General features: G+C 43.0%; 59 protein-coding genes and 2 tRNA genes. 60 read left to right on the top strand and 1 reads right to left on the bottom strand.

The features are described 5' to 3' along the window. Nucleotides 1-233 precede the first annotated feature (233 nt). From csfB to rsmI, 13 genes are all read left to right on the top strand, one after another. Entirely contained in the window at nt 234-428 is a 195-nt protein-coding gene (csfB, locus tag V756_RS01000000121680; protein WP_032681583.1) for an anti-sigma-G factor, read from the top strand. A 132-nt stretch (nt 429-560) separates the two neighbouring features. Beyond that, entirely contained in the window at nt 561-1,175 is a 615-nt protein-coding gene (locus V756_RS0101230; protein ID WP_024713045.1) for a 5-bromo-4-chloroindolyl phosphate hydrolysis family protein, read from the top strand. An 18-nt stretch (nt 1,176-1,193) separates the two neighbouring features. Next, nucleotides 1,194-2,351 carry a toxic anion resistance protein gene (locus V756_RS0101235; RefSeq protein ID WP_024713046.1) on the top strand — a complete coding sequence of 386 codons (1,158 nt, stop codon included), beginning with the start codon at nt 1,194-1,196 and terminating at the stop codon, nt 2,349-2,351. Nucleotides 2,352-2,432: 81 nt separating this feature from the next. Then, the gene (locus tag V756_RS0101240; RefSeq protein WP_024713047.1) at nt 2,433-3,875 is read left to right on the top strand and encodes an aminotransferase class I/II-fold pyridoxal phosphate-dependent enzyme; all 1,443 of its coding nucleotides are present in this window, start codon (nt 2,433-2,435) and stop codon (nt 3,873-3,875) included. Next, entirely contained in the window at nt 3,872-4,510 is a 639-nt protein-coding gene (gene tmk, locus V756_RS0101245; protein ID WP_024713048.1) for a dTMP kinase, read from the top strand. The genes V756_RS0101240 and tmk overlap by 4 nt, the downstream gene beginning before the upstream one ends. 74 nt (nt 4,511-4,584) lie before the next feature. Next, nucleotides 4,585-4,914: a cyclic di-AMP receptor DarA gene (darA, locus tag V756_RS0101250; protein ID WP_024713049.1), complete on the top strand. Its 330-nt coding sequence runs from the start codon at nt 4,585-4,587 to the stop codon at nt 4,912-4,914. 12 nt (nt 4,915-4,926) lie between these two features. Then, nucleotides 4,927-5,367, top strand: a complete 441-nt coding sequence (locus V756_RS0101255; RefSeq protein ID WP_024713050.1) for a YaaR family protein — start codon at nt 4,927-4,929, stop codon at nt 5,365-5,367. 11 nt (nt 5,368-5,378) lie between these two features. Next, the gene (gene holB, locus V756_RS0101260) at nt 5,379-6,368 is read left to right on the top strand and encodes a DNA polymerase III subunit delta' (protein ID WP_024713051.1); all 990 of its coding nucleotides are present in this window, start codon (nt 5,379-5,381) and stop codon (nt 6,366-6,368) included. A gap of 2 nt (nt 6,369-6,370) precedes the next feature. After that, nucleotides 6,371-7,198 (top strand): competence/sporulation regulator complex protein RicT, encoded by an 828-nt coding sequence (gene ricT / locus V756_RS0101265; protein WP_024713052.1) that lies wholly within the window; start codon nt 6,371-6,373, stop codon nt 7,196-7,198. A gap of 14 nt (nt 7,199-7,212) precedes the next feature. Beyond that, a complete protein-coding gene (gene yabA, locus V756_RS0101270; protein ID WP_003218308.1) occupies nt 7,213-7,572 on the top strand; it encodes a DNA replication initiation control protein YabA in 360 nt (119 codons plus the stop codon). Between the two features lie 58 nt (nt 7,573-7,630). Further along, complete coding sequence (locus V756_RS0101275; RefSeq protein WP_024713053.1) at nt 7,631-8,374, top strand: tRNA1(Val) (adenine(37)-N6)-methyltransferase; 744 nt, start codon at nt 7,631-7,633, stop codon at nt 8,372-8,374. Continuing rightward, nucleotides 8,361-8,660, top strand: a complete 300-nt coding sequence (locus tag V756_RS0101280; RefSeq protein WP_024713054.1) for a GIY-YIG nuclease family protein — start codon at nt 8,361-8,363, stop codon at nt 8,658-8,660. Before V756_RS0101275 ends, V756_RS0101280 begins: the two co-directional genes overlap by 14 nt. Further along, entirely contained in the window at nt 8,635-9,513 is an 879-nt protein-coding gene (gene rsmI, locus V756_RS0101285; RefSeq protein WP_024713055.1) for a 16S rRNA (cytidine(1402)-2'-O)-methyltransferase, read from the top strand. Before V756_RS0101280 ends, rsmI begins: the two co-directional genes overlap by 26 nt. A 49-nt stretch (nt 9,514-9,562) precedes the next feature. On the opposite strand, the gene abrB is transcribed toward rsmI, so the two are convergent. After that, nucleotides 9,563-9,853 carry a transition state genes transcriptional regulator AbrB gene (gene abrB / locus V756_RS0101290; protein WP_003226760.1) on the bottom strand — a complete coding sequence of 97 codons (291 nt, stop codon included), beginning with the start codon at nt 9,851-9,853 and terminating at the stop codon, nt 9,563-9,565. Between the two features lie 495 nt (nt 9,854-10,348). On the opposite strand from abrB, the gene metG reads away from it, so the two are divergent. The 47 genes from metG to lysS all read left to right on the top strand — a co-directional run bounded on the left by metG (nt 10,349) and on the right by lysS (nt 55,138). Further along, on the top strand, nt 10,349-12,343 hold the full coding sequence (gene metG / locus V756_RS0101295; RefSeq protein ID WP_024713056.1) for a methionine--tRNA ligase: 1,995 nt from the start codon (nt 10,349-10,351) through the stop codon (nt 12,341-12,343). Between the two features lie 78 nt (nt 12,344-12,421). After that, nucleotides 12,422-13,189, top strand: coding sequence for a TatD family hydrolase (locus V756_RS0101300; protein ID WP_024713057.1), 768 nt, complete (start codon nt 12,422-12,424; stop codon nt 13,187-13,189). A 155-nt stretch (nt 13,190-13,344) separates the two neighbouring features. Continuing rightward, nucleotides 13,345-14,658, top strand: a complete 1,314-nt coding sequence (locus tag V756_RS0101305; protein ID WP_024713058.1) for a ubiquitin-like domain-containing protein — start codon at nt 13,345-13,347, stop codon at nt 14,656-14,658. Nucleotides 14,659-14,802: 144 nt separating this feature from the next. Continuing rightward, the gene (gene rnmV / locus V756_RS0101310; RefSeq protein WP_024713059.1) at nt 14,803-15,363 is read left to right on the top strand and encodes a ribonuclease M5; all 561 of its coding nucleotides are present in this window, start codon (nt 14,803-14,805) and stop codon (nt 15,361-15,363) included. Next, nucleotides 15,356-16,234, top strand: coding sequence for a 16S rRNA (adenine(1518)-N(6)/adenine(1519)-N(6))-dimethyltransferase RsmA (gene rsmA / locus V756_RS0101315; protein WP_024713060.1), 879 nt, complete (start codon nt 15,356-15,358; stop codon nt 16,232-16,234). The genes rnmV and rsmA overlap by 8 nt, the downstream gene beginning before the upstream one ends. Nucleotides 16,235-16,594: 360 nt before the next feature. Then, nucleotides 16,595-17,467 (top strand): sporulation-specific protease PrtG, encoded by an 873-nt coding sequence (gene prtG, locus V756_RS0101320; RefSeq protein ID WP_024713061.1) that lies wholly within the window; start codon nt 16,595-16,597, stop codon nt 17,465-17,467. 210 nt (nt 17,468-17,677) lie between these two features. Beyond that, nucleotides 17,678-17,938 carry a biofilm formation stimulator Veg gene (gene veg / locus V756_RS0101325; RefSeq protein WP_003218330.1) on the top strand — a complete coding sequence of 87 codons (261 nt, stop codon included), beginning with the start codon at nt 17,678-17,680 and terminating at the stop codon, nt 17,936-17,938. A gap of 160 nt (nt 17,939-18,098) precedes the next feature. Then, the gene (locus V756_RS0101330; RefSeq protein ID WP_024713062.1) at nt 18,099-18,284 is read left to right on the top strand and encodes a small, acid-soluble spore protein, alpha/beta type; all 186 of its coding nucleotides are present in this window, start codon (nt 18,099-18,101) and stop codon (nt 18,282-18,284) included. Nucleotides 18,285-18,431: 147 nt separating this feature from the next. Further along, nucleotides 18,432-19,301: a 4-(cytidine 5'-diphospho)-2-C-methyl-D-erythritol kinase gene (gene ispE, locus V756_RS0101335; RefSeq protein WP_024713063.1), complete on the top strand. Its 870-nt coding sequence runs from the start codon at nt 18,432-18,434 to the stop codon at nt 19,299-19,301. Nucleotides 19,302-19,356: 55 nt separating this feature from the next. Beyond that, complete coding sequence (gene purR / locus V756_RS0101340; RefSeq protein ID WP_024713064.1) at nt 19,357-20,214, top strand: pur operon repressor; 858 nt, start codon at nt 19,357-19,359, stop codon at nt 20,212-20,214. After that, the gene (ridA, locus tag V756_RS0101345) at nt 20,211-20,588 is read left to right on the top strand and encodes a 2-iminobutanoate/2-iminopropanoate deaminase (protein WP_003226738.1); all 378 of its coding nucleotides are present in this window, start codon (nt 20,211-20,213) and stop codon (nt 20,586-20,588) included. The genes purR and ridA overlap by 4 nt, the downstream gene beginning before the upstream one ends. A gap of 195 nt (nt 20,589-20,783) precedes the next feature. Further along, nucleotides 20,784-21,077: a septation regulator SpoVG gene (spoVG, locus tag V756_RS0101350; protein ID WP_003218346.1), complete on the top strand. Its 294-nt coding sequence runs from the start codon at nt 20,784-20,786 to the stop codon at nt 21,075-21,077. 193 nt (nt 21,078-21,270) lie between these two features. Further along, entirely contained in the window at nt 21,271-22,641 is a 1,371-nt protein-coding gene (gene glmU, locus V756_RS0101355) for a bifunctional UDP-N-acetylglucosamine diphosphorylase/glucosamine-1-phosphate N-acetyltransferase GlmU (protein WP_024713065.1), read from the top strand. A 22-nt stretch (nt 22,642-22,663) separates the two neighbouring features. Next, nucleotides 22,664-23,617 carry a ribose-phosphate diphosphokinase gene (locus V756_RS0101360; RefSeq protein ID WP_024713066.1) on the top strand — a complete coding sequence of 318 codons (954 nt, stop codon included), beginning with the start codon at nt 22,664-22,666 and terminating at the stop codon, nt 23,615-23,617. 83 nt (nt 23,618-23,700) lie between these two features. Beyond that, nucleotides 23,701-24,318, top strand: a complete 618-nt coding sequence (locus tag V756_RS0101365) for a 50S ribosomal protein L25/general stress protein Ctc (RefSeq protein ID WP_024713067.1) — start codon at nt 23,701-23,703, stop codon at nt 24,316-24,318. A gap of 106 nt (nt 24,319-24,424) precedes the next feature. Then, a complete protein-coding gene (gene pth, locus V756_RS0101370; protein WP_024713068.1) occupies nt 24,425-24,991 on the top strand; it encodes an aminoacyl-tRNA hydrolase in 567 nt (188 codons plus the stop codon). Nucleotides 24,992-25,050: 59 nt separating this feature from the next. Beyond that, nucleotides 25,051-25,281 (top strand): anti-sigma-F factor Fin, encoded by a 231-nt coding sequence (fin, locus tag V756_RS0101375; protein ID WP_024713069.1) that lies wholly within the window; start codon nt 25,051-25,053, stop codon nt 25,279-25,281. Between the two features lie 69 nt (nt 25,282-25,350). After that, nucleotides 25,351-28,884: a transcription-repair coupling factor gene (mfd, locus tag V756_RS0101380; protein WP_024713070.1), complete on the top strand. Its 3,534-nt coding sequence runs from the start codon at nt 25,351-25,353 to the stop codon at nt 28,882-28,884. A gap of 135 nt (nt 28,885-29,019) precedes the next feature. Beyond that, entirely contained in the window at nt 29,020-29,556 is a 537-nt protein-coding gene (gene spoVT, locus V756_RS0101385) for a stage V sporulation protein T (protein ID WP_024713071.1), read from the top strand. Nucleotides 29,557-29,737: 181 nt separating this feature from the next. Next, nucleotides 29,738-31,336 carry a putative polysaccharide biosynthesis protein gene (locus V756_RS0101390; RefSeq protein ID WP_024713072.1) on the top strand — a complete coding sequence of 533 codons (1,599 nt, stop codon included), beginning with the start codon at nt 29,738-29,740 and terminating at the stop codon, nt 31,334-31,336. Continuing rightward, nucleotides 31,326-32,795 carry a bifunctional methyltransferase/pyrophosphohydrolase YabN gene (yabN, locus tag V756_RS0101395; RefSeq protein ID WP_024713073.1) on the top strand — a complete coding sequence of 490 codons (1,470 nt, stop codon included), beginning with the start codon at nt 31,326-31,328 and terminating at the stop codon, nt 32,793-32,795. The genes V756_RS0101390 and yabN overlap by 11 nt, the downstream gene beginning before the upstream one ends. A 2-nt stretch (nt 32,796-32,797) precedes the next feature. Next, nucleotides 32,798-33,058 (top strand): RNA-binding S4 domain-containing protein, encoded by a 261-nt coding sequence (locus V756_RS0101400; RefSeq protein ID WP_003226716.1) that lies wholly within the window; start codon nt 32,798-32,800, stop codon nt 33,056-33,058. Nucleotides 33,059-33,136: 78 nt separating this feature from the next. Continuing rightward, nucleotides 33,137-33,439 (top strand): sporulation protein YabP, encoded by a 303-nt coding sequence (yabP, locus tag V756_RS0101405; protein WP_003242114.1) that lies wholly within the window; start codon nt 33,137-33,139, stop codon nt 33,437-33,439. Then, on the top strand, nt 33,436-34,071 hold the full coding sequence (yabQ, locus tag V756_RS0101410) for a spore cortex biosynthesis protein YabQ (RefSeq protein ID WP_024713074.1): 636 nt from the start codon (nt 33,436-33,438) through the stop codon (nt 34,069-34,071). The genes yabP and yabQ overlap by 4 nt, the downstream gene beginning before the upstream one ends. A 17-nt stretch (nt 34,072-34,088) precedes the next feature. Then, nucleotides 34,089-34,466, top strand: a complete 378-nt coding sequence (gene divIC / locus V756_RS0101415) for a cell division protein DivIC (RefSeq protein ID WP_024713075.1) — start codon at nt 34,089-34,091, stop codon at nt 34,464-34,466. Nucleotides 34,467-34,546: 80 nt separating this feature from the next. Beyond that, a complete protein-coding gene (locus tag V756_RS0101420) occupies nt 34,547-34,933 on the top strand; it encodes a S1 domain-containing RNA-binding protein (protein ID WP_003218379.1) in 387 nt (128 codons plus the stop codon). A 170-nt stretch (nt 34,934-35,103) separates the two neighbouring features. Further along, a tRNA-Met gene (locus V756_RS0101425) sits at nt 35,104-35,177 on the top strand. A gap of 12 nt (nt 35,178-35,189) precedes the next feature. Continuing rightward, a tRNA-Glu gene (locus V756_RS0101430) sits at nt 35,190-35,261 on the top strand. Between the two features lie 200 nt (nt 35,262-35,461). Next, nucleotides 35,462-37,945, top strand: a complete 2,484-nt coding sequence (spoIIE, locus tag V756_RS0101435) for a stage II sporulation protein E (RefSeq protein ID WP_024713076.1) — start codon at nt 35,462-35,464, stop codon at nt 37,943-37,945. Nucleotides 37,946-38,029: 84 nt separating this feature from the next. Further along, entirely contained in the window at nt 38,030-38,767 is a 738-nt protein-coding gene (locus tag V756_RS0101440; protein WP_024713077.1) for a vWA domain-containing protein, read from the top strand. Then, on the top strand, nt 38,733-39,749 hold the full coding sequence (gene prkT, locus V756_RS0101445) for a serine/threonine protein kinase PrkT (RefSeq protein ID WP_024713078.1): 1,017 nt from the start codon (nt 38,733-38,735) through the stop codon (nt 39,747-39,749). Before V756_RS0101440 ends, prkT begins: the two co-directional genes overlap by 35 nt. 103 nt (nt 39,750-39,852) lie before the next feature. After that, nucleotides 39,853-41,271 carry a tRNA lysidine(34) synthetase TilS gene (tilS, locus tag V756_RS0101450; RefSeq protein ID WP_024713079.1) on the top strand — a complete coding sequence of 473 codons (1,419 nt, stop codon included), beginning with the start codon at nt 39,853-39,855 and terminating at the stop codon, nt 41,269-41,271. Then, nucleotides 41,268-41,810, top strand: a complete 543-nt coding sequence (gene hpt / locus V756_RS0101455; RefSeq protein ID WP_019713025.1) for a hypoxanthine phosphoribosyltransferase — start codon at nt 41,268-41,270, stop codon at nt 41,808-41,810. Before tilS ends, hpt begins: the two co-directional genes overlap by 4 nt. Before the next feature lie 97 nt (nt 41,811-41,907). Further along, complete coding sequence (gene ftsH / locus V756_RS0101460; RefSeq protein ID WP_024713080.1) at nt 41,908-43,821, top strand: ATP-dependent zinc metalloprotease FtsH; 1,914 nt, start codon at nt 41,908-41,910, stop codon at nt 43,819-43,821. Between the two features lie 187 nt (nt 43,822-44,008). Continuing rightward, nucleotides 44,009-44,785, top strand: coding sequence for a type III pantothenate kinase (locus V756_RS0101465; protein ID WP_024713081.1), 777 nt, complete (start codon nt 44,009-44,011; stop codon nt 44,783-44,785). 11 nt (nt 44,786-44,796) lie between these two features. Further along, complete coding sequence (hslO, locus tag V756_RS0101470; protein ID WP_024713082.1) at nt 44,797-45,672, top strand: redox-regulated molecular chaperone HslO; 876 nt, start codon at nt 44,797-44,799, stop codon at nt 45,670-45,672. A gap of 46 nt (nt 45,673-45,718) precedes the next feature. Continuing rightward, nucleotides 45,719-46,612: a peptidyl-prolyl cis-trans isomerase gene (locus V756_RS0101475; RefSeq protein ID WP_024713083.1), complete on the top strand. Its 894-nt coding sequence runs from the start codon at nt 45,719-45,721 to the stop codon at nt 46,610-46,612. 75 nt (nt 46,613-46,687) lie between these two features. Next, entirely contained in the window at nt 46,688-47,614 is a 927-nt protein-coding gene (gene cysK, locus V756_RS0101480; RefSeq protein ID WP_024713084.1) for a cysteine synthase A, read from the top strand. Nucleotides 47,615-47,777: 163 nt separating this feature from the next. Beyond that, nucleotides 47,778-49,190, top strand: coding sequence for an anthranilate synthase component I family protein (locus V756_RS0101485; RefSeq protein WP_024713085.1), 1,413 nt, complete (start codon nt 47,778-47,780; stop codon nt 49,188-49,190). Nucleotides 49,191-49,203: 13 nt separating this feature from the next. Then, on the top strand, nt 49,204-49,788 hold the full coding sequence (gene pabA / locus V756_RS0101490) for an aminodeoxychorismate/anthranilate synthase component II (RefSeq protein ID WP_024713086.1): 585 nt from the start codon (nt 49,204-49,206) through the stop codon (nt 49,786-49,788). Then, complete coding sequence (gene pabC / locus V756_RS0101495; protein ID WP_024713087.1) at nt 49,788-50,669, top strand: aminodeoxychorismate lyase; 882 nt, start codon at nt 49,788-49,790, stop codon at nt 50,667-50,669. Before pabA ends, pabC begins: the two co-directional genes overlap by 1 nt. Next, a complete protein-coding gene (folP, locus tag V756_RS0101500; protein ID WP_024713088.1) occupies nt 50,651-51,508 on the top strand; it encodes a dihydropteroate synthase in 858 nt (285 codons plus the stop codon). The genes pabC and folP overlap by 19 nt, the downstream gene beginning before the upstream one ends. Next, on the top strand, nt 51,501-51,863 hold the full coding sequence (folB, locus tag V756_RS0101505; RefSeq protein WP_024713089.1) for a dihydroneopterin aldolase: 363 nt from the start codon (nt 51,501-51,503) through the stop codon (nt 51,861-51,863). Before folP ends, folB begins: the two co-directional genes overlap by 8 nt. Further along, nucleotides 51,860-52,363: a 2-amino-4-hydroxy-6-hydroxymethyldihydropteridine diphosphokinase gene (gene folK / locus V756_RS0101510; protein ID WP_024713090.1), complete on the top strand. Its 504-nt coding sequence runs from the start codon at nt 51,860-51,862 to the stop codon at nt 52,361-52,363. Before folB ends, folK begins: the two co-directional genes overlap by 4 nt. Beyond that, entirely contained in the window at nt 52,315-52,524 is a 210-nt protein-coding gene (locus tag V756_RS0101515; RefSeq protein ID WP_024713091.1) for a helix-turn-helix domain-containing protein, read from the top strand. Before folK ends, V756_RS0101515 begins: the two co-directional genes overlap by 49 nt. A gap of 21 nt (nt 52,525-52,545) precedes the next feature. Then, nucleotides 52,546-53,547: a tRNA dihydrouridine synthase DusB gene (gene dusB / locus V756_RS0101520; protein ID WP_024713092.1), complete on the top strand. Its 1,002-nt coding sequence runs from the start codon at nt 52,546-52,548 to the stop codon at nt 53,545-53,547. 91 nt (nt 53,548-53,638) lie between these two features. Then, nucleotides 53,639-55,138: a lysine--tRNA ligase gene (gene lysS / locus V756_RS0101525; protein WP_024713093.1), complete on the top strand. Its 1,500-nt coding sequence runs from the start codon at nt 53,639-53,641 to the stop codon at nt 55,136-55,138. Nucleotides 55,139-55,419: the final 281 nt, after the last annotated feature.

The following is a 55,419-nucleotide window of genomic DNA, read 5'->3' on the forward strand; positions in this document are numbered from 1 at the left end:
CAGCGCCGATGGTAGTCGGGGGTTTCCCCCTGTGAGAGTAGGACGCCGCCAAGCAAGGTAAAAACCCAGCTCATTGAGCTGGGTTTTTTGTTTATTCTAGATCAGTAAAATCAAACAAATACAAACACCGACAGCTTATATAGCCCATATACTGATTCCAAGTTTCAAAAGGATCTAAATAGTGTATACAATATCAAGTTTCAGGGAAGGCTAATTGTACGGAGGTGGGGATGATGGACGAAACTGTTAAACCTAATTATACATGTGTGATATGTGATCAAGAGAAGAATAGGGGTATTCATCTTTATACGAAATTCATATGCTTAGATTGTGAGAGAAAAGTAATTTCTACATCAACTGCCGATCCTGACTATGCCTATTACGTGAAAAAACTAAAGAGCATTCATACACCGCCATTATATTCTTAGACCTGAAAAGGTCTTTTTTTGTATTCTTTCATCGTGAAGGGGTTAACAAAAAGAAGATGAAACTTGTTTAGGGACTGAACGTAGTAGATAATAATATTAAAACTGAGTATATACACAGGAGTCGATTATCTCATGCAGAGGTTTCTTCACTTTTTGATATGGAGTTTAACAAGCAGTGCGACTTTTGTCTTTATAGGGATATTGAGCTTTTTCGGTTTGAACCAGTCGCTTTTTTTATCTTTTGTTTATGGGCTTGCTTCTGGGATAGTCGTATATACAGCTGGCATCTGGAATGCGAGACGGTTATTTCTTAAAAGGCATGGACTGACAGGCAGAGAATATGCCTACATTAAGAAAAATCTCGAGGAATCAAGGCGGAAAATCATACGCCTTCGGAAAGCGTTATTTCAGGCAAAAAGCATTCAAATGTTTAAACAAAATGCTGAAATGCTGAGACTTGTCAGAAGGATTTATGTTCTCACAAAAAAAGAGCCGAAACGGTTTTACCAGGCTGAGCGCTTTTTTTATCAAACCCTTGATTCGGTTGTTGAACTGACAGAGAAGTATGCCTTTCTATCATCTCACCCGAAAAAAAGCAAAGAACTGTCGATGTCGTTGAGTGAGGCGCGTATCACACTTGCTGAATTGACCAAGCGCTTAGAGGAGGATTTAACTCAATTAATGGGTGATGAAATTGTTGATCTTCAATTTGAATTAGATGCAGCAAAGCATTCATTAAAGAAATAATGGAAGAGGGTAAGAGCAATGAGCAGAGATCGAAGCGGCCTTCATATAGATGAATTATTGGCGGACCCTTTCGGTGATATAGAGATATCCGAGGCGGAGACTGTAAAAGCAGGACAGCAGCAAGTACGCCTTGTTGATGTCCTTCCTAAAGAAAACAAAGAAAAGGCAATTCAGCTCGCTGGACAGATCGACCATAAAAATATGCAGAGCATTGTTTTATACGGTTCACAGGCTCAATCAAAACTGCTGGATTTTTCTCATACCATGATTGATCATGTTCAAAAGAAGGATGTCGGAGAGATTGGTGAAATACTTGGAGAGCTGATGAAAAAGCTGGAGCAAGTAAATCCTGAGGATCTCCAGTCTAAGAAAAAGGGTTTTTTGGCACGCATGCTTGGAAGAGTATCGAATTCTCTTCAGGAGGTTCTGTCTAAATATCAAAAGACCAGCGTACAGATAGACAGAATCAGCTTGAAGCTGGAGCATTCTAAAAATGCTTTAATCAGTGACAATAAACTGTTAGAGCAGCTATATGAAAAAAACAAAGAGTATTTCGCTGCGCTGAATGTTTATATTGTCGCAGGGGAACTGAAGCTTGAGGAATTAGAAACAAAAACGATTCCTGAGCTGAAGCAACTGGCTGAATCAAGTGAGCACAACCAAATGGCTGTTCAAGAAGTAAACGATTTGATTCAGTTTGCTGACCGGTTAGATAAACGGGTGCATGATTTGCTGCTGAGCAGGCAAATTACAATCCAAAGCGCTCCGCAAATCAGGTTAATTCAGAATACAAACCAAGTGTTAGCTGAAAAAATCCAGTCCTCTATTGTGACTGCAATTCCGCTTTGGAAAAACCAAGTAGCGATTGCGCTCACACTTTTAAGGCAGCGCAATGCAGTGGACGCTCAACAAAAAGTAACTGATACAACAAACGAGCTTTTGTTGAAGAATGCGGAGCTTTTGAAAACCAATACAATTGAAACCGTGCGTGCAAATGAACGAGGTCTTGTTGATATCGATACGTTAAAGAAGGTACAGGAAAGCTTAATCAGTACGCTGGAAGAAACATTGACCATACAAGAAGAGGGTCGAATGAAACGCCGCCAGGCAGAAGAAGAGCTCGTGATGATGGAAGGCGATCTGAAACAAAAGCTGCTTACCATAAAGGAAAGGTAGTTACCAGGAAGTCTAGCTTTAAGTTCTGACGGAGGCACGATATAATAAAGTGTAAGAAGACACATTCAAAGGATTGTTTTCATGAACACACCTTTATATAAAGCATTGATTCAACATGCAAGAAGAAATTCTCATTCATTTCATGTTCCGGGACATCACAATGGAGATGTCTTTTTTGATGACGCTAAGTCAATATTCGATCCGCTTCTCACCATTGATGTAACTGAACTGTCAGGACTGGACGATCTCCATCATCCTTCTGGGGTGATTAAGGAAGCTCAAGAGCTTGTCAGTCAATTATATGGATCGGCGGAAAGTTTTTTTCTGGTGAATGGAACGACTGTCGGAAACTTAGCAATGATTTTATCTGTTTGTGAACCGGGTGGTCCAATTTTGGTTCAAAGAAACTGTCATAAATCTGTATTTCATGCTGTTGATTTGGCTGGCGCAGAGCCGGTTTATCTCGCACCTGACATTGATAAAGCGATGCATGTGCCTACGCACGTCCCGCTTGATACCATTAAAGAAGCCTTGGCGGCATATCCACATGCAAAAGGCTTGGTGCTGACCAATCCGACTTATTACGGGCATAGTGCTGATTTGACCGAAATCATTTCAGAGGCACATCATTACGGGATTCCTGTTTTGGTGGATGAAGCACATGGTGCACATTTTGTTTTGGAAGAGCCTTTTCCAGTCTCAGCTTTAAAAATGGGTGCAGATATTGTTGTGCAGTCGGCCCACAAAACGCTGCCTGCCATGACGATGGGTTCATATTTGCACATTGGCAAAGGCTGCAGAGTTAACCGGGATCGGGTTGCAGATTATCTAAAACGATTACAAAGCAGCAGCCCGTCCTATCCGATTATGGCTTCGTTAGACATTGCTCGTGCTTATGTGCAGCGTATTATAGAAGAACAGAAGCTTCCTGACATTATGCAGCGAATACAATCACTTAAACAAACGTTTGATTCACTTACAAATGCAGAAGCTGTCAAACCGGCCGACCCACGGATGACAACGGATCCGCTGAAGCTCACCATTCGTTCAAAACGCGGCCATTCTGGGTACACGCTGCAAAACATATTAGAGCGCGCCAATATATTCACTGAGCTTGCTGATGAAAATCAAGTACTGCTCGTTCTTCCATTGGGAGGAGCACGCAGAATAAACGCTGAAACCATGAAAAGCATTGATGAAGAGATTGAAAAAACGCCTCCCGATCAGATGTTTGTTTCTGCAGAATGGGGAGCGCAGCCTGTTACTGTATTGCCTTATCAAAAAAAGGTCTTACATACATTCAAAAAAGAGTATGTGGACTTTAATGAAGCAGCGGGCCGGCTGAACGCAGAGGATATCATTCCTTATCCTCCGGGTATCCCGATGGTTATGGCGGGAGAAAGAATAACAAAAGAAAGTGTGCAAAAGCTCAGCCGCTTGATCAGCATGAAAACGCATGTTCAAGGGAATATGAAAATCAAAGAGAAACAACTACTTGTTTATATAGAAGAGGAGAAATCATGAGCGGTTTATTTATTACATTCGAAGGTCCTGAAGGGGCGGGGAAAACAACTGTTCTCCAGGAAATCAAAAACATACTGTCAGCTGAAGGCCTTCAGGTTATGGCAACTCGAGAGCCGGGCGGAATAGATATTGCAGAACAAATTCGAGAGGTTATTCTGAATGAGCACAACACATTAATGGACCCAAAAACAGAAGCGCTCTTATATGCGGCTGCGAGACGCCAGCATTTAGTTGAAAAAGTAAAACCTGCTTTAGAAGAGGGGCATGTCGTTCTTTGCGACAGATTCATAGACAGTTCGCTTGCGTATCAAGGATATGCAAGAGGACTTGGAATTGATGAGGTTCTGTCCATTAATGAATTTGCCATTGGAGATATGATGCCCCATGTAACGGTTTATTTTTCAATTGATCCGGAAGAAGGACTGAAGCGTATTTATGCAAACGGCTCACGGGAGAAAAACCGGCTTGATTTAGAAAAATTAAGCTTCCATTCGAAGGTGCAGGAAGGTTATCAAGAACTGATGAAGCGATTCCCGAAAAGATTTCATCCAATTGATGCCAGCCAATCCAAAGACCTCGTCGTTCAGGACGTTCTAAAGGTTATCAATGAAGCGTTAAAAAAAATTCAATTGTGACCTGTTTCCCAATAGTTGATATAATGATGTAAACGAGATCATTGTTGTTTCCAATCTAAAGGAGGCCTTCACAGATGAAATTAATAGTGGCAGTTGTACAAGATCAGGACAGCAACCGACTTTTGAAAACTTTAACAGATCACAATTTTAGAGTCACAAAGCTTGCGACGACGGGAGGATTTCTTAAATCAGGCAATACAACGTTTATAATTGGTGTCGAGGATATACGCGTCAATAAAGCACTTAGTCTCATCAAAGAAAACGGACAGAAGCGTGATCAGATGATTGCCCCTGTATCTCCAATGGGTGGAAATGCTGATTCATATGTCCCTTATCCAGTAGAAGTTGAAGTTGGCGGAGCGACAGTATTTGTCCTTCCAGTCGATGAATTTCATCAATTTTAAGGATTTGAAACTGTGAAAATTAATAAAGATATACGTACATTTATAGATAATAAGCAGCTTCCTTCTGTGAAAACATCTGAGATCACAGCATCGTTTAAAACATCAATGGAAAACCAAAGCAGCAAATTGAAGTTTGATCAGCTCACCAGACTGCTATCAGATATAGAGGCGTTTGGAAAAAGACTGACGAAGTCCCGGAATTTTAAAGATCTAGCGAGATTTAAAGGACTTGTGAAGCGTTTTGTCAAAGAAGCTGTAGACAGCGGTCTTTCACATGAAACATCGCAAAGCTTTGACCTGTATGGCAACAGCCGAACACTTGGTCTTGTGAAAGAAATAGATGACAAATTGCTGCAGCTTACGGAAGAGATGATGGATCAGGAAAAACCGGCAATTGATTTGCTGGAGCGTATTGGCGAAATAAAAGGTTTATTGATTAACCTTTACACATAGAGAGTGATACAATGGCAATATCCTGGAAGGAAATGACTGAGCTTCAGCCCAGAGTGATGAAGCTTTTATATAATAGTATTGAGAAAGACAGACTATCACACGCTTATTTGTTTGAGGGGAAAAAAGGAACAGGCAAGCTTGATGCCGCATTGCTTCTTGCGAAAAGCTTTTTTTGTCTGGAGGACGGCACGGAGCCTTGTGAGAGCTGCCGCAACTGTAAGCGGATAGAGTCAGGGAACCATCCTGATCTCCATCTTGTCCAGCCTGACGGTTTATCGATCAAAAAGGCGCAAATACAGGCGCTTCAAGAGGAGTTTTCTAAGACAGGGCTTGAATCGCATAAAAAGCTTTATATTATTTCGCACGCAGATCAAATGACAGCAAATGCAGCGAACAGCCTGCTGAAATTTTTAGAAGAACCGAATAAGGACACAATGGCTATCCTCATCACTGAGCAGCCCCAAAGGTTATTGGACACCATCATTTCAAGGTGCCAAACTCTTCCTTTTCAACCTTTGCAGCCGAAAGCAATTGAAGACAGACTGATCGAACAGGATGTTTCGCCTCATATGGCAAGGCTTCTGGCGAACATGACCAACAATGTAGCAGAAGCAGTCGAATTAAGTCGAAATGATGAGTTTGCAGAGTCTAGAGCGAAAGTGATAAAATTGTATGAAGTCCTACACCAGCGGAAAGGACATGCTTTTTTCTTTATTCAAGATCAATGGATGCCCTTTTTCAAAGAAAAAACCCATCAAGAAATGGGTCTTGATATGCTCTTATTGATATATCGCGATGTGTTGTCCATCCAAATAGGAAATGAAGATAAATTGATTTATCAAGACTTATTCCAATCAATAAAACAGCATGCGCTACAATCAACACAACAAAGCGTTACGAATCAGATACTTGCTGTTTTAGAAGCAAAGAAACGGCTTCATTCCAATGTGAATGTACAAGGATTAATGGAGCACTTGGTGTTAATGTTGCAGGAGGGATAAGCTTGTACAATGTAATTGGTGTCCGCTTTAAGAAAGCGGGTAAAATATATTATTTTGATCCGAATGGATTTCATATAGAACATGACAGCTGCGTAATCGTGGAAACTGTCAGAGGCGTGGAGTATGGCCAGGTTGTGATTGCAAATAAACAGGTGGATGAGCATGATGTGGTGCTGCCCCTTAGAAAAGTGATACGCGTGGCTGACGAGCGCGATCTTCTCATCGTAGAAGAAAACAAACAGGAAGCTTTATCAGCATTTTCCATCTGCCAAAAGAAAGTGGCTGAACATGGCTTAGATATGAAGCTGGTCGATGTTGAATTTACGTTTGACCGCAATAAAGTCATTTTTTACTTCACTGCTGACGGCCGAGTAGACTTTAGAGAGCTTGTGAAGGATTTGGCTTCTATCTTTAAAACAAGAATTGAGCTGCGCCAAATCGGAGTGAGGGATGAGGCGAAGATGCTCGGAGGAATCGGCCCGTGCGGAAGAATGCTTTGCTGTTCAACGTTCCTTGGAGATTTTGAACCCGTTTCCATTAAAATGGCCAAGGATCAGAACTTGTCTTTAAATCCTACGAAGATTTCAGGTCTTTGCGGACGTTTGATGTGCTGTCTAAAATATGAGAACGATGAATATGAGACGGCAAAAGAACAGCTCCCGGATATAGGAGAAATGATTACGACAGCAAACGGCCCCGCAAAGGTCGTCGGACTTAATATTCTGGAACGGGTGCTTCAGGTGGAACTGATAAACCGTGAAAAAGTGATAGAATATACTTGGGAAGAGCTCTTGGAAGAGGGCGTCGTATCCGCACAAACCACAGATTAACGAGGTGTGGAACCTTGGATAAAAAAGAGTTATTTGATACAGTCATTAACTTAGAAGAACAAATTGGCTCACTGTACCGGCAGCTGGGGGATTTGAAGCAGCATATCGGTGAGATGATTGAGGAAAATCATCATTTACAGCTTGAAAATAAGCATTTGCGAAAACGGCTGGACGATACGACGCAGCAGATAGAAAAGTTCAAAGCTGATAAAAAAGAATCAAAAACACAGAAGACAGAACAAACTGATATAGGGGAAGGGTATGATAATCTGGCACGTCTGTATCAAGAAGGATTTCATATTTGCAATGTCCACTATGGAAGCGTTCGAAAAGAAGATTGTCTGTTCTGTCTGTCGTTCTTAAATAAAAAATAAGGAAAAGGCTTCCGCATAAGACGGAAGCCTTTTTCAAAGGTACTGAAAGGATAAGAAAATGGTTTCATTACGTGATGATGAAAGATTAGATTATTTGCTGGCAGAGGATATGAAAATCATACAAAGTCCAACAGTTTTTGCTTTTTCATTGGACGCTGTGCTTCTGTCCAAATTTGCCTACGTTCCGATTCAAAAAGGAAACATCGTTGATTTGTGCACAGGCAATGGCATTGTGCCGCTGCTGCTCAGTACAAGATCAAAAGCAGACATTCTTGGAGTTGAAATTCAAGAACGGCTGAAGGATATGGCTGTTCGCAGTGTCGAGTATAATAAGCTGCAGGATCAGATTCAGATCATACACGATGATTTGAAAAACATGCCGGAGAAGCTGGGACATAATCGATATGATGTTGTCACCTGCAATCCTCCGTATTTTAAAACGCCGAAACAAACTGAACAAAACATGAATGAGCACCTCAGGATTGCAAGACATGAAATTCACTGCACACTGGAGGATGTCATTTCAGTCAGCAGCAAGCTGCTTAAGCAAGGAGGAAAAGCAGCCCTTGTTCACCGGCCGGGCCGGCTTTTGGAGATTTTTGAATTGATGAAGGCTTATCAAATCGAACCGAAGCGGGTGCAATTTGTCTATCCGAAGCAAGGGAAAGAAGCTAATACCATTTTGGTTGAGGGGATTAAAGGCGGACGGCCGGATTTAAAAATCCTTCCTCCTCTGTTCGTTTATGACGAACAAAATGAATATACGAAAGAAATCAGGACCATTTTATATGGAGACAAATAACCATTTCTTCTACGTCGTGAAATGTAAGGATAATAGCTGGTATGCCGGGTATACCAACGATTTGCAGAAACGGGTAAAAACACACAATGATGGAAAGGGCGCAAAGTATACAAAAGTAAGACGTCCGGTTGAATTGATTTTTGCCGAAGCCTTCACAACGAAACGGGAAGCCATGCAGGCGGAATATTATTTCAAAAAACTGACTCGAAAGAAAAAAGAGCTTTATATAGAAGAAAAGCGGAACAGCGAGGAGGCTGTATATGTTAAGGCGCCAAATGAGTTTTAATGGAAAGTCGGACATGGGGACTCTTTATTTGGTCCCAACCCCAATCGGAAATTTAGAGGATATGACATTTCGGGCGATTGATACGCTGAAATCAGTGGATGCAATCGCTGCGGAAGATACGAGACAAACGAAAAAGCTTTGTCATGTATACGAAATTGAAACACCACTCGTTAGCTATCACGAACATAATAAAGAAAGCAGCGGTCACAAAATCATTGAATGGCTGAAATCGGGAAAAAACATTGCTCTTGTCAGTGATGCTGGGCTGCCGACGATATCTGATCCGGGTGCGGAAATCGTGAAGGATTTTACGGAAATTGGCGGTTATGTTGTTCCGCTGCCAGGAGCAAATGCCGCATTAACAGCCTTAATCGCTTCAGGGATTGTACCTCAGCCTTTCTTCTTTTACGGTTTTCTCAACAGGCAGAAGAAAGAAAAGAAAAAGGAGCTTGAAAGTCTTAAAAAAAGGCGGGAAACGATCATCTTTTATGAAGCGCCTCACAGATTGAAGGAAACCTTGTCGGCGATGGCGGAGATATTAGGAGATCGGGAAATCGCGGTAACGCGCGAACTGACTAAGAAATATGAAGAGTTCATCAGAGGCACGATACCCGAGGTCATTGAATGGGCAAATGAGGATCAGATACGCGGTGAGTTTTGCCTCGTCGTAGAAGGAAGTAAACATGAAGACTCAGATGAAGAGACACAATGGTGGGAAGCCCTCACGGCGAAAGAACATGTCGAGCATTACATCTCGAAAGGCGCTACATCTAAGGAAGCTATTAAAAAAGCAGCGGTTGATCGCAATGTTCCAAAGCGTGAAGTATACGATGCCTACCATATTCAGCAATAAAAAAAACGTTCTTGTGTCATAACAAGAACGTTTTTTGTACAGGAAATGATTATTTAAGGTTTTGAAGCTGGTTTTGGATTTCGCTGATGATTTGCTCAGCGCCTTCTTTACTAAGAACCAATTTACCGCCTGCAAGTTTAAGGTTATCATCAGAAACTTCACCAGTTACTTGGCAAGTCATGTTTGGTTTATATTTTTTAAGGATGATTTTTTCATCATCAACATAAATTTCAAGAGCGTCTTTTTCTGCGATTCCAAGAGTACGACGCAGTTCGATAGGAATAACTACACGTCCTAATTCATCAACTTTACGTACAATACCAGTAGATTTCATAAATATTCTCCTCCCGAGAGATAATTATTTGTTTACATTATATTTTTCTTCGTCATTATTCGACAAAATCCTTACCTTCATAGCATAACAAGGTTTCCAATAATCGTCAATCCTTTTGTTTACTATTGATTGTAAGAATTAGTTCTAATAGTCAGTAATGCCTCGAAAATTACCGGAATAACAGCATTTTATAAATTTTTAATATAGCTATTATCCTACTAAATTTCCTTTTAAATCAAGACTTTCGAACCAAGGTTTTTTATTTCATTTGATTATATACGACAAAATTCGACACGAACAGACTTTTTTTATTTTCATTAAAGATTTTTAATTTTAATTATTCTTTTTCAGGGCATACGTATATATTCTTGATCTTAAAGGCTAAGATGGTATCATAGATAAAGGAGAATTCTAAATAATAGTCATATATGATTTTGCACTTATCGCCGCTCTCGTCCTTTGGGCGGGAGCTTTTTGACATTCTGATTAGGAGGTTTCAAGATGCCGCAAGAAAACAATACATTTTATATTACAACACCGATTTATTATCCGAGCGGAAAATTACATATTGGCCATGCATATACCACAGTCGCGGGAGATGCAATGGCGCGCTACAAACGATTAAAAGGGTTTGATGTTCGCTATTTAACGGGAACGGACGAGCATGGACAAAAGATCCAGCAAAAAGCTGAGCAGGAAAACATTACACCTCAGGAGTACGTGGATCGTGCAGCGGCAGATATTCAGAAACTGTGGAAGCAGCTTGAAATCTCAAACGACGATTTTATCCGCACGACAGAAAAACGACATAAAGTTGTCATTGAAAAAGTGTTTCAAAAGCTTCTTGATAACGGGGACATCTATCTTGATGAATATGAAGGCTGGTACAGTATTCCGGATGAAACGTTCTACACGGAAACGCAGCTGGTTGATATCGAGCGGAATGAAAAGGGTGAGGTTATCGGCGGAAAAAGCCCTGACAGCGGACACCCAGTTGAATTGATTAAAGAGGAATCTTACTTCTTCCGTATGGGGAAATACGCTGACCGTCTTCTGAAATACTATGAAGAAAACCCGACATTCATTCAGCCGGAATCACGCAAAAACGAAATGATTAACAACTTTATCAAGCCTGGGCTTGAGGATTTGGCTGTATCACGGACCACGTTTGACTGGGGCGTGAAGGTGCCGGAAAATCCAAAGCATGTTGTATATGTTTGGATCGACGCACTATTTAACTATTTAACAGCACTCGGTTATGATACAGAAAATGATGAGCTTTATCAAAAATATTGGCCTGCTGATGTTCATTTAGTCGGTAAAGAGATTGTGCGATTCCATACGATTTATTGGCCAATTATGCTGATGGCTCTGGATCTGCCTCTGCCGAAGCAAGTATTCGCTCATGGATGGCTTTTGATGAAAGACGGAAAAATGTCGAAATCAAAAGGGAACGTTGTAGATCCGGTTACATTAATTGAGCGCTATGGTTTAGACGAACTTCGTTATTACCTGCTTCGCGAAGTGCCATTCGGATCTGACGGTGTATTCACGCCGGAAGGTTTTGTTGAACGGATTAACTATGATTTAGCGAATGATTTAGGAAACCTATTGAATCGTACGGTTGCGATGATCAATAAGTATTTTGACGGACAAATCGGTTCTTACAAAGGCGCCGTAACGGAATTTGACCAGGCGCTCACTTCAGTTGCTGAAGAAACAGTGAAGGCCTACGAGAAAGCAATGGAAGACATGGAGTTCTCAGTGGCTCTTTCAACACTATGGCAGCTCATCAGCCGTACCAATAAATACATCGATGAGACAGCTCCATGGGTGCTTGCGAAGGATCCGGCAAAAGAAGAAGAACTGCAATCCGTTATGTATCACCTGGCGGAATCATTGCGTATTTCAGCCGTGTTGCTTCAGCCGTTCTTAACAAAGACACCAGAAAAAATGTTTGAGCAGCTGGGCATTACTAATGAAGCGTTAAAAGCATGGGACAGCATTACAGCTTTCGGTCAGCTGAAAGATACAAAAGTACAAAAAGGCGAGCCGTTATTCCCTCGCTTGGAGGCAGAAGAAGAAATTGCTTATATCAAAGGGAAGATGCAGGGCTCAGAGCCAGTGAAAGAAGAAACAAAAGAAGAAGAACCGCAAGAGGTTGATCGTTTACCTGAAATTACGATTGATCAATTCATGGATGTAGAACTTCGCGTCGCAGAGGTCATCAAAGCAGAGCCAGTGAAAAAAGCAGACCGTTTATTGAAGCTGCAGCTGGATCTTGGTTTTGAAAAACGCCAAGTTGTATCAGGCATTGCGAAGCATTATACACCTGAAGAGCTTGTTGGAAAAAAACTCGTATGTGTAACAAATCTAAAACCGGTTAAGCTGAGGGGCGAGCTTTCTCAAGGTATGATCCTTGCAGGCGAAGCAGACGGCGTACTAAAAGTCGTATCTATCGATCAGTCGTTACCAAAAGGCACAAGAATTAAATAATGACAAACAAAAGGTGTTTCACGTGTAACAATTCGTCGAACACCTTTTGTGTTTCGACAAGAAAGGAGTTTTTTACTGATGTTGTTTGATACACACGCACATTTAAATGCAGAACAATATGATACAGATCTTGAAGAGGTGATAGAACGTGCAAAAGCTGAAAAAGTAGAACGGATTGTTGTAGTTGGCTTTGACCGTCCGACCATTACCCGTGCGATGGAAATGATTGAGGAATATGATTTTATTTATGCAGCCATCGGCTGGCACCCTGTTGACGCGATTGATATGACAGATGAAGATTTAGCCTGGATTAAAGAGCTTTCTGCTCATGAAAAAGTGGTAGCTATAGGGGAAATGGGACTGGATTATCATTGGGATAAATCACCTAAAGATGTTCAAAAAGAGGTGTTCAGAAAACAAATCGCCTTAGCAAAAGAGGTCAATCTGCCCATTATCATTCATAACCGTGACGCAACGGAGGATGTCGTGACGATTTTGAAAGAGGAAGGCGCGGAAGCTGTGGGCGGCATCATGCACTGCTTTACAGGAAGCGCCGAAGTCGCAAGAGAATGCATGAAAATGAATTTTTATTTATCATTTGGGGGACCGGTGACATTCAAAAATGCGAAGAAGCCAAAGGAAGTTGTAAAGGAAATACCGAATGACCGTTTGCTGATTGAAACGGACTGCCCGTTTCTCACACCTCACCCTTTCCGCGGGAAAAGAAATGAACCAAGCTATGTGAAATATGTGGCGGAGCAAATCGCAGAATTAAAAGAGATGACCTTTGAAGAGATTGCGTCAATCACGACTGAAAATGCCAAAAGACTTTTCCGTATAAACTGACAAAAAACGCTAGCGGGTTTTGTAAGAGCTTGTCCCTTGCGGTGTTTTTCTATAAAAGTTCTACATGCTTTCTTCTCCTCATAGGATAGGTTTGTCGACAAGTCTTTCTTTCGTTTCTCGGTGTATTTCAGGATAATGAAGAAGACACTGAGCTTTTGGGAGAAAGAGAAGGGAGGGTTGACAGCCTTTTAGATACTCTATATAATCTCTCCGAGGAGAAGGAGGCGTTTTTCATCATACAAAAAATGAAAAAGCTGTTTTCCGTAAAGCTTAGCAAAAGCAAAGTCATTTTGGTTGCTGCTTGTTTGCTTTTGGCAGGAAGCGGGACTGCGTACGCGGCTCATGAGCTGACGAAACAATCAGTCTCAGTTTCTATCAATGGCGAAAAGAAACATATACGCACACACGCAAAAACAGTCGGTGATCTTTTGGAGACGCTTGATATAAAGACAAGAGACGAAGATAAGGTCACACCTGCTAAACAGACAGAGATAACAGCAGATATGGACGTTGTGTATAAGGCTGCAAAACCTGTGAAGCTTACAATAAACGGGGAAGAAAAGACATTATGGTCAACAGCAAAAACGGTCGGTGCATTACTGGACGAACAAGATGTTGATGTGAAAGAACACGATCAAATTGATCCCGCAATAGATACAGATATTTCGAAAGACATGAAGATTAACATCGAACCCGCATTCCAGGTGACTGTGAATGATGGAGGAAAACCGAAGAAGATCTGGACGACTTCGACTACGGTCGCTGACTTTTTAAAACAGCAAAAGATGAACATAAAAGACGAAGATAAAATCAAGCCTGCGTTAGATGCGAAGCTGACGAAAGGAAAGGCTGATATTACAATTACTCGTATCGAAAAGGTCACCGATGTAGTTGAAGAGAAAATCGCGTTCGATGTGAAAAAACAAGAAGACGCTTCTCTTGAAAAAGGGGAAGAAAAGGTCGTCCAAAAAGGAAAAGAAGGCAAGCTTAAAAAACATTTCGAGGTCGTTAAAGAAAACGGCAAAGAAGTGTCCAGAGAGCTTATAAAAGAAGAAACCGCTGAACAAAGCAAAGATAAGGTGATTGCTGTCGGCACAAAGCAATCAAGTCCAAATATCGAAAAGGTCAGTGCTTCCGGTGATTCAAAAACAGTTGTGTCCCGCAGCAATGAATCAACAGGCAAAGCCATGACTGTAGCATCCACAGCTTATACAGCAAGCTGCAGCGGATGTTCAGGACATACAGCCACAGGGGTCAACTTAAAAAATAATCCGAATGCGAAAGTTATCGCTGTAGATCCAAATGTCATTCCGCTAGGCTCCAAGGTCCACGTTGAAGGCTATGGATATGCGATTGCGGCAGATACTGGTTCAGCGATTAAAGGGAACAAAATAGACGTCTTTTTCCCGGAGAAATCATCGGCGTACCGATGGGGAAATAAAACAGTCAAAATTAAAATCTTAAATTAATATATACTTATGTATTCAGAGGGTTTTGCGCCCTCTGTTTTTTTCGTTATAATAGACAAAGTGTATTTTCTGCTTATTAGACGCTCGACATAAGAAAAAGTTTCATAAATATACAAAAGTTTTTATTTTGTCTTGGAGGAAATAATGAAAATTAAAGAGATCATTGTGGTCGAGGGGCGTGACGATACGGCCCGCATCAAATTGGCTGTAGATGCAGACACGATTGAAACAAATGGTTCCGCTATTGATGATCGTGTGATTGACCAAATTCGTTTGGCCCAAAAGACCAGAGGCGTCATTATTTTAACGGATCCGGACTTCCCGGGAGAGAAGATCCGCAAAACCATTTCAGAGGCTGTACCAGGCTGTAAGCATGCATTTTTGCCAAAGCATCTTGCCAAACCTAAAAACAAGCGGGGAATTGGTGTGGAGCACGCATCGATTGAAAGCATTAGGGCATGTTTAGAAAACGTGCACGAAGAGATGGAAGCGCAGCCTAGTAACATTTCAGCTGAGGATCTGATTCAAGCCGGACTGATTGGCGGATCTGCGGCCAAACGCCGCCGCGAACGGCTGGGTGATCTATTGAAAATCGGCTATACAAATGGAAAACAGCTTCAAAAACGGCTGCAAATGTTTCAGATAAAAAAAGGTGATTTTATGAGTGCGCTTGATACCGTTATGCGGGAGGAACAGAATGAATAAAGATATTGCGACACCAATTAGAACGAAAGAGATACTGAAGAAATACGGTTTTTCTTTTAAAAAGAGCTTAGGACAGAATTTCTTAATTGATACGAACATCTTAGACAGAATTGTCGATCACGCGGAAGTGACCGAGAAAACAGGTGTTATTGAAATTGGCCCAGGAATTGGGGCTTTGACCGAGCAGCTTGCCAAGCGGGCGAAAAAGGTCGTGGCCTTTGAGATCGACCAGCGATTATTACCGATCCTGAAGGATACGCTGTCTCCTTATGACAATGTCACTGTCATTCATCAGGATGTATTAAAGGCTGATGTCAAATCGGTTATTGAAGAACAATTTCAAGACTGTGAGGAGATCATGGTTGTAGCCAACCTTCCTTATTACGTGACAACACCGATTATCATGAAACTGCTTGAAGAGCATCTTCCGCTGAAAGGGATTGTGGTCATGCTGCAAAAAGAAGTGGCAGAGCGCATGGCGGCAGACCCTTCATCTAAGGAATACGGTTCACTTTCAATCGCGGTGCAATTTTATACAGAAGCCAAAACGGTAATGATCGTTCCGAAAACCGTGTTTGTTCCTCAGCCTAATGTAGATTCCGCAGTCATTCGTCTGATTCTTCGCGATGGTCCGGCAGTCGATGTGGAAAACGAAGCCTTTTTCTTTCAGTTAATCAAGGCAAGCTTTGCTCAGCGCCGGAAAACGCTGCTCAATAACTTAGTTAACAATCTCCCTGAAGGAAAAGCACAAAAATCAAAGATTGAGCAAGTGCTCGAAGAAACAAATATTGATGGCAAGCGCCGAGGTGAATCCCTGTCTATTGAGGAGTTCGCAGCGCTGTCTAACGGATTGTATAAAGCCCTTTTCTAAAAGGGCCTTCAGCGTATCGACAAACCCTCGCATTCGTTGTCAAGGCTGCGCTTCAGTGCTCACGAATTATAACATTCGCTGTGCTCCGATGCTCGCCTTTCCTAGACTTCAAGGGTTTTCAGTCACGCTGAAAGGACGAAAAAACGCTAAACCGCAACCACTTTAGCTTTTTTTCAACAATAGGAAAGCCCTTTTCTAAAAGGGCTTTTTGTTTTGCGCACCACATGGACTGCCGCTACATAGGCTAGAGAAGGACCTTTCATTCAATGAGAAGAAAACTTGGACTCAGCGAAAAAAGGCGCTTTCTCAAGGCTCTTTCTCTTTCATGATGAGGCTTAGTCTATGTGTGGAGTGAGGAACGTGCAATTTCAAATAGGGGATATGGTAGTCAGAAAATCCTATCAAATGGATATTTTGTTTCGCATTATAGGAATAGAGCAAACAAGCAAAGGTAATTCAATTGCCATTTTACATGGTGATGAAGTCAGGCTGATTGCTGATTCTGATTTTTCTGATCTGGTAGCAGTGAAAAAAGATGAGCAGATGTTGCGGAAAAAGAAAGAGGAGAGCAGAATGAACGAATCGCTCGAATTACTCCGCCAGGATTATAAGCTGCTCAGAGAAAAGCAGGAGTACTATGCGACAAGCCAATATCAGCATCAGGAGCATTATTTTCATATGCCGGGCAAGGTGCTTCATCTGGACGGCGATGAAGCGTATCTGAAAAAATGCCTGAATGTCTATAAAAAAATTGGAGTGCCGGTCTACGGCATTCATTGTCATGAAAAGAAAATGTCTGTTTCTATTGAAGAATTGCTCGACAAATATCGACCTGACATTCTGGTGATAACAGGGCATGATGCGTACTCAAAGCAAAAGGGCGGCATTGATGATTTGAACGCATACAGACATTCAAAGCACTTTGTTGAAACGGTTCAAAACGCCCGAAAAAAGATCCCTCACTTAGATCAGCTTGTTATTTTTGCAGGGGCCTGCCAATCCCATTTTGAATCACTCATAAAAGCGGGAGCGAATTTCGCGAGTTCACCATCAAGGGTCAACATACATGCGCTTGATCCGGTTTATATCGTCGCGAAAATCAGTTTTACGCCGTTTATGGACCGAATCAATGTATGGGAAGTGCTTCGGAATACGCTGACAAGGGAGAAAGGGCTTGGAGGTATTGAAACAAGAGGAGTACTGAGAATTGGAATGCCTTATAAGTCCAATTAACAGATGAAAACCTGCATAGGAGGTCTATGCGGGTTTTTTATTTTGCATAATGATACATAATTTACCGAAATTTGCGGAAAATATTTGAGGAATCATAGAATTTTGTCAAAATAATTTTATTGACAATGTCTTATTAACGTTGATATAATTTAAATTTTATTTGACAAAATTGGGCTCATGTTGTACAATAAATGTAGTGAGGTGGATGCAATGGCGAAGACGTTGTCCGATATTAAAAGATCGCTTGATGGAAATTTAGGTAAAAGGCTGACGTTAAAAGCAAACGGTGGCCGCCGAAAAACGATTGAGCGTTCGGGCATTTTAGCTGAGACGTACCCTTCTGTTTTTGTGATACAACTAGATCAAGACGAGAACTCGTTTGAAAGAGTTTCATACAGTTACGCTGATATTTTAACTGAGACTGTTGAGCTGACATTTAATGATGACGCCGCAAGCTCAGTGGCATTTTAACGGGCAGTGAACCTTTTGTTTACTGCTTTTTGTTTTGCCTTTTTTTGTTTCCAGCAATTTTTACGTAAGTTTCTTCTGATTAAACAAAAGATAAAAACGGTCACATTTTATCGTGACGTGCACGAATGGCTATCACTTCTAAAAAAAGGGGTTGTTTCGTTTGGGCAGACGTCGTGGAGTTATGTCAGAAGAATTTAAATATGAGCTGGCTAAAGACCTTGGATTTTATGACACAGTCAAAAATGGCGGCTGGGGCGAAATTCGGGCACGCGATGCCGGTAACATGGTAAAGCGCGCCATTGAAATCGCTGAACAGCAAATGGCTCAGAATCAGAATAACCGATAAAGATGTGACCCGGGGGACATGCCGTTCCCCGGTTTTTTGTGTTAGATATAAATACATAATGGGCTGCAATATGGATATGTTCATCCTGTACTTCAAATGTGATACAATGTTCATACTTATGTTTAGATGGAGAAGTAGGTGAAAGCTATGCGTATTTTAGAAAAAGCGCCAGCCAAGATCAATCTGTCACTTGATGTCACCCGAAAACGCCCGGATGGCTACCATGAAGTCGAAATGATCATGACGACGATTGATTTAGCGGATCGGATTGAATTAACGGAGCTGGCAGGGGATGAAGTGAGAGTTTCCTCCCACAACCGTTTTGTGCCAGATGACCAAAGAAATTTAGCTTATCAGGCCGCCAAGCTGATCAAGGACAGATACAACGTGAAAAAGGGAGTTTCCATCATGATCACAAAGGCGATTCCGGTGGCTGCCGGTCTTGCCGGCGGAAGCAGTGATGCTGCGGCGACGCTCAGAGGGCTGAACAGACTGTGGAATTTAAATCTTTCAGCAGAAACGCTTGCTGAGCTTGGAGCGGAAATTGGCTCTGACGTTTCATTTTGTGTCTATGGCGGAACTGCCCTTGCAACAGGACGCGGCGAGAAAATTAAACATATCGGTACACCTCCGCATTGCTGGGTTATTTTAGCCAAGCCGACAATCGGTGTTTCAACTGCTGAAGTGTACAGACAGCTGAAGGTGGATGATGTAGAGCATCCTGATGTTCATGGCATGATTGAGGCAATAGAGGAAAAGAGTTTTCAAAAGATGTGCAGCCGTTTAGGCAATGTGCTTGAATCTGTTACGCTTGATATGCATCCTGAAGTCGCGATGATCAAAAACCAGATGAAACGCTTTGGCGCAGATGCCGTATTAATGAGCGGGAGCGGCCCGACGGTGTTTGGGTTGGTTCAGTATGAATCGAAGGTGCAAAGAATTTATAACGGGTTAAGAGGCTTCTGCGATCAGGTTTATGCCGTAAGAATGATCGGCGAACAGAACGCGCTTGATTAAATCCGTATGTTAAGTTATATTGATCTTAAAATATTCGGATTTTGGGGGTAAGTTCATGAAGTTTCGTCGCAGCGGCAGATTGGTGGACTTAACAAATTACTTGTTAACCCATCCGCACGAGTTAATACCGCTAACCTTTTTTTCTGAGCGGTATGAATCTGCAAAATCATCGATCAGTGAAGATTTAACAATTATTAAGCAAACCTTTGAGCAGCAGGGGATTGGTACTTTGCTTACTGTTCCCGGAGCTGCCGGAGGCGTCAAATATATTCCGAAAATGAAGCAGGCTGAAGCTGAAGAGTTTGTGCAGACTCTTGGACAGTCGCTGGCAAATCCTGAGCGTATCCTCCCGGGCGGTTATGTATACTTAACGGATATCATAGGAAAGCCATCTGTACTTTCCAAGGTAGGGAAGCTGTTTGCTTCTGTGTTTGCAGACCGTGAAATTGATGTTGTCATGACCGTTGCCACGAAAGGCATCCCTTTGGCGTACGCAGCTGCGAGCTATCTGAATGTGCCGGTCGTCATCGTTCGTAAAGACAACAAGGTCACAGAAGGCTCCACAGTGAGCATTAATTACGTCTCAGGCTCCTCAAACCGCATTCAGACAATGTCACTTGCGAAAAGAAGCATGAAAACGGGTTCAAATGTACTCATTATTGACGACTTTATGAAAGCGGGCGGCACAATTAATGGTATGATTAACCTGTTGGATGAGTTTAACGCAAATGTGGCGGGGATCGGCGTCTTGGTTGAAGCCGAGGGAGTAGATGAACGTCTTGTTGATGAATATATGTCACTTCTTACTCTTTCAACCATCAACATGAAAGAGAAGTCCATTGAAATTCAGAATGGCAATTTTCTGCGTTTTTTTAAAGACAATCTTTTAAAGAATGGAGAGACGGAATCATGACAAAAGCAGTCCACACAAAACATGCCCCAGCAGCAATTGGGCCTTACTCACAAGGGATTATCGTAAACAATATGTTTTACAGCTCAGGCCAAATCCCTTTGACCCCTTCAGGCGAAATGGTGAATGGTGATATTAAGGAGCAGACTCATCAAGTATTCAGCAACTTAAAAGCGGTGCTGGAAGAAGCAGGCGCATCTTTTGAAACAGTTGTAAAAGCAACTGTATTTATCGCTGATATGGAACAGTTTGCGGAAGTAAACGAAGTGTACGGACAGTATTTTGACACACACAAACCGGCGAGATCCTGTGTTGAAGTGGCAAGACTCCCTAAGGACGCGCTGGTCGAGATTGAAGTTATCGCTTTGGTAAAATAATAAGAAAAAGTGATTCTGGGTAAACTCGGAATCACTTTTTTATTTACCTTATGCCCCGAGTAAAAGCGTTATGACCTAATTGTGTAACTATATCCTATTTTTTCAAAAAATATTTTGAAAACGAGCAGGATTTCAGGAAAAATCGTGGAATTGATACACTAATGCTTTTATATAGGGAAAAGGTGGTGAACTACTGTGGAAGTTACTGACGTAAGATTACGCCGCGTGAATACCGATGGTCGCATGAGAGCGATTGCATCCATCACGCTGGATCACGAATTTGTCGTTCATGATATTCGTGTGATTGATGGAAACAATGGTCTTTTCGTTGCGATGCCGAGTAAACGCACCCCTGATGGAGAGTTCCGCGATATTGCTCATCCTATTAATTCAAGCACGCGAGGAAAGATTCAAGATGCCGTGTTAAATGAGTATCATCGTTTGGGTGACACTGAAGCATTAGAATTCGAAGAAGCTGGCGCTTCTTAAAAAATAACCAAAAAAGCAAGGACTGCTGCAAGGGCTGACAAAAGCCTTTTGACGGCGGTCCTTTTTTAATTCTGATTTTTCAAACTTAATTGTGCTCAATAGAAAATTCTTGCACTTCATGAAGTCTCCTTGAAATCAGAAGATATTTAGGATATATTTTTCTATGGATAAAAGGGATATTGGAGGCCAATAAATGGATAAGCGGTTTGCAGTTGTTTTAGCAGCTGGACAAGGAACGAGAATGAAATCAAAGCTTTATAAAGTCCTTCATCCAGTTTGCGGGAAGCCTATGGTAGAGCACGTCGTGGACGAAGCCTTAAAGTTATCTTTATCAAAGCTTGTCACGATTGTCGGACATGGTGCGGAAGAAGTGAAAAAGCAGCTTGGTGATAAAAGCGAGTACGCGCTTCAAGCAGAACAGCTTGGCACTGCTCATGCTGTAAAACAGGCACAGCCATTTCTTGCTGACAAAAAAGGCGTCACGATTGTCATTTGCGGAGATACGCCGCTTTTAACAGCAGAGACAATGGAACAGATGCTGAAAGAACATACACAAAGAGAAGCGAAAGCTACGATTTTAACTGCAGTTGCAGAAGATCCAACCGGATATGGCCGTATTATTCGCGGCGAAAACGGAGCGGTTCAAAAAATCGTTGAGCATAAGGACGCGTCTGAAGAAGAACGTCTTGTGACTGAGATCAATACCGGCACGTATTGTTTTGATAATGAAGCGCTGTTCCGGGCCATTGATCAGGTGTCCAATGATAATGCTCAAGGCGAGTATTATTTGCCGGATGTCATAGAGATTCTTAAAAACGAAGGCGAAACTGTTGCCGCTTACCAGACTGGTAATTTCCAAGAAACGCTCGGAGTTAATGATAGAGTTGCTCTTTCTCAGGCAGAACAATTTATGAAAGAGCGTATTAATAAACGGCATATGCAAAATGGCGTAACGCTGATTGACCCGATGAACACGTATATTTCTCCTGACGCTGTCATCGGAAGCGATACTGTGATTTATCCTGGAACTGTGATGAAAGGTGAGGTGCAAATCGGAGAAGATACGATTATCGGCCCTCATACGGAGATTATGAACAGTTCAATTGGCAGCCGTACAGTTATTAAGCAATCGGTAGTCAATCACAGTAAAGTGGGGAATGATGTTAACATAGGACCTTTTGCTCACATCAGACCTGATTCTGTCATCGGGAATGAAGTGAAGATCGGGAATTTTGTTGAAATCAAAAAGACCCAATTCGGAGACCGAAGCAAGGCTTCTCATTTAAGCTATGTCGGTGACGCTGAGGTAGGCACAGATGTAAACCTGGGCTGCGGTTCAATAACTGTCAATTATGATGGAAAGAATAAATATTTGACGAGAATTGAAGATGGCGCGTTTATCGGCTGCAACTCGAACTTGGTTGCCCCTGTCACAGTCGGAGAAGGCGCTTATGTGGCGGCAGGTTCAACTGTTACGGAAGATGTGCCTGGAAAAGCGCTTGCTATTGCCAGAGCGAGACAAGTTAACAAAGACGATTATGTAAAAAATATTCATAAAAATTAATCCTAAATTCGGAGGTTTATCCATGTCTAATCAATACGGAGATAAGAATTTAAAGATTTTTTCTTTGAATTCGAATCCAGAGCTTGCAAAAGAAATCGCAGATATAGTTGGAGTTCAATTAGGAAAATGTTCTGTCAAAAGATTCAGTGACGGAGAAGTCCAAATTAATATCGAAGAAAGTATTCGCGGATGTGACTGTTATATCATCCAGTCTACAAGTGACCCCGTTAACGAGCATATTATGGAATTATTGATTATGGTAGATGCGTTAAAACGCGCTTCTGCAAAAACGATTAACATTGTGATTCCTTACTACGGTTATGCGCGTCAAGACAGAAAAGCAAGATCCCGTGAGCCAATTACAGCAAAACTCTTCGCTAACCTGCTTGAAACAGCCGGTGCGACTCGCGTGATTGCACTTGACCTGCATGCGCCGCAAATTCAAGGATTCTTTGATATACCGATTGACCACTTAATGGGTGTTCCGATTTTAGGAGAATATTTTGAAGGCAAAAATCTTGAAGATATCGTCATTGTTTCACCAGACCACGGCGGTGTGACGCGCGCCCGCAAACTGGCTGACCGATTAAAAGCGCCGATTGCGATTATCGACAAACGCCGTCCGCGTCCAAACGTGGCGGAAGTCATGAATATTGTAGGTAATATCGAAGGGAAGACCGCTATCCTTATCGATGACATTATCGATACTGCAGGCACCATTACACTTGCTGCTAATGCGCTCGTTGAAAACGGAGCGAAAGAAGTATATGCATGCTGCACACACCCTGTGCTTTCAGGTCCTGCTGTTGAACGGATTAACAATTCAACAATCAAAGAGCTTGTTGTGACAAACAGCATCAAGCTTCCTGAAGAAAAGAAAATCGAACGGTTCAAGCAGCTTTCAGTCGGACCGCTTCTGGCTGAAGCGATTATTCGCGTTCATGAGCAGCAATCCGTCAGCTATCTATTCAGCTAAACCGATATTTGAGGTTTAAATCCTTATCGTTTTGGGTATTGTTTGTAATAGGACAATAAAACGATAATAGGATGGTGCTGAATATGGCAACTTTAACGGCAAAAGAAAGAACGGACTTTACTCGTTCGTCTCTTCGGAATATCCGTACTTCAGGACATGTTCCAGGTATCATATATGGGAAAGACACGGAAAACAAACCTGTATCATTAGACAGTGTGGAGCTGATCAAAACGCTGAGAGACGAAGGGAAAAATACAGTCCTCACGCTTGAGGTCGGCGGAAAACAGCATTCTGTCATGGTAACTGACCTGCAAACGGACCCGCTGAAAAATGAAATCACTCATGCTGACTTTCAAGTGGTTAATATGAGTGAAGACATTGAGGTAGAAGTGCCGATTCATTTGACCGGTGAGGCCATTGGAGTGAAAAACGGAGGCGTGCTGCAGCAGCCGCTGTATGAACTAACCGTAAAGGCTAAGCCAAAAGCCATTCCGCAAACGATTGAGGCAGACATTTCAAAGCTCGACGTAAATGAAGTGCTGACGATTGCAGATTTGCCTGTTGGCGGTGACTACTCCTTTAACCATGAATCAGATGAGGTCGTGGCTTCTATCCTTCCTCCGCAGCAGCAGGAAGCAGCTGAGATAGATGAAGAGGAATCTGCCGATGCCCAGCCTGAAGGTGAAAACAAAGAACAATAATAGCTTAAGGCGTAACCCTCCCGAGGTTACGTCTTTTGTGCTAGAATGAGAAGAATTATAGCCCGCATACACAGACGGGGGTTATGTGACTAAGGGAGGATTCGCCATGCTTGTAATTGCCGGTCTCGGAAACCCGGGGAAGAACTATGAAAACACACGGCATAATGTCGGATTTATGGTGATAGATCAGCTTGCGAAGGAATGGAATATAGAGCTGAATCAAAATAAATTCAACGGATTATATGGAACCGGATTTGTTTCCGGCAAAAAGGTTCTACTTGTTAAACCGCTTACATATATGAATTTATCAGGAGAATGTTTGCGGCCTTTAATGGACTACTATGATGTCGATAATGAAGATTTGACAGTCATTTACGATGACCTTGATCTTCCGACTGGAAAAATCCGTTTAAGAACGAAAGGAAGTGCTGGAGGGCACAATGGCATTAAGTCATTGATCCAGCATCTTGGAACATCCGAATTTGACCGCATCCGCATTGGGATCGGCCGGCCTATAAATGGCATGAAGGTCGTTGATTATGTGTTAGGTTCCTTCACTAAGGAGGAGGCACCTGAGATTGATGGAGCGATTGATAAATCTGTTAAGGCTTGTGAAGCTGCTGTGAGCAAACCGTTTTTAGAAGTCATGAACGAATTTAACGCAAAGGTATAAAATGAATCATCAAAGTCCATACTACACCAAAATGACTTTTTCATCAGGAGGTCCCTTGTATGGCTTTGCACTATTATTGTCGTCATTGCGGAGTGAAAGTAGGCAGTCTCGAATCTTCCATGGTTTCGACTGACTCACTTGGATTTCAGCACTTAACAAACGACGAAAGAAACGATATGATTTCTTATAAAGAAAATGGAGATGTCCATGTTTTGACAATATGTGAAGATTGCCAAGAGGCGCTTGACCGAAATCCGCATTATCACGAACATCACACATTTATTCAATAAAAAGCTTTGGTGTAGACACTAGACCAAAGCGTTTTTCTGTTCTCACAGGAAACAGAGAGGAGGGGCTATATGGACAACATTCAAACCTTTATAAAAGAGAGCGATGACTTTAAATCCATCATCAACGGTTTACACGAGGGGCTGAAGGAACAACTGCTTGCGGGTCTGTCGGGTTCCGCGCGTTCTGTTTTTACTTCCGCTCTGGCTAATGAAACGAATAAGCCAATCTTTCTAATCACCCATAACTTATATCAAGCCCAAAAAGTAACGGATGATCTGACTTCACTTCTAGAGGATCGGTCTGTCCTTTTGTACCCCGTCAATGAACTCATTTCATCAGAAATCGCAGTCGCAAGCCCTGAATTGCGGGCGCAGCGATTAGATGTCATTAATAGATTAACGAATGGAGAAGCGCCAATCGTCGTGGCTCCTGTAGCTGCAATCAGAAGAATGCTCCCGCCTGTAGAGGTGTGGAGAAACAGCCAAATGCTCATTCAAGTGGGTCATGATATCGAACCTGATCAGCTTGCATCACGTTTGGTTGAGGTAGGATATGAGCGGTCTGATATGGTTTCCGCACCCGGAGAATTCAGCATTCGCGGAGGAATCATTGATATTTATCCGCTTACTTCAGAGCATCCGGTGAGAATGGAACTGTTTGACACTGAAGTGGATTCAATCCGCAGCTTTAATTCAGATGATCAACGGTCAATCGAAACCCTGACCTCAATCAATATCGGTCCCGCGAAGGAATTGATTGTCAGACCTGAAGAAAAAGCGCGTGCGATGGAGAAGATCGATAAAGGCCTTGCCGAAAGCCTGAAAAAATTAAAGGCTGACAAGCAAAAAGAAATTCTTCACGCCAATATTTCTCATGATAAAGAACGCTTGTCTGAAGGACAGACAGATCAGGAGCTGGTGAAGTATCTCTCTTATTTCTATGAACAGCCTGCTAGTTTACTAGATTATACACCTGAGAATACGCTTCTGATTTTGGATGAAGTCAGCCGGATTCATGAGATGGAAGAACAGCTTCAAAAAGAAGAAGCGGAATTTATCACTAATCTTCTTGAGGAAGGGAAGATTTTGCATGACATCAGTTTGTCATTCAGCTTCCAGAAAATAGTGGCTGGGCAAAAACGCCCTCTGCTGTACTATTCTTTATTTTTACGGCATGTACACCATACGAGTCCGCAAAATATCGTCAATGTGTCGAGCAGACAAATGCAAAGTTTCCATGGCCAAATGAACGTGCTTGCGGGTGAAATGGAACGCTTTAAAAAGTCAAATTTCACCGTTGTATTTTTAGGGGCAAACAAAGAACGTACACAGAGATTATCTTCTGTTCTGACTGATTATGAAATCGAAGCCGCCATGACAGACAGCAAAAAGGCACTTGTTCAGGGACAGGTCTATATCATGGAAGGCGAGCTTCAGTCGGGATTTGAGCTGCCGTTAATGAAGCTTGTCGTTATTACGGAAGAAGAACTGTTCAAAAACCGTGTGAAAAAGAAGCCGCGAAAACAGAAGCTGACCAATGCGGAGCGTATTAAAAGCTATTCCGAGCTTCAAATCGGTGATTATGTCGTTCATATTAATCACGGGATCGGAAAGTATTTAGGAATTGAGACCCTTGAAATCAATGGAATTCATAAAGACTATTTAAATATCCATTATCAGGGAAGCGACAAGCTTTACGTTCCTGTAGAACAAATTGATCAGGTGCAAAAATATGTCGGCTCCGAAGGAAAAGAGCCTAAGCTGTACAAATTAGGCGGAAGCGAATGGAAGCGGGTCAAGAAGAAAGTAGAGACCTCTGTTCAGGATATTGCCGATGACTTAATTAAGCTGTATGCCGAAAGAGAAGCAAGCAAAGGCTATGCGTTTTCTCCGGATCATGAGATGCAGCGTGAATTTGAGTCAGCGTTCCCTTATCAAGAGACTGAGGACCAGCTTCGTTCCATTCATGAGATCAAACAGGACATGGAAAGAGAACGTCCGATGGACCGCTTGCTGTGCGGAGATGTAGGCTATGGGAAAACAGAGGTTGCCATACGCGCTGCGTTTAAGGCGATTGGTGACGGAAAGCAGGTAGCACTGCTCGTCCCGACAACCATTTTGGCACAGCAGCACTATGAAACCATTACTGAGCGCTTTCAAGACTATCCGATTAATATTGGCCTTCTCAGCAGGTTCAGAACGAGAAAAGAAGCGAACGAAACGATCAAAGGATTGAAAAATGGTACTGTAGATATCGTTATCGGGACGCACCGGCTACTGTCAAAAGATGTCGTTTATAAAGACTTAGGGCTCCTTATCATTGATGAAGAGCAGCGTTTCGGTGTAACCCACAAAGAAAAGATCAAGCAGATCAAAGCCAATGTTGATGTATTAACATTAACGGCGACACCGATTCCTCGTACGCTACATATGTCTATGCTTGGCGTAAGGGATCTTTCAGTGATTGAGACTCCGCCGGAAAACCGCTTCCCCGTACAGACGTATGTTGTGGAATACAACGGCGCTCTTGTCAGAGAGGCGATTGAACGTGAGCTTGCACGCGGAGGACAGGTCTATTTCTTGTACAACCGGGTAGAGGATATCGAGCGGAAAGCGGATGAGATCTCAATGCTTGTCCCTGATGCGAAGGTAGCGTATGCGCATGGGAAAATGACAGAAAATGAATTAGAGACCGTTATGCTAAGTTTCCTTGAAGGAGAATCAGACGTTCTCGTCAGTACAACCATTATCGAAACGGGTGTTGATATTCCGAACGTCAATACGCTGATCGTATTTGACGCCGATAAAATGGGTCTTTCCCAGCTTTACCAGCTGCGGGGGCGTGTCGGCCGTTCTAACCGTGTGGCGTATGCATATTTCACGTACCGTCGGGATAAGGTGCTGACTGAAGTCGCTGAAAAAAGGCTGCAGGCCATTAAAGAGTTCACAGAACTTGGTTCCGGCTTTAAAATCGCCATGCGTGACTTAACGATCCGCGGAGCCGGGAATCTTCTTGGCGCCCAGCAGCATGGCTTCATCGATTCAGTCGGATTTGACCTTTATTCACAGATGCTGAAAGAGGCCATTGAAGAACGTAAAGGGGACACAGCGAAGCCGGAGCAATTTGAAACAGAAATTGATGTCGAGCTTGATGCGTATATTCCGGAAACCTATATCCAAGACGGCAAACAAAAAATTGATATGTATAAACGCTTCAGGTCTGTGGCTACCATTGAAGAGAAGAATGAGCTTCAAGACGAAATGATTGACCGGTTTGGCAATTATCCAAAAGAAGTTGAATACTTGTTTACTGTTGCGGAAATGAAGGTTTATGCGAAACAAGAGCGTGTGGAGCTGGTTAAGCAGGATAAAGATGCTGTCAGATTGACGATTTCTGAAGACGCAAGTGCTGAAATTGACGGCCAGAAGCTATTTGAGCTCGGCAATAAATACGGCAGACAAATCGGACTGGGAATGGAAGGAAAAAAACTCAAAATCTCCATACAGACGAAAGGCCGCAGTGCCGATGAATGGCTCGAAACCGTGCTGGGCATGCTGAAGGGCCTTACAGATGTGAAAAAGCAAACCATTTCATCTACGTAAATTTTGTTACTCTCTGGTGTATATTACATTTGATGTGACGGATACTAATTTCAAGCGAGGCGGAAGGTACATAAAGTAACTGCTTTAGGTCTTTCCCACATGTATATACCATCAAATGAAAGAGAGGCACCAGAGATGAAAGCAACCGGTATCGTACGTCGTATTGATGACTTAGGACGGGTCGTGATTCCAAAAGAAATTCGCAGAACTCTGAGAATCAGGGAAGGCGATCCGCTTGAGATTTTTGTAGATCGCGACGGGGAAGTGATTTTGAAAAAGTACTCTCCGATCAGTGAGCTTGGAGACTTTGCAAAGGAGTATGCAGACGCGCTTTACGACAGTCTAGGACATTCAGTCCTTATTTGTGACCGTGACGTATATATCGCCGTGTCTGGCAGCTCAAAAAAAGACTACTTAAACAAATCGATCAGCGAAATGCTCGAAAGAACTATGGATCAGCGCAGTTCCGTGCTTGATAGTGATGCAAAATCAGTACAGCTTTTGAATGGCATAGATGAGGATATGAATTCTTACACTATTGGCCCGATTGTAGCAAATGGCGATCCGATAGGCGCCGTGGTGATTTTTTCTAAGGATCAGACAATGGGCGAAGTAGAACATAAAGCCGTTGAGACAGCTGCTGGATTTTTAGCTCGTCAAATGGAACAGTAGGTCTTATTCCTTTTATCGAAAATAGGTATGAAAAGAACAGCTCTCCCTGGGGACGCTGTTCTTTTTTATGCAGGCCCAAAAAGGATTCCAAGGGTTGGTTGTGGTATAATAACCTCGTTTTTATGTGTGCCTCGGTAATACGTAAACCGTATTGCCCCTGACGTTGGGAAGGAGCTTTTGGATGAATGATTCAATAGGCGTTAAACGGCATTGGATTTGGCAGGGGGCTTTTGTTTTAATTTTGGCAGGCGTCATCTCAAAAATATTAAGCGCCGTTTACAGAGTCCCGTTTCAAAACATTGTCGGCGATGTTGGATTTTATATATATCAGCAGGTATACCCGTTTCTTGGTATTGCGGTTATGCTGTCAACATCAGGATTTCCGGTCATTATATCAAAGCTGATGAATGATTATAGCGAAAAAAGCCATCACACCATATTAAAAATAGCAGCGGTGTTTTTGTCTTTAATCGGTGTTTTGTTATTTCTTTGTTTATATTTTGGAGCTGTTCCAATCGCCTTTTTTATGGGAGATTCACACCTCGCCGTGTTAATTCAAGTGACCGCGTATGCCTTTTTGCTGTTCCCGTTGGTCGCATTGCTGAGAGGCGGTTTTCAAGGAAGGCAGGATATGCTCCCGTCTGCCTTATCGCAGATGACAGAGCAGTTTCTGCGGGTTGCGGTGCTCTTGAGCTTATCATTTTGGCTCGTCAAAAAGGGAGCTTCGCTTTACACCGCGGGAGCGGCAGCCGCATCCGGGTCTCTTGCCGGTAGCTGCGTAGCGTTACTCATACTCGCAGTTTTTTGGTTCAAAGCAAAAAGAGACAACCAAACAGATTGGAAAAATGAAAATGTGATAACAACAAAAGAATTGGCAAAAAAACTGCTTTTATATTCGGTTACCATTTGTGTAAGCAGTTTGCTGCTTTTGTTTATCCAGCTTGTTGATGCATTGAATTTATACGCTTTGCTTTCGGGTGGTGAGGCAAGTGAAGAAGCGAAACGCCTAAAGGGGATTTATGATCGGGGGCAGCCCTTGCTGCAGCTTGGTTCGGTTTTCGCGGTGAGCATTGCGACGTCACTCGTTCCGTATATTTCTAAAGCCGTAAAGAACAATGAGCTGAGGATCATAAAAGAAAAAGCCACGTCTTCTTTAAAACTGTGTTTTGTACTGGGGGCAGGCGCGTCAGCTGGGTTGATTTGCATTCTTGAGCCGGTGAATATCATGCTGTTTCAAAATGGTGAAGGGACAGCTGCATTACAAGTATTCAGCTGCTCCATATTGTTTGCGTCTCTGGCAGTCACGTCAGCTGCAGTTTTGCAGGGTGCGGGACACACCGTTTTCCCTGCGGTAGCGGTGGGAGCGGGCGTTGCGGTGAAATGGGTGCTAAACACTCTTTTAGTACCGCGCTACGGGATTGAAGGCGCATCGCTGGCAACAGCGGCTTCCTTTGCGGCTGTCGCCGGTCTTAACTTGTATCAGCTTCGGAAGAAGGAATGGCTCAATAAGCTGAGAGGCGTTTTGATTCGCGTAGTTGGATCTGCCCTATTCATGTCGGCTGTCTTACTTGCGTATAGGCGTCTCTGGACTTTTTTGTTTCCAGCAGCAGGAAGAGGGTCGGCTGTGATTGAAAGTATTTCTGCTGTCGCCATTGGTGGCGCGGTGTTTATTTATTGTATGATGAAGTTGGGAATATTTACAGATGAAGAGCTGAACAGTGTGCCTTTTGGCAATAGGCTGAGCAAAATCATAAGAAGGAGAGGACGAGATGGCGGGTAATATTACAGTCGTCGGACTTGGCGCCGGTGACATGGACCAATTGACAATTGGTATACACAAGCTGCTGACGAAGGCAGATACGCTGTATGTCAGAACCAAGGATCATCCCTTAATTCAGGAGCTTGAAAAGGAAACGAAGAACATCCGTTTCTTTGACGATATTTATGAGAAACACGACCAGTTCGATGCCGTATATGAAGAAATCGCTGATATCCTATTTGAGGAGGCGCAACGTGAGGACGTGGTTTATGCTGTGCCGGGACACCCGTTTGTCGCGGAAAAAACCGTACAGCTGCTGACGGAGCGTCAGAAAGAGAAAAACGTTCAAGTGAAAGTCGCGGGAGGACAAAGTTTTCTTGATGCCACATTTAATGCCTTGCAAATCGACCCGATTGAAGGCTTTCAATTTGTGGATGCCGGTACGCTGTCTGCGGATGAGCTTGAACTCAGACATCACCTGATCATTTGTCAGGTTTACGACCAAATGACCGCTTCTGAAGTCAAGCTGACTTTGATGGAAAAGCTGCCTGACGATTACGAGGTTGTGATCGTGACTGCGGCAGGAAGCCGTGACGAGGTGATCCAGGCAGTGCCTTTATTTGAGCTGGACCGCAATGTCACCCTAGATAACTTAACAAGTGTGTATATTCCGCCGATTAAAGAAGAGAAGCTGCTTTACCACGAATTTTCAGCGTTCAGAAGCATCATCAGAGAGCTTCGCGGCCCTAATGGATGTCCGTGGGATAAAAAGCAGACGCATCAGTCATTAAAACAATACATGATTGAAGAATGTTATGAACTTCTCGAAGCAATTGACGAAGAAGACACAGACCATATGATCGAAGAGCTTGGCGATGTTTTGCTTCAGGTCTTACTTCATGCGCAAATCGGTGAAGATGAAGGTTATTTCACAATTGATGATGTCATAAAAGGAATCAGTGAAAAAATGGTCCGAAGACATCCCCATGTGTTTAAAGATGTTAAGGTTCAGGATGAAAACGATGTTTTGGCAAATTGGGAAGACATCAAAAAGGCTGAAAAAAACACAACCGAAGCATCCTTATTAGACAGCGTGCCGAAAACCCTTCCAGCCCTTTCAAAAGCTGCTAAACTGCAGAAAAAAGCAGCGAAGACGGGTTTTGACTGGGAAGACGTCAGCGACATTTGGGAAAAGGTAAGCGAGGAAATGAAGGAATTTTCTTCTGAGGTTTCTGAAGATCCTCATGAATACAATCTCAAGGCTGAGTTTGGCGACATTTTATTCGCACTCGTAAATGTAGCCCGCTTCTACAAAATAGAACCGGAGGAAGCGCTGGCCATGACCAATGACAAATTCCAGAGACGGTTCTCTTACATTGAGGAAACAGCGAGGGAAAAGGGAATCGAGCTGGCTGATATGTCTCTTGAGGACATGGACAAACTGTGGAATGAAGCAAAAGAAACTGAGAGGAGATCATAACTATGAGATTAGATAAATTTTTGAAAGTATCACGGCTGATTAAACGACGTACACTAGCAAAGGAAGTAGCTGACCAAGGGCGAATCTCTATTAACGGAAACCAGGCTAAAGCAAGCTCTGATGTAAAACCGGGAGACGAACTAACGGTCCGCTTCGGCCAAAAGCTTGTGACGGTTCAAGTCAATGAGTTGAAAGACACGACGAAAAAAGAAGAAGCTGCAAACATGTATACGATCCTAAAGGAAGAAAAACTCGGCGAATAGGCTTGTTCTAAAAAAATCCCCCGCCTCATACAATGCAGTAATAATGCTAAAAGTATCGAGGATATGGGGGCTGAATAGATGAATTCATATTATGAGCAAAAAGGTTCTTCGTCTGTTCCGGAGCAGCATGATGTGACAATGAAAGGCCGGAAGCATTTAGATATTTCTGGGGTTAAGCAGGTGGAGAGCTTTGATAATGAAGAATTCCTGCTGGAAACGGTGATGGGAATGCTCTCAGTCAGAGGGCAAAACCTGCAGATGAAAAATTTGGATGTGGAAAAAGGGATTGTTTCTATTAAAGGCAGGGTATTTGATCTAGTGTACTTAGACGAACAACAAGGGGATAAAGCTAAAGGGTTTTTTAGCAAGTTGTTTAAATGACGCTGACGACACAATTCTATACAATGCTGGCGATGTCCGGTATGGGTCTCTGGCTTGGCGCATCGCTTGATACATACCGGCTCTTTGTCATTCGTGCCAAAACAGCCAGATGGCTATTATTTATTCATGATATTCTTTTCTGGATTTTGCAAGGGCTGCTATTCTTTTATGTCTTGCTTCATGTAAATGAGGGAGAATTCAGGCTGTACATCTTTTTAGCGGTTCTGCTCGGCGTTGCGACGTATCAGAGTCTTTGCAAACGAATCTATATAAAAATACTGAAATTCGTCATTTACCTTGTTGTTTCTGTTTATCAATTCTTCAAAAGGCTCATTCAGCACGTGTTCTTTCGTCCAATTGTGTGGACATGCGGAGCGATCCTCTGGCTGGCGGCGTTTTTGTTAAAGAAAGCATACAGCCTGATCGTTTTTCTCTTGTTGTGTCTATATAAAATAACCATGATTCTGTGTTTTCCGATCCGTTTTATCGCAAAACAATGTTTGAAACTTCTTCCTGTAAAACTGCGTCTAACTTTCAGACGTTATTTTGAAAAAGGTGCAGGATTTCTTAAAAAGAAGAAGAAACTATTGGTAACCATAAGAACGACTATTACACGTTTTTTGAAGAGATGAAAGGAGGACCGTCTGGTTTGAATTTTTCCAGAGAACGAACGATAACTGAAATACAAAACGAATATAAAGAACAAGTAGAGCGGCAAAATCAGCTGAAGAAAAGAAGACGAAAAGGACTGTACAGACGGTTAACGGTCTTCGGCGCCCTAGTATTCCTGACGGCAATCGTGCTGGCAAGCTCCGTATGGTCCCAAACATCTTCCCTTAGCGCAAAAGAAGAAAAGAAAGAACAGCTTGAAAAGGAACTGAAGAGTTTAAAGACAAAGCAAACAGATTTAAAAGAAGAAATATCCAAATTGAACGATGAGGATTACGTCACAGAGCTTGCCAGAAGGGACTTATTCATGTCTGGAGATGGAGAAATTATCTTCAATGTGGAGAAGAAGAGCAAGTAGCCTTGTTGACACTTAAATTTTTATTTAGGTATAATTAAGCAAACGATCTTTTTATAAGCCTAAGGAGGAGCACTTTTTTTATGTCGATTGAAGTTGGCAGCAAGTTGCAAGGGAAAATAACAGGTATTACAAATTTTGGAGCATTTGTTGAATTGCCTGGAGGCTCAACCGGTCTCGTTCACATCAGTGAGGTAGCTGATAACTATGTCAAAGACATTAACGATCACTTAAAAGTCGGCGACCAAGTTGAAGTGAAAGTCATCAACGTTGAAAAAGACGGGAAAATTGGTTTATCTATTAAAAAAGCTAAAGACCGTCCGCAAGCCAGACCTAGAAATGATTTCCGTCCGAAAGAATCTTTTGAACAGAAAATGAATAAGTTTTTAAAAGACAGCGAAGACCGCTTGTCATCTTTAAAACGCAATACGGAATCAAAACGTGGAGGGCGCGGAGCAAGAAGAGGATAACCTTGCTGCTTTCTATAAATAAATGAAGCATCCGTTCATCCCGACGGATGCTTTTTTTTATTATCCCCACCCGCTATAAGAGTCTGAAAATTATAACATTAAAGTTTCTGTTGACGAAAGGAACAAACCTTTGTATTATATAACTTGTGCTTAGAAGCACCAGAAAATATGGCGGTGTAGCTCAGCTGGCTAGAGCGTACGGTTCATACCCGTGAGGTCGGGGGTTCGATCCCCTCCGCCGCTATCATATTTGTTTGGCCCGTTGGTCAAGCGGTTAAGACACCGCCCTTTCACGGCGGTAACACGGGTTCGAATCCCGTACGGGTCATCCTGAAAAACTCGGTTTCTCTTGCAGAAACCGAGTTTTTTCATTTTTAGACAACATTCCGGAAATTCTTTTGATAAACGAATATCAAGGCAGAAACCGTCGAAGATTTCTCTGGTATTGTTACCTTCTTTTGACAAAATCCTATCTGTGTTTTCGCTATAATGACAGGCAACGAATATAACAGGTGGGGGATGAGAGGAATGGAAAAAGCAGAAAGAAGAGTGAACGGGCCAATGACGGGACAAGCTTTGGAAAAACTCCAATCGTTTTTGGACAGGGGCACGAAGCTGGTGACTCATCATTTGCATTCACTGTTTTTCTATAAAGGATTTATTTATGTTGTCATCGGATTTTTGCTTGGACGAGCGTTCATATTATCCGAGGTGCTTCCTTTCGCACTTCCTTTCTTTGGAGCGATGCTGCTCATTAGAAGAGACAAGGCGCTTTATGCGGTGCTGGCTGTGCTTGCAGGTGCGCTGACCATTTCCCCGAAGCACTCTTTGCTCATACTAGGAGCATTGCTGGCCTTCTTCGTATTTTCTAAAGTGGCTGCTTTCATCACCGACGATCGCGTGAAAGCACTCCCGATTGTCGTGTTCTTCTCCATGGCTGTAGCAAGAGCTGGGTTTGTTTACGCTCAAAATGGCACGTTCACAACCTATGATTATGTGATGGCTGTCGTTGAGGCTGGATTATCCTTTATTTTAACGCTGATTTTTCTTCAGAGTCTTCCGGTTTTCACAGTAAAAAAAGTAAAACAATCATTAAAAATAGAAGAAATCATTTGCTTTATGATCCTTATTGCTTCCGTTTTGACGGGGCTTGCCGGCTTGTCCTACCAAGGGATGCAGGCAGAACACATATTGGCGCGTTATGTGGTCTTGAGTTTTTCCTTTATTGGCGGAGCAAGCATTGGCTGTACGGTTGGTGTTGTGACCGGTCTGATTCTCGGTCTGGCAAATATCGGAAACCTCTATCAAATGAGTCTGCTCGCTTTTTCAGGTCTATTAGGCGGTTTGCTGAAGGAAGGGAAAAAAGCGGGCGCGGCAATTGGGCTGATCGTCGGATCGCTTCTTATTTCTTTATATGGTGAAGGCTCTGCCGGCCTGATGACAACGCTCTATGAGTCATTAATTGCAGTCGGCCTGTTTTTACTTACACCTCAATCGATTACAAGGAAGGTGGCGAGATATATTCCGGGAACCGTCGAGCATCTTCAAGAGCAGCAGCAATATGCAAGGAAAATCAGAGATGTCACCGCTCAAAAGGTAGATCAGTTCTCCAATGTTTTTCACGCGCTGTCTGAAAGCTTCGCGACCTTTTACCAAGCATCAGACGAACAGACAGATGACAGCGAAGTTGATCTGTTTTTAAGCAAAATCACGGAGCATTCCTGTCAGACATGCTACAAGAAAAACAAGTGCTGGGTACAGAACTTTGATAAAACATATGACTTAATGAAACAAGTTATGCTTGAAACAGAAGAAAAAGAATATGCATCAAACCGAAGGCTGAAAAAAGAATTTCATCAGCATTGCTCGAAATCAAGGCAGGTTGAAGAGCTGATTGAGGATGAACTTGCACATCATCATGCCCATCTAACGCTCAAGAAAAAGGTGCAGGACAGCAGGCGGCTTGTTGCTGAACAGCTTTTAGGTGTTTCTGAGGTCATGGCAGACTTTTCTCGGGAAATAAAAAGAGAGCGCGAACAGCACTTTCTTCAGGAAGAGCAGATTATAGAGGCGCTTCAGCATTTTGGAATCGAGATTCAGCATGTGGAGATCTATAGCCTTGAACAAGGAAATATCGATATCGAAATGACCATTCCGTTCAGCGGACATGGAGAAAGTGAGAAAATCATTGCCCCTATGCTTTCTGACATTCTGGAGGAGCAAATTCTTGTGAAAGCCGAACAGCACTCTCCGCATCCAAATGGATACAGCCATGTCGCCTTTGGATCAACGAAATCATACAAGGTATCTACAGGTGCTGCCCACGCCGCAAAGGGAGGCGGCCTTGTCTCCGGCGACAGCTACAGCATGATGGAGCTTGGGGCCAGAAAGTATGCTGCGGCAATTAGTGACGGAATGGGCAACGGCGCAAGAGCGCACTTCGAAAGCAATGAAACGATCAAGCTCCTTGAAAAAATACTTGAATCCGGCATTGATGAAAAAATAGCAATTAAAACCATCAACAGTATACTGTCCCTGAGGACAACTGATGAGATATATTCTACGCTTGACCTGTCTATTATCGATCTTCAAGATGCCAGCTGTAAGTTTTTGAAGGTCGGATCGACGCCAAGCTTTATCAAACGGGGCGATCAGGTCATGAAAGTTCAAGCGAGTAATCTGCCAATCGGCATTATTAATGAATTCGATGTGGAGGTTGTGAGTGAGCAGCTGAAAGCGGGTGACCTCTTAATTATGATGAGTGATGGCATTTTTGAGGGGCCTAAGCATGTAGAAAATCATGATTTATGGATGAAGCGCAAAATGAAGGGGCTGAAAACAAATGACCCGCAGGAGATTGCCGATTTGCTCATGGAAGAAGTCATCCGTACGAGATCCGGTCAAATTGAGGATGATATGACAGTTGTTGTCGTCCGGATTGATCATAATACGCCGAAGTGGGCATCCATCCCTGTCCCTGCCATCTTTCAAAACAAACAAGAAATTTCATAGCACTTCCGTATAAATCAAATTTCTTCTGGCGAAGATGGAAATATATGAATCTGAGAATCCTCGTATTCTCCAGGAGGAATGAATGTGAATAACGGACATTTGAATCAAATTTTGCTGATAACGGATGGCTGCTCGAACCACGGGGAAGACCCTCTTGCAATGGCTGCTTTTGCTAAAGAGCAGGGGATTACGGTAAATGTCATAGGGATAATGGAAGAAAATCAAATTGACCCTGAGGCGATGAAGGAAGTCGAAGGGATTGCACTTGCCGGAGGCGGCGTGCATCAAGTCGTTTATGCTTCTCAGCTTTCACAAACCGTACAAATGGTAACAAAAAAAGCGATGACGCAAACCTTACAAGGTGTAGTCAATCAGGAGCTGAAACAAATTCTCGGAAAGAATGTGGAAATGGAAGAGCTTTCTCCAGAAAAACGCGGCGAAGTCATGGAAGTGGTAGACGAGCTTGGAGAAACGGTGCATCTTCAGGTTTTGGTTCTTGTGGATACAAGCGCAAGTATGGCGCCTAAGCTTCCTACAGTAAAGGAGGCGCTGATTGATTTGTCTGTCAGCCTCAATTCCCGAATCGGGAATAACGAATTTGCCATGTGTATATTTCCCGGGAAAAAACAAGAGGTCGAGCTTGTGCTGAACTGGACACCGAAGCTGCAATCTCTTTCCACACTCTTTGCAAAGCTTTCGACAGGCGGCATCACACCGACAGGTCCGGCGATACGTGAAGCTGCAATGCAGTTTGAAAAAATCCGCTCAAGAAGGAGCATGCTGGCAGATGATGAACGACGCTTTGACGAGTTTGGCATGTAGCCTTAAACCGGGTGTGGCAATTAAAGGAAAGTGGAACGGAAACACTTATACATTGCGTAAACAGCTTGGAAAAGGGGCTAATGGAATTGTTTATTTGGCAGAAGCATCAGATGGACATGTTGCCTTAAAGGTGAGTGATGACAGCCTGTCTATTACTTCTGAAGTGAATGTCTTGAAATCTTTCTCAAAGGCCCAGTCCGTTACGATGGGGCCTTCTTTTTTTGATACGGATGATGCTTATATCCCCAGTGCCAATACGAAAGTTTCATTTTATGCAATGGAATACATAAAAGGGCCGCTGCTTTTAAAGTATGTCAATGATAAAGGAGCGGAATGGATACCGGTATTGATGATTCAGCTGTTATCCAGCCTGTCGGCGCTTCACCAGCAAGGATGGATATTCGGAGATCTAAAACCTGATAATCTGATCGTCACGGGCCCGCCCGCAAGAATTCGCTGTATTGATGTAGGCGGCACGACAAAGGAAGGCCGGGCGATAAAAGAGTATACGGAGTTTTACGACAGAGGTTATTGGGGGTATGGAACAAGAAAAGCAGAGCCATCCTATGATCTGTTCGCGGTTGCCATGATTATGATCAACAGTGTGTATAAAAAAGAATTCAAGAAAACAAACCAGCCTAAGGAACAGCTTAATTCTCTGATCGAAGGGCACCCGCTACTGCAAAAGTATAAAAAAGTGCTTTTTTCAGCTCTGAACGGAGATTATCAATCCGCAGACGAAATGAAAAAAGGGATGCTTGACGCGGGACAAAAGGCAGCACAGAGAAAACAAGCTGTAAAAACAGCACCGCGGCCGGCCGCGAGACAAAGGCAGCAAAAACCGCGCCAAGGAAAAGTAACAAAGACGCGATACACACCTAAACAGAAGCCGGCTAAGTCGGGAGGGTTATTTGAAACAACACTTATCGTAATCAGTGTTTTAGCGCTATATTTCGCCTACATTATCTTTTTCCTAATCTGAATGGCGCGAACTGCAAAGCCTATGCTTCTTCTTTGCTTGGAAGGATTGAAAGTGATAGGATATGAATATCTTTAAAAAACCTGCTCATTGTGAGGAGGACATTGTGAAAAGTGTCGAAGATTTTTTTAATAAACACAATCTTACGTTAAAAGGGGCGACAATTATTGTAGGCGTTTCCGGCGGTCCGGACTCAATGGCTCTTCTTCACGCGCTGCATACATTATACGGCTGTTCAGCGAACATTATTGCGGCTCACGTCGACCATCAGTTCAGAGGCCTGGAATCTGAGGAAGACATGCGTTTTGTCCAAGCTTATTGTAAGGCTGAACAGCTCTCGTGCGAAACGGTTCAAATCAATGTAACCGCTTATGCACAGGAAAAAGGCCTCAACAAGCAGGCTGCAGCACGTGATTGCCGTTATCAATTTTTTGAGGAAATCATGACGAAGCATCAAGCGGACTATCTGGCGCTCGCGCATCATGGTGACGACCAAGTTGAAACGATGCTTATGCGGCTGGCTAAGGGCACGCTTGGAGCGGGACTTGCGGGTATGCAGCCGGTCAGACGTTTTGGGGCCGGGCGGATCATCAGGCCATTCTTAACCATTACAAAGGAAGAGATCCTTCATTATTGCCATAAAAACGGATTGAGCTACCGGACGGATGAAAGCAACGCCAAAGACGACTACACAAGAAACAGATTCAGAAAAACAGTGCTCCCGTTTTTAAAACAGGAGTCGCCGGATGTGCATAAAAGGTTTCAGAAAGTCAGTGAGGCACTGACGGAAGATGAGCAATTCTTACAGTCATTAACGAAAGATGAAATGAATAAAGTAATCACAAGCAAGTCTAATACATCAGTTGAAATCAATTCCTCTCTATTGCTTGCCCTCCCGATGCCTTTACAAAGAAGAGGAGTTCAACTAATATTAAACTATCTTTATGAAAACGGTCCATCATCCTTTTCAGCTCATCATATACAGCAGTTTCTTGATTGGGCGGAAAAGGGCGGTCCTTCAGGAGTATTGGACTTCCCACAAGGGCTGAAGGTGGTCAAATCATATCAGACATGTTTGTTTACATTTGAACAATGGCAGTGCAAAAATGTTCCCTTTGAATACCAGATAAGCGGAGCTGCTGATGAAATGGCAGTGCTCCCCAATGGATTTTTGATAGAGGCAAAGCATTATGCGGATTCGCCTGAAGAACATGGGAATGCTGTTTTTATTACAAGTGAAAAAAAGGTGCGATTTCCCTTAACGATCCGGACGAGAAAAACTGGAGACCGGATCAAACTAAAAGGGATGAACGGCTCGAAAAAGGTAAAGGATATATTTATTGATAAGAAAGTGCCGCTCCGAGAAAGAGACAACTGGCCGATTGTGACGGATGCAAGCGGTGAAATTATCTGGATACCGGGCTTGAAAAAATCAATTTTTGAAGATCTTGTGATTCCAAACAGCGACCGCATTGTATTACAATATAGACAGCATGAAAAGTGTAGGGGGCAAGCAAAATCATGATGAAACATGATATCGAGAAAGTACTGATCTCAGAGGAAGAGATACAGGAGAAAGTAAAAGAGTTAGGCGCAGAATTAACGAGCGAGTATCAAGATACATTTCCGTTGGCAATCGGTGTGTTAAAAGGAGCACTTCCTTTTATGGCGGATCTTATCAAGCATATTGATACATATTTGGAAATGGATTTCATGGATGTATCAAGCTACGGAAATTCTACGGTTTCATCTGGAGAAGTAAAAATCATCAAAGATTTGGATACATCTGTAGAGGGCCGGGACATCTTAATTATTGAAGATATCATCGACAGTGGGTTAACCTTAAGTTATCTAGTAGAGCTCTTCCGATACCGTAAAGCAAAATCAATTAAGATTGTTACCCTTTTGGATAAACCGAGCGGAAGAAAAGCGGACATCAAAGCAGATTTTGTAGGCTTTGAAGTGCCTGACGCGTTTGTTGTGGGTTACGGACTTGATTATGCTGAGCGCTATCGCAATCTGCCTTATATCGGAGTGTTAAAACCGGCAGTTTATGAAAGCTGATCGGCAGCCTGCTTCCGAGATGGTTATTGTTTGTATTGGAATGATTTTCTATGGTACTATTGAACATAGTTGTGCTTACTGTGGGAGGAGGTAAGGAATGAATCGGGTCTTCCGTAATACCATTTTTTATTTACTTATTTTATTAGTAGTAATCGGGGTTGTGAGCTACTTCCAGACCTCAAATCCGAAAACAGAAAATATGTCGTACAGTACGTTCATCAATAACCTGGATGACGGGAAAGTTGATAGCGTATCGGTTCAGCCTGTCAGAGGTGTTTATGAGGTAAAAGGACAGCTGAAAAACTACGACAAAGATCGATACTTTTTGACTCATGTTCCTGAAGGAAAGGGAGCAGACCAGATATTTAATGCTTTGAAAAAGACAGATGTAAAGGTTGAGCCCGCTCAAGAAACAAGCGGATGGGTGACATTCCTGACGACCATCATTCCATTTGTCATTATCTTTATTCTGTTTTTCTTCCTGCTCAATCAGGCTCAAGGCGGCGGCAGCCGTGTCATGAACTTTGGTAAGAGCAAGGCGAAGCTGTATACAGAGGAAAAGAAACGCGTCAAATTTAAGGACGTTGCAGGGGCTGACGAAGAAAAGCAAGAGCTTGTTGAAGTTGTTGAGTTTCTGAAAGATCCCCGCAAGTTTGCTGAGCTTGGCGCAAGAATACCTAAAGGCGTGCTTTTAGTCGGACCTCCGGGTACCGGTAAAACATTGCTGGCAAAAGCTTGTGCGGGTGAAGCCGGGGTGCCTTTCTTCAGCATCAGCGGATCTGATTTCGTTGAAATGTTTGTAGGTGTCGGTGCTTCCCGTGTGCGTGACCTGTTTGAAAATGCGAAAAAGAATGCGCCTTGTTTGATCTTTATCGATGAAATTGACGCAGTTGGACGCCAGCGTGGAGCAGGTCTCGGCGGCGGACACGATGAACGTGAACAGACGCTTAACCAATTGCTTGTTGAAATGGACGGATTCAGCGCTAATGAAGGAATTATCATCATTGCTGCGACGAACCGTGCGGACATCTTGGACCCTGCCTTACTTCGTCCGGGACGTTTTGACCGTCAAATCACAGTGGACCGCCCAGATGTCATTGGCCGTGAAGCTGTATTGAAAGTCCATGCGAGAAATAAACCGCTGGATGAAACGGTTAACTTGAAATCAATTGCCATGAGAACACCAGGATTCTCAGGCGCGGACTTAGAAAATCTATTGAACGAAGCTGCTCTCGTGGCCGCTCGTCAAAACAAGAAAAAAATCGATGCGCGTGATATTGACGAAGCAACGGACCGTGTTATTGCCGGACCTGCTAAGAAGAGCCGCGTCATCTCCAAGAAAGAACGCAATATCGTGGCTTATCACGAAGGCGGACACACCGTGATCGGACTCGTTTTAGATGAGGCTGATATGGTGCATAAAGTAACGATTGTTCCTCGCGGCCAGGCTGGCGGTTATGCTGTTATGCTGCCGAGAGAAGACCGTTACTTCCAGACAAAGCCAGAGCTGCTTGATAAAATTGTCGGCCTCTTGGGCGGACGTGTCGCTGAAGAAATTATCTTCGGTGAAGTCAGCACTGGAGCGCACAATGACTTCCAGCGTGCGACGAATATTGCAAGACGAATGGTTACAGAATTCGGTATGTCGGAAAAACTGGGACCGTTGCAATTTGGACAGTCTCAAGGCGGTCAGGTATTCTTAGGCCGTGATTTCAACAACGAACAGAACTACAGTGATCAAATCGCTTACGAAATCGATCAGGAGATTCAGCGTATCATTAAAGAATGTTATGAGCGCGCGAAACAAATCCTGACTGAAAATCGTGACAAGCTTGAATTGATCGCCCAAACGCTTCTGAAAGTTGAAACGCTTGACGCTGAACAGATCAAACACCTTATTGATCACGGGACATTGCCTGAGCGCAATTTCTCTGACGATGAGAAGAACGATGATGTGAAAGTAAACATTCTGACAAAAACAGAAGATAAGAAAGACGATACAAAAGAGTAACGTCTTCTCTGAAAACTGCCGGCTGATGCCGGCAGTTTTTTTATGTCAATCATGCCTCGGCAGCCTCTTTTGCAATCATCCAATTCTGGTATCGATTTGTTTACAAATGAGCCGCTGATCGTGTATGGTATTGTAGAATGTTTGTAAAAAGTAAAGTAGAGAAACTATTCAAAAGTGGTGATAGAGGTTGTTACTGGTTATCGATGTGGGGAACACCAATACTGTACTTGGTGTATATCATGATGGAAAATTAGAATATCACTGGCGTATAGAAACAAGCAGGCATAAAACAGAAGATGAGTTTGGGATGATTTTGCGCTCCTTATTTGACCACTCCGGAATCATGTTTGAACAAATAGATGGCATCATTATTTCATCAGTAGTGCCGCCAATCATGTTTGCTTTAGAAAGAATGTGCACAAAATACTTTCATATCGAACCGCAAATTGTCGGTCCGGGTATGAAAACCGGTTTAAATATAAAATATGACAATCCGAAAGAAGTGGGAGCAGACAGAATCGTAAATGCTGTCGCTGCGATACACTTATACGGCAATCCGTTAATTGTTGTCGATTTCGGAACTGCTACAACGTACTGCTATATTGATGAAAACAAACAATACATGGGCGGGGCGATTGCTCCTGGGATTACGATTTCGACAGAGGCGCTTTACTCGCGTGCGGCAAAGCTTCCGCGTATCGAAATCACCCGGCCTGACAATATTATCGGAAAGAACACTGTGAGCGCGATGCAATCTGGAATTTTATTTGGCTATGTCGGTCAAGTAGAAGGAATCGTCAAGCGAATGAAGTGGCAGGCAAAACAGGAACCAAAGGTCATTGCGACAGGAGGTCTTGCGCCGCTCATTGCAAACGAATCAGATTGCATAGATATCGTAGATCCATTTTTAACCCTAAAAGGGCTGGAATTGATTTATGAACGAAACCGCGTAGGTAGTGTATAGGAGGTCTTGTAATGGATTATTTAGTAAAAGCACTTGCATATGACGGGAAAGTTCGCGCTTATGCAGCAAGAACAACTGATATGGTAAATGAGGGACAGAGACGCCATGGTACGTGGCCGACAGCATCCGCTGCACTGGGCCGTACAATGACAGCTTCACTTATGCTTGGGGCTATGCTGAAGGGCGATGATAAGCTGACCGTGAAAGTCGAGGGCGGAGGCCCAATCGGAGCAATTGTGGCTGATGCCAATGCCAAAGGGGAAGTCAGAGCATACGTCTCTAACCCGCAAGTTCATTTTGATTTAAATGAACAAGGCAAGCTTGATGTCAGACGTGCGGTAGGAACAAGCGGAACGTTAAGTGTCGTAAAAGATTTAGGGTTGCGCGAGTTCTTCACAGGACAAGTTGAAATCGTTTCGGGTGAATTGGGAGATGATTTCACTTACTATCTTGTGTCATCTGAGCAGGTTCCTTCATCTGTAGGCGTCGGTGTGCTCGTAAACCCTGACAACTCCATTCTTGCGGCCGGCGGCTTTATTATTCAGCTTATGCCGGGAACAGATGATGAAACGATTACAAAAATTGAGCAGCGTCTATCCCAAGTTGAGCCGATTTCCAAGCTCATCCAAAAAGGACTGAAACCAGAAGAAATTTTAGAAGAAGTCCTAGGCGAGAAGCCTGAGATTTTGGAAACGATGCCTGTTAAATTCCATTGCCCTTGTTCAAAAGAACGTTTCGAAACAGCCATTTTAGGACTAGGCAAAAAAGAAATTCAAGATATGATAGAAGAAGATGGACAAGCCGAAGCAGTATGCCATTTTTGTAATGAAAAGTACTTATTTACAAAAGAAGAGCTGGAAGGGCTTCGTGACCAAACTACCCGCTAAGCTCTTTAGCGGGTTTTTAATTTAAGAAAAGGGGCTGAAAGCAGGTTTGAAATCAAGAACAATCTGGACCATTATTTTAGGGGCGCTGCTTGTTTGCTGTATATCTGTTGCATATACACTGACAAAATCCCAAGCCGGCGCATCATCGTCCGGTGAGTCTATTGCGACTATCGGAGGCAAGAGCGTAACAAGAGAAGAATGGCTAAAAGAAATGGAAGACCAATATGGTAAGTCAACGCTTGAAGATATGATCAACGTCCGAGTCGTTGAACAGCTGGCCCAAAAGAACAACCTAAAAGTATCTAAGAGCGAAATTGATCGTGAGTTTTTGCTGATTAAAGCGGTCAACAATTCCTTTTACGAAAACGAACATACGACTGAGAAAGAGTGGAAAGACCAAATTCGTTATAATATCCTCCTTGAAGAATTGTTAACAAGGGATATTGATATCTCAAACAAAGAATTGAAATCATTCTATAATAAAAATAAAGAGCTGTATCAATTTGATGATTCGTATCGAATTCGGCACATTGTGGTAAAAGATGAAGAAGAAGCGAGAGAAGTCCTAAAAGAACTGAATGGCGGATCGAGCTTTGAAGCTGTCGCGGCGGAAAGGTCTACAGACAGGTATACATCGCCATACGGCGGAGATTTAGGCTTTGTTACAGAAGCATCAGACAACATTCCTTCAGCATACATTGAAGAAGCAAAAACACTCAAAGAGGATGAATGGTCTGGCAAACCGATAAAGGTCAGTAACGGATACGCCGTCATTCAGCTGAAAGAAAAACTAAAGGCAAGGACATTTTCATACGATGAGGTGAAAGATCAGATCAGACGTCAAATCGCAATGGATCAGCTAGGTGATAAAGCCTCAGTCAAAACACTTTGGAAAGAAGCTGATGTATCATGGTTTTATGGGGAAAAAAGTACTAAGTGATTGACAAAAAATTTTGAAATTGATAGATTATATACATAATACCAATACAAATAGTCGGAAATTGAGGTGTCGAGAATGGTACGTGTAGCAAACTCCATTACTGAATTAATTGGGAATACGCCAATCGTTAAATTAAATCGCCTTACAGATGAAAACAGTGCGGATGTATATTTGAAGCTTGAATATATGAACCCTGGAAGCAGTGTAAAAGACCGTATCGGTTTAGCTATGATTGAAGCCGCTGAAAAAGAAGGAAAATTAAAAGCCGGCGATACAATCATTGAACCGACAAGCGGAAATACTGGAATCGGGCTTGCGATGGTTGCTGCGGCTAAAGGTTTCAAAGCTATTTTGGTGATGCCTGATACAATGAGCATGGAGCGCCGCAACCTTCTTCGCGCATACGGTGCTGAGCTTGTGCTGACGCCTGGCGCGGAAGGCATGAAAGGCGCCATTCAGAAAGCTGAAGAGCTTGCTGAGAAGCACGGATACTTTGTACCGCAGCAGTTTAATAACCCTTCTAACCCAGAAATTCACCGCCAAACAACAGGTAAAGAAATTGTTGAGCAATTCGGTGATGATCAGCTTGACGCATTTGTGGCCGGAATCGGCACAGGCGGAACGATTACGGGAGCGGGCGAAGTTCTGAAGGAAGCATACCCTTCCATCAAAATTTACGCTGTTGAACCTTCGGATTCTCCAGTGCTTGCCGGAGGAAAACCAGGTCCCCACAAAATTCAGGGAATCGGAGCCGGATTTGTGCCAGACATCTTAAACACCGAAGTATACGATGAAATCTTCCCTGTGAAGAATGAAGAAGCGTTTGAATATGCACGCAGAGCTGCACGTGAAGAAGGAATTCTCGGAGGCATCTCATCAGGCGCGGCGATTTATGCTGCTCTTCAAGTAGCGAAAAAACTCGGAAAAGGCAAAAAAGTTTTGGCCGTCATTCCAAGTAACGGCGAACGTTATCTGAGCACGCCGCTGTATCAATTCGATTAAAATGCCAAACTCCCGGTCCGCCGGGAGTTTTTTTATATTCGTGCATCAAATATGCCATGTCTGCGCCGAATGTTATGCTTGGAAGAGAAATTCACTTTTTTCAATAACAAGATTGCTTTACAATAAAAAAACAAGCAAAAAAGAAAATAGAGGAATGATATCAATGGCACAACGCAGACCGGCAGGCAAAAAAGTACCTTTTCAAAAAGACTCATTCTTACAACAATATGAGAAACTTGCGCAATCCAGAAAACAGCATGTACTCCTTGAAAGTGCAAGAGGCGGCAGATACAGCATAGCCGGTCTTGATCCGATTGCGACGGTAAAAGGAAAAGACGGAATAACCACAATTAAGCATGGAGATGAGATGCTGTTTAAAGAAGGTGACCCATTACGGGCCTTCCACAGCTGGTTTAAAACGCTGGAAACAGAAACAGATCACGAGCTTCCGGATTTTCAAGGCGGGGCAATCGGATTTCTCAGCTATGATTACGCACGTTACATTGAAAATTTTAAAATGCTCTCACTAGATGATTTGGAAACACCGGATATTTATTTTCTGGTTTTTGATGATATAGCAGTTTATGACCATCAAGATGAGTGTCTGTGGCTGATTACTCATGTGAATGGTTCTGATTACGAAACTGCGGACATGAAGCTTTCTGAGCTGGAGCGGCTGTGGCTGACTGAGCTCCCTGCTGTCTCTTCGCGAGAGATGAAGCATGAAACAGACAGCTCCTTCGCGGCACCATTTACGGAGGAGGGGTTCTCGCAAGCTGTAGAGAAAATCAAACAATACATCGCCAGCGGAGATGTGTTTCAAGTCAACTTGTCAATCAGACAGTCGCAGTCACTGTCTGCCCACCCATATCAAATTTACAAGACTTTGAGAGAAGTAAACCCTTCTCCTTATATGGCCTATTTAGAAACACCTGATTTCCAAATCATTTGCGGATCGCCTGAACTGCTTGTCAGTAAAAAGGGCAAGCTATTAGAGACGAGGCCAATTGCAGGCACCCGTTCCAGAGGGGAAACCGATGAAGAAGACAAGGCGCTGGCAAACGAATTGATCCATAATGAAAAAGAACGCGCAGAGCATGTCATGCTGGTTGATCTAGAGAGGAATGATCTTGGACGAGTATCACGTTACGGGTCTGTGAACGTGAACGAATTCATGGCAATTGAAAAATACTCGCATGTGATGCATATTGTATCTAATGTCCAAGGTGAACTGCAGGATGGATATGACGCGGTAGATATTATTCATGCTGTATTTCCCGGAGGAACCATTACAGGTGCTCCCAAAGTAAGAACGATGGAAATTATAGAAGAACTTGAGCCGACACGCCGCGGGCTTTATACTGGATCTATAGGATGGTTTGGGTATAATCACGATCTGCAGTTTAATATCGTCATTCGAACCATTTATGCAACCGGAGGGAAGGCATTTATGCAGTCCGGTGCAGGAGTTGTGATTGATTCCGTTCCAAAGCACGAATACAGGGAATCATTCAAAAAAGCTTTTGCAATGCAAAAGGCATTAGAGCTGAGCAAAGAAGAGACAAAAATTAGATGAGGTGAGCCGAGAAATGATTTTAATGATTGATAACTATGATTCATTCACGTACAACTTGGTGCAGTATTTGGGCGAGCTTGGGGAAGAACTGATTGTGAAACGCAACGACAGCATTACGATCGAAGAAATCGAAGAGCTGTCTCCTGATTTTCTGATGATTTCACCTGGACCGTGCAGTCCTGATGAGGCGGGAATCAGCCTTGAAGCTATTAAACATTTCGCAGGCAGAATCCCCATTTTTGGTGTATGCCTCGGACATCAGTCCATCGCACAGGTGTTTGGCGGCGATGTGGTTAGGGCAGAGCGGCTTATGCACGGGAAAACCTCGGATATCGAGCATGACGGCAAGACAATCTTCGAAGGTTTGAAAAATCCCCTTGTCGCGACTCGTTACCATTCGCTGATCGTAAAACCTGAGACCCTGCCAAGCTGTTTTACAGTAACAGCACAAACGAAAGAAGGAGAAATTATGGCCATTCGCCACAATGATCTTCCGATAGAAGGCGTGCAATTTCACCCGGAGTCAATTATGACCTCCTTTGGAAAAGAAATGCTCAGAAATTTCATTGAAACATACCGCAAGGAAGTTATTGCGTGATGATATATGTGAACGGCCGGTATCTAGAGGAGAAAGATGCAGTTCTTTCTCCTTTTGACCATGGATTTTTATATGGGATCGGTGTTTTCGAAACCTTCAGGCTCTACGAAGGATCCCCATTTTTGCTTGATTGGCACATAGAAAGGCTTAAGCGCGCGCTTAACGATCTGCAAATTGAATATACTGTTTCGAAGCATGAGATTCATGAGATGCTGGACAAGCTTCTTTTGCTGAATGAAGTCAAGGATGGCAATGCCCGCGTAAGACTGGACATATCAGCCGGGATCAGCGACAAAGGCTTTGTCTCCCAGACATATGATAAGCCCACTGTATTATGTTTTATGAACCAGCTGAAACCAGAAAGCCTTCCTTCGCAAAAAGAAGGAAAGGTTTTATCGTTACGGAGAAACACACCAGAGGGGCCATTTCGGTTAAAATCTCATCATTATTTAAATAATATGTATGCGAAAAGAGAAATCGGAAATGATCCGCGTATCGAAGGAATTTTCTTAACAGAGGATGGAGCTGTTGCAGAAGGCATCATATCAAATGTTTTCTGGAGAAAAGGCAGCTGCATCTATACGCCATCACTTGATACCGGTATTCTGGACGGTGTTACGAGGCGTTTTGTCATAGAAAATGCAAAGAAAATAGGATTGGAACTCAAAACGGGGCGATATGAGCTGAAGGCTCTTTTGTCAGCTGACGAAGCATGGATGACAAACTCGGTTCTTGAGATCATCCCATTTACTAAAATAGAGGAAGTAAACTATGCAGGACGAAGAGGAGAAGCAGCCGCTGCTCTTCAGAAGCTATACAACAAAGAAATAAAGAACATGATTCATGAAAAGGGAGGAAGAGAATGGCGCAGCAAACGATAGACCAAACACAAGTAATCCATACCAAGCCCAGCGCTTTATCATATAAAGAGAAGACGCTGGTGATGGGAATTTTAAACGTAACGCCTGACTCTTTCTCGGACGGCGGAAAATATGACAGCTTGGACAGGGCGCTGCTGCATGCGAAAGAGATGATCGATGACGGCGCCCATATCATTGATATCGGAGGAGAATCGACAAGACCCGGCGCCGAGTATGTGTCAGAGGATGAGGAGATGTCAAGAGTCATTCCAGTGATTGAACGGATCACAAATGAACTGGCTGTGCCGATTTCAGTAGATACGTACAAGGCTTCTGTCGCAGATGAAGCTGTGAAAGCGGGCGCATCCATCATCAATGATATTTGGGGAGCGAAACATGACCCGAAGATGGCTTCCGTTGCAGCCGAACACAATGTTCCCATTGTTCTTATGCATAACCGCCCAGAGAGAAATTACAACGACATATTGCCGGATATGCTGTCGGACTTAATGGAGAGTGTAAAAATCGCTGTTGAAGCCGGAGTAGAGGAGAAGAACATTATCCTTGATCCAGGTATCGGTTTTGCGAAAACTTATCATGACAATCTGGCAGTGATGAACAAGCTCGAGATTTTCAGCGGACTGGGGTATCCGGTTCTTCTGGCAACCTCCCGAAAAAGATTCATCGGACATGTTCTGGATCTTCCGCCTGAGGAGCGGGCTGAGGGAACGGGTGCAACTGTGTGTCTCGGCATTCAAAAAGGCTGTAACATTGTCAGAGTCCATGATGTGAAACAAATTGCCAGAATGGCGAAAATGATGGACGCAATGCTGAATAAGGGAGGGGTGCACCATGGATAAAGTCTACGTAGAAGGCATGGAGTTTTACGGATACCACGGTGTGTTCAAAGAAGAAAACAAGCTCGGTCAGCGGTTTAAAGTTGATTTAACCGCTGAGCTGGATTTAAGCAAAGCTGGACAAACGGACGACCTTGAGCATACGATCAACTATGCTGAGCTCTATCACGTATGTAAAGATATTGTAGAGGGGGAGCCTGTGAAATTGGTAGAAACACTGGCAGAACGCATTGCAGACACGGTTCTCAAACAATTTCAGCCGGTGCAGCAATGTACTGTGAAAGTGATTAAGCCCGACCCGCCGATTCCCGGACACTATAAATCAGTAGCAATTGAAATCACGAGAAAAAAATCATGAACAACATAGCTTATATTGCACTAGGGTCTAATATTGGAGATAAAGAAACGTACTTAAGACAAGCGGTGACCATGCTGCACCAGCATGACGCTGTGAAAGTCACCAAGGTGTCGTCTATTTACGAAACTGATCCGGTCGGATACGAAGACCAAGATGAATTCTTAAATATGGCCGTTGAAATCAAGACATCGCTTAACCCATTTGAACTCCTTGAACTGACGCAGCATATAGAAAATGAATTAGGCAGAACAAGGGAAGTAAGGTGGGGGCCGCGGACGGCAGACCTTGACATTTTGCTGTTTAATCGTGAAAATATTGAAACAGAGCAACTAATTGTTCCGCACCCGAGAATGTATGAGCGTTTGTTTGTCCTTGCGCCGCTTGCGGAGATTTTCCCGCAGGTTGAAAAAGAGGCAAAAAACGCGGAACCAAACCAAGAAGGTGTAAGAGTATGGAAGCAGAAATCTGGGGTAGACGAATTCGTGCATTCAGAAAGCTGAAAGGTTATACTCAAGAAGGATTTGCAAAAGCGTTAGGTATATCAGTTTCTATTCTCGGCGAAATCGAACGCGGAAACCGATTGCCGTCAGCTGCCATCATTCAAGATGCTGCAGAGGTTTTAAATATAAGTGCGGAAGAATTGGCTCCGCCAGAAAAATAAACAAATGAAAGGAGGGGGAAAATGTTTAAAATCGGTGATATTCAATTGAAAAACCGGGTTGTGCTAGCCCCGATGGCTGGTGTCTGCAACTCAGCATTCAGATTGACTGTAAAGGAATTCGGAGCCGGATTGGTATGCGCTGAAATGGTCAGTGACAAAGCGATCCTTTACAACAATGCAAAAACAATGGGGATGCTTTACATTGATGAACGTGAAAAACCGCTCAGCCTTCAGATTTTCGGAGGAAAAAAGGAAACCCTTGTGGAAGCGGCGAAGTTTGTAGACCAAAACACAACTGCTGATATTATTGATATTAACATGGGATGTCCTGTACCCAAGATTACAAAATGCGATGCGGGCGCCAAATGGCTTCTTGATCCTGATAAAATTTACGAAATGGTGTCAGCGGTAGTGGATTCCGTTGATAAACCAGTTACAGTCAAAATGAGAATGGGCTGGGATGGAGACCACATTTTCGCAGTGAAAAACGCACAGGCAGTAGAACGTGCGGGCGGAAAAGCTGTTGCGCTTCACGGCCGTACAAGAGTGCAGATGTACGAAGGAACGGCAAACTGGGATATCATCAAAGAAGTAAAACAATCAGTATCGATTCCGGTTATCGGAAACGGCGATGTCAAGACGCCGCAGGATGCTAAACGTATGCTTGAAGAAACAGGGGCAGACGGTGTCATGATCGGACGTGCCGCACTGGGCAATCCGTGGATGATTTATCGTACGGTTCAATACCTTGAAACAGGCGAATTAAAAGAAGAGCCGCAAGTGCGCGAAAAAATGGCGGTGTGCAAACTGCATCTTGACCGTCTCATTAACTTAAAAGGTGAAAATGTAGCGGTAAGAGAAATGAGAAAACACGCTGCTTGGTATCTGAAAGGTGTTAAAGGCAATGCGAAGGTTCGTAATGAAATCAACCATTGCGAGACAAGAGAAGAGTTTGTACAGCTTATAGATGCATTTACTGTTGAGGTTGAGGCAAAAGAGCTTCAAGACGCAAAAGTAGGATAATACTTACTTCTATTTGCTGCTCACTGCCAGTATTGCGCTGGCAGTTTTTCTGCTTTTTTCATGAAACAATATCTGTAATGGAGTGATAACAATGAGTCAAGAAGAGCATAACCATGAAGAATTGAACGATCAGCTGCAAGTCAGACGCGATAAAATGAATCAACTGAGAGATAACGGCATTGATCCGTTCGGCGCACGCTTTGAAAGAACGCACCAGTCTCAGGAAGTTATTTCAGCATATCAAGAACTAACAAAAGAAGAGTTAGAAGAAAAAGCGATCGAAGTGACAATCGCAGGCCGCATGATGACAAAACGCGGCAAAGGAAAAGCCGGCTTTGCGCATCTTCAGGATTTAGAAGGCCAAATTCAAATCTACGTAAGAAAAGACAGTGTCGGTGACGACCAATACGAAATCTTCAAGTCTTCTGACCTTGGTGATCTTATCGGCGTAACCGGAAAAGTCTTCAAAACAAATGTAGGCGAATTGTCTGTAAAAGCAACTTCTTTTGAATTACTGACAAAAGCACTTCGTCCGCTTCCTGACAAATACCATGGTCTAAAAGACGTTGAGCAGCGCTACCGTCAGCGCTATCTGGATCTAATCGTAAATCCGGACAGCAAACATACGTTCATCACACGAAGCAAGATTATTCAAGCTATGAGAAGATACCTTGATGATCATGGATACTTAGAAGTAGAAACACCAACAATGCACAGCATTCCTGGGGGAGCTTCTGCACGTCCGTTTATCACTCACCACAACGCGTTAGACATTCCGCTCTATATGCGTATTGCAATCGAACTGCACCTAAAACGCCTAATCGTCGGCGGTTTAGAAAAAGTGTATGAAATCGGCCGCGTTTTCCGTAATGAAGGTGTCTCTACACGCCATAACCCGGAATTCACGATGATTGAGTTATATGAGGCATATGCGGACTATAAAGATATCATGAGCTTAACTGAAAACCTTGTCGCCCATATCGCCCAAGAAGTGCTTGGAACAACTACGATCCAATACGGAGAAGAACAAATCGATCTTAAACCGGAGTGGAAAAGACTCCACATGGTTGACGCAGTTAAAGAAGCAACTGGTGTTGATTTCTGGGAAGAGGTCACTGTTGAGCAAGCACGCGAATATGCAAAAGAACATGACGTAGAGATCAAAGATTCTATGACAGTAGGTCATATCATCAATGAATTCTTCGAACAAAAAATTGAAGAAACACTTATTCAGCCAACGTTTATTTACGGACATCCTGTGGAAATTTCTCCTCTAGCTAAGAAAAATCCTGAGGATCCGCGTTTTACAGACCGTTTTGAACTGTTTATCGTCGGTCGTGAACATGCGAACGCGTTTACAGAGCTGAATGACCCTATTGATCAGAGAGAACGATTTGAAGATCAATTAAAAGAGCGCGAAGCTGGTAACGATGAAGCTCATCTAATGGATGAAGACTTTGTTGAAGCTCTGGAATACGGTATGCCGCCAACAGGAGGCTTAGGCATCGGTATCGATCGTCTGGTAATGCTTCTGACGAATGCTCCTTCTATTCGCGACGTGCTGTTATTCCCGCAAATGAGACAACGCTAATAAAGAGGAGCAGTATCCTTTTTTATAAAGGGATGCTGCTCTTTTTAAATTCCTAAGTATTTATTCAAAAAACTATTGCGCTATTATTTACAAGGTGGTATATTATTATTCGTTGCCGCTAAACAAGGCGATAACGAATAATAGAAATTCAAAAAAAGTTATTGACTTCAGTGAGTCGACGAGTTATAATAATAAAGTTGCTTTAACAAAGTGAACAAAAATGATCTTTGAAAACTAAACAAGACAAAACGTACCTGTTAATTCATTTTTAAACAAATCGC

This window comes from Bacillus tequilensis KCTC 13622 (assembly GCF_000507145.1).
In the GTDB taxonomy this organism is placed as follows: Bacteria; Bacillota; Bacilli; order Bacillales; family Bacillaceae; genus Bacillus; species Bacillus tequilensis.

Excerpts from the sequence above, each read along its gene's own strand:
- purR (WP_024713064.1), top strand. The coding sequence starts at position 19,357 with ATGAAGTTTCGTCGCAGCGGCAGATTGGTGGACTTAACAAATTACTTG.
- yabQ (WP_024713074.1), top strand. The coding sequence starts at position 33,436 with ATGACGCTGACGACACAATTCTATACAATGCTGGCGATGTCCGGTATG.
- folP (WP_024713088.1), top strand. The coding sequence starts at position 50,651 with ATGGCGCAGCAAACGATAGACCAAACACAAGTAATCCATACCAAGCCC.
- V756_RS0101390 (WP_024713072.1), top strand. The coding sequence starts at position 29,738 with ATGAATGATTCAATAGGCGTTAAACGGCATTGGATTTGGCAGGGGGCT.
- pth (WP_024713068.1), top strand. The coding sequence starts at position 24,425 with ATGCTTGTAATTGCCGGTCTCGGAAACCCGGGGAAGAACTATGAAAAC.
- V756_RS0101360 (WP_024713066.1), top strand. The coding sequence starts at position 22,664 with ATGTCTAATCAATACGGAGATAAGAATTTAAAGATTTTTTCTTTGAAT.
- V756_RS0101515 (WP_024713091.1), top strand. The coding sequence starts at position 52,315 with ATGGAAGCAGAAATCTGGGGTAGACGAATTCGTGCATTCAGAAAGCTG.
- pabC (WP_024713087.1), top strand. The coding sequence starts at position 49,788 with ATGATATATGTGAACGGCCGGTATCTAGAGGAGAAAGATGCAGTTCTT.
- rsmI (WP_024713055.1), top strand. The coding sequence starts at position 8,635 with ATGTTAAGGCGCCAAATGAGTTTTAATGGAAAGTCGGACATGGGGACT.
- rnmV (WP_024713059.1), top strand. The coding sequence starts at position 14,803 with ATGAAAATTAAAGAGATCATTGTGGTCGAGGGGCGTGACGATACGGCC.
- csfB (WP_032681583.1), top strand. The coding sequence starts at position 234 with ATGGACGAAACTGTTAAACCTAATTATACATGTGTGATATGTGATCAA.
- V756_RS0101365 (WP_024713067.1), top strand. The coding sequence starts at position 23,701 with ATGGCAACTTTAACGGCAAAAGAAAGAACGGACTTTACTCGTTCGTCT.
- fin (WP_024713069.1), top strand. The coding sequence starts at position 25,051 with ATGGCTTTGCACTATTATTGTCGTCATTGCGGAGTGAAAGTAGGCAGT.
- darA (WP_024713049.1), top strand. The coding sequence starts at position 4,585 with ATGAAATTAATAGTGGCAGTTGTACAAGATCAGGACAGCAACCGACTT.
- dusB (WP_024713092.1), top strand. The coding sequence starts at position 52,546 with ATGTTTAAAATCGGTGATATTCAATTGAAAAACCGGGTTGTGCTAGCC.
- yabP (WP_003242114.1), top strand. The coding sequence starts at position 33,137 with ATGAATTCATATTATGAGCAAAAAGGTTCTTCGTCTGTTCCGGAGCAG.
- prkT (WP_024713078.1), top strand. The coding sequence starts at position 38,733 with ATGATGAACGACGCTTTGACGAGTTTGGCATGTAGCCTTAAACCGGGT.
- spoIIE (WP_024713076.1), top strand. The coding sequence starts at position 35,462 with ATGGAAAAAGCAGAAAGAAGAGTGAACGGGCCAATGACGGGACAAGCT.
- lysS (WP_024713093.1), top strand. The coding sequence starts at position 53,639 with ATGAGTCAAGAAGAGCATAACCATGAAGAATTGAACGATCAGCTGCAA.
- cysK (WP_024713084.1), top strand. The coding sequence starts at position 46,688 with ATGGTACGTGTAGCAAACTCCATTACTGAATTAATTGGGAATACGCCA.
- folK (WP_024713090.1), top strand. The coding sequence starts at position 51,860 with ATGAACAACATAGCTTATATTGCACTAGGGTCTAATATTGGAGATAAA.
- V756_RS0101485 (WP_024713085.1), top strand. The coding sequence starts at position 47,778 with ATGGCACAACGCAGACCGGCAGGCAAAAAAGTACCTTTTCAAAAAGAC.
- ridA (WP_003226738.1), top strand. The coding sequence starts at position 20,211 with ATGACAAAAGCAGTCCACACAAAACATGCCCCAGCAGCAATTGGGCCT.
- V756_RS0101400 (WP_003226716.1), top strand. The coding sequence starts at position 32,798 with ATGAGATTAGATAAATTTTTGAAAGTATCACGGCTGATTAAACGACGT.
- metG (WP_024713056.1), top strand. The coding sequence starts at position 10,349 with ATGCCGCAAGAAAACAATACATTTTATATTACAACACCGATTTATTAT.
- spoVT (WP_024713071.1), top strand. The coding sequence starts at position 29,020 with ATGAAAGCAACCGGTATCGTACGTCGTATTGATGACTTAGGACGGGTC.
- V756_RS0101235 (WP_024713046.1), top strand. The coding sequence starts at position 1,194 with ATGAGCAGAGATCGAAGCGGCCTTCATATAGATGAATTATTGGCGGAC.
- glmU (WP_024713065.1), top strand. The coding sequence starts at position 21,271 with ATGGATAAGCGGTTTGCAGTTGTTTTAGCAGCTGGACAAGGAACGAGA.
- V756_RS0101300 (WP_024713057.1), top strand. The coding sequence starts at position 12,422 with ATGTTGTTTGATACACACGCACATTTAAATGCAGAACAATATGATACA.
- ftsH (WP_024713080.1), top strand. The coding sequence starts at position 41,908 with ATGAATCGGGTCTTCCGTAATACCATTTTTTATTTACTTATTTTATTA.
- ispE (WP_024713063.1), top strand. The coding sequence starts at position 18,432 with ATGCGTATTTTAGAAAAAGCGCCAGCCAAGATCAATCTGTCACTTGAT.
- holB (WP_024713051.1), top strand. The coding sequence starts at position 5,379 with ATGGCAATATCCTGGAAGGAAATGACTGAGCTTCAGCCCAGAGTGATG.
- folB (WP_024713089.1), top strand. The coding sequence starts at position 51,501 with ATGGATAAAGTCTACGTAGAAGGCATGGAGTTTTACGGATACCACGGT.
- rsmA (WP_024713060.1), top strand. The coding sequence starts at position 15,356 with ATGAATAAAGATATTGCGACACCAATTAGAACGAAAGAGATACTGAAG.
- V756_RS0101240 (WP_024713047.1), top strand. The coding sequence starts at position 2,433 with ATGAACACACCTTTATATAAAGCATTGATTCAACATGCAAGAAGAAAT.
- V756_RS0101280 (WP_024713054.1), top strand. The coding sequence starts at position 8,361 with ATGGAGACAAATAACCATTTCTTCTACGTCGTGAAATGTAAGGATAAT.
- veg (WP_003218330.1), top strand. The coding sequence starts at position 17,678 with ATGGCGAAGACGTTGTCCGATATTAAAAGATCGCTTGATGGAAATTTA.
- yabN (WP_024713073.1), top strand. The coding sequence starts at position 31,326 with ATGGCGGGTAATATTACAGTCGTCGGACTTGGCGCCGGTGACATGGAC.
- pabA (WP_024713086.1), top strand. The coding sequence starts at position 49,204 with ATGATTTTAATGATTGATAACTATGATTCATTCACGTACAACTTGGTG.
- hpt (WP_019713025.1), top strand. The coding sequence starts at position 41,268 with ATGATGAAACATGATATCGAGAAAGTACTGATCTCAGAGGAAGAGATA.
- V756_RS0101230 (WP_024713045.1), top strand. The coding sequence starts at position 561 with ATGCAGAGGTTTCTTCACTTTTTGATATGGAGTTTAACAAGCAGTGCG.
- hslO (WP_024713082.1), top strand. The coding sequence starts at position 44,797 with ATGGATTATTTAGTAAAAGCACTTGCATATGACGGGAAAGTTCGCGCT.
- tmk (WP_024713048.1), top strand. The coding sequence starts at position 3,872 with ATGAGCGGTTTATTTATTACATTCGAAGGTCCTGAAGGGGCGGGGAAA.
- V756_RS0101420 (WP_003218379.1), top strand. The coding sequence starts at position 34,547 with ATGTCGATTGAAGTTGGCAGCAAGTTGCAAGGGAAAATAACAGGTATT.
- mfd (WP_024713070.1), top strand. The coding sequence starts at position 25,351 with ATGGACAACATTCAAACCTTTATAAAAGAGAGCGATGACTTTAAATCC.
- V756_RS0101275 (WP_024713053.1), top strand. The coding sequence starts at position 7,631 with ATGGTTTCATTACGTGATGATGAAAGATTAGATTATTTGCTGGCAGAG.